Source organism: uncultured Ilumatobacter sp., assembly GCF_963980585.1.
Lineage (GTDB): Bacteria > Actinomycetota > Acidimicrobiia > Acidimicrobiales > Ilumatobacteraceae > Ilumatobacter_A.
In genome coordinates, this window is record NZ_CAXCAM010000021.1 from 1 (window position 1) to 53,896 (window position 53,896).

43 protein-coding genes, 2 tRNA genes, 1 pseudogene and 1 riboswitch are annotated in these 53,896 nt (G+C 62.9%); of the genes and pseudogenes, 23 read left to right on the top strand and 23 right to left on the bottom strand.

The genetic code is table 11. The annotated features are described in order from the left end of the window. The coding region (locus tag ACH2DW_RS08465; protein ID WP_394929303.1) for a hypothetical protein at positions 1–748 on the bottom strand (748 nt) is incomplete at its 3' end. Positions 749–758: 10 nt separating this feature from the next. Continuing rightward, the gene (locus tag ACH2DW_RS08470; RefSeq protein WP_394929304.1) at positions 759–1,823 is read right to left on the bottom strand and encodes an AI-2E family transporter; all 1,065 of its coding nucleotides are present in this window, start codon (positions 1,821–1,823) and stop codon (positions 759–761) included. A gap of 190 nt (positions 1,824–2,013) precedes the next feature. Between ACH2DW_RS08470 and ACH2DW_RS08475 the strand changes: the two genes are divergently transcribed. After that, complete coding sequence (locus tag ACH2DW_RS08475) at positions 2,014–4,356, top strand: arylsulfatase (RefSeq protein WP_394929305.1); 2,343 nt, start codon at positions 2,014–2,016, stop codon at positions 4,354–4,356. A 31-nt stretch (positions 4,357–4,387) separates the two neighbouring features. On the opposite strand, the gene ACH2DW_RS08480 is transcribed toward ACH2DW_RS08475, so the two are convergent. Next, on the bottom strand, positions 4,388–6,520 hold the full coding sequence (locus ACH2DW_RS08480; RefSeq protein WP_394929306.1) for a phage holin family protein: 2,133 nt from the start codon (positions 6,518–6,520) through the stop codon (positions 4,388–4,390). Between the two features lie 125 nt (positions 6,521–6,645). On the opposite strand from ACH2DW_RS08480, the gene ACH2DW_RS08485 reads away from it, so the two are divergent. The 9 genes from ACH2DW_RS08485 to ribH all read left to right on the top strand — a co-directional run bounded on the left by ACH2DW_RS08485 (position 6,646) and on the right by ribH (position 14,642). Beyond that, the gene (locus ACH2DW_RS08485) at positions 6,646–6,855 is read left to right on the top strand and encodes a hypothetical protein (protein ID WP_394929307.1); all 210 of its coding nucleotides are present in this window, start codon (positions 6,646–6,648) and stop codon (positions 6,853–6,855) included. Between the two features lie 87 nt (positions 6,856–6,942). Continuing rightward, on the top strand, positions 6,943–8,238 hold the full coding sequence (locus ACH2DW_RS08490; RefSeq protein ID WP_394929308.1) for an acetyl-CoA hydrolase/transferase family protein: 1,296 nt from the start codon (positions 6,943–6,945) through the stop codon (positions 8,236–8,238). A 73-nt stretch (positions 8,239–8,311) separates the two neighbouring features. Then, on the top strand, positions 8,312–9,442 hold the full coding sequence (locus ACH2DW_RS08495; RefSeq protein WP_394929309.1) for a YbhN family protein: 1,131 nt from the start codon (positions 8,312–8,314) through the stop codon (positions 9,440–9,442). Then, positions 9,442–10,131 (top strand): ceramidase domain-containing protein, encoded by a 690-nt coding sequence (locus tag ACH2DW_RS08500; RefSeq protein ID WP_394929310.1) that lies wholly within the window; start codon positions 9,442–9,444, stop codon positions 10,129–10,131. Before ACH2DW_RS08495 ends, ACH2DW_RS08500 begins: the two co-directional genes overlap by 1 nt. A 5-nt stretch (positions 10,132–10,136) precedes the next feature. Next, the gene (locus ACH2DW_RS08505) at positions 10,137–11,471 is read left to right on the top strand and encodes a 1-acyl-sn-glycerol-3-phosphate acyltransferase (protein ID WP_394929311.1); all 1,335 of its coding nucleotides are present in this window, start codon (positions 10,137–10,139) and stop codon (positions 11,469–11,471) included. Beyond that, the gene (locus ACH2DW_RS08510) at positions 11,468–11,788 is read left to right on the top strand and encodes a PLD nuclease N-terminal domain-containing protein (RefSeq protein WP_394929312.1); all 321 of its coding nucleotides are present in this window, start codon (positions 11,468–11,470) and stop codon (positions 11,786–11,788) included. The genes ACH2DW_RS08505 and ACH2DW_RS08510 overlap by 4 nt, the downstream gene beginning before the upstream one ends. Positions 11,789–11,908: 120 nt before the next feature. Beyond that, positions 11,909–12,060, top strand: a riboswitch (FMN riboswitch). Positions 12,061–12,195: 135 nt separating this feature from the next. After that, entirely contained in the window at positions 12,196–12,798 is a 603-nt protein-coding gene (locus ACH2DW_RS08515; RefSeq protein WP_394929344.1) for a riboflavin synthase, read from the top strand. A 53-nt stretch (positions 12,799–12,851) separates the two neighbouring features. Continuing rightward, complete coding sequence (locus ACH2DW_RS08520) at positions 12,852–14,126, top strand: bifunctional 3,4-dihydroxy-2-butanone-4-phosphate synthase/GTP cyclohydrolase II (RefSeq protein WP_394929345.1); 1,275 nt, start codon at positions 12,852–12,854, stop codon at positions 14,124–14,126. A gap of 3 nt (positions 14,127–14,129) precedes the next feature. Then, on the top strand, positions 14,130–14,642 hold the full coding sequence (gene ribH, locus ACH2DW_RS08525) for a 6,7-dimethyl-8-ribityllumazine synthase (RefSeq protein WP_394929313.1): 513 nt from the start codon (positions 14,130–14,132) through the stop codon (positions 14,640–14,642). Between the two features lie 78 nt (positions 14,643–14,720). Here the strand turns inward: ribH and ACH2DW_RS08530 are convergent, their stop codons facing one another. Beyond that, positions 14,721–15,662 (bottom strand): LysR substrate-binding domain-containing protein, encoded by a 942-nt coding sequence (locus ACH2DW_RS08530; protein WP_394929314.1) that lies wholly within the window; start codon positions 15,660–15,662, stop codon positions 14,721–14,723. Between the two features lie 298 nt (positions 15,663–15,960). Here ACH2DW_RS08530 and ACH2DW_RS08535 point away from each other — a divergent pair, with 298 nt between their 5' ends. Further along, the gene (locus ACH2DW_RS08535) at positions 15,961–17,139 is read left to right on the top strand and encodes an MFS transporter (protein WP_394929315.1); all 1,179 of its coding nucleotides are present in this window, start codon (positions 15,961–15,963) and stop codon (positions 17,137–17,139) included. 118 nt (positions 17,140–17,257) lie between these two features. After that, entirely contained in the window at positions 17,258–18,370 is a 1,113-nt protein-coding gene (locus tag ACH2DW_RS08540; protein ID WP_394929316.1) for a LysM peptidoglycan-binding domain-containing protein, read from the top strand. 86 nt (positions 18,371–18,456) lie between these two features. Here the strand turns inward: ACH2DW_RS08540 and ACH2DW_RS08545 are convergent. The 6 genes and pseudogenes from ACH2DW_RS08545 to ACH2DW_RS08570 all read right to left on the bottom strand — a co-directional run. Next, positions 18,457–18,532 (bottom strand) — tRNA-Glu (locus ACH2DW_RS08545). Positions 18,533–18,680: 148 nt separating this feature from the next. Next, positions 18,681–18,755: transfer RNA gene (locus ACH2DW_RS08550), tRNA-Gln, on the bottom strand. Between the two features lie 114 nt (positions 18,756–18,869). After that, positions 18,870–19,541, bottom strand: a complete 672-nt coding sequence (locus tag ACH2DW_RS08555) for a YdcF family protein (RefSeq protein ID WP_394929317.1) — start codon at positions 19,539–19,541, stop codon at positions 18,870–18,872. A 13-nt stretch (positions 19,542–19,554) separates the two neighbouring features. Then, complete coding sequence (gltX, locus tag ACH2DW_RS08560) at positions 19,555–20,991, bottom strand: glutamate--tRNA ligase (RefSeq protein ID WP_394929318.1); 1,437 nt, start codon at positions 20,989–20,991, stop codon at positions 19,555–19,557. 63 nt (positions 20,992–21,054) lie between these two features. After that, positions 21,055–23,172, bottom strand: a complete 2,118-nt coding sequence (locus ACH2DW_RS08565; protein WP_394929319.1) for an NAD-glutamate dehydrogenase domain-containing protein — start codon at positions 23,170–23,172, stop codon at positions 21,055–21,057. Continuing rightward, a pseudogene (locus tag ACH2DW_RS08570) lies at positions 23,111–25,864 on the bottom strand (NAD-glutamate dehydrogenase domain-containing protein); the annotation flags it as partial. The pseudogene ACH2DW_RS08570 and the gene ACH2DW_RS08565, both read right to left, overlap by 62 nt. Positions 25,865–26,013: 149 nt before the next feature. Between ACH2DW_RS08570 and ACH2DW_RS08575 the strand changes: the two are divergent. Then, positions 26,014–26,388: a DUF2237 family protein gene (locus tag ACH2DW_RS08575; protein ID WP_394929320.1), complete on the top strand. Its 375-nt coding sequence runs from the start codon at positions 26,014–26,016 to the stop codon at positions 26,386–26,388. A 59-nt stretch (positions 26,389–26,447) separates the two neighbouring features. Here the strand turns inward: ACH2DW_RS08575 and ACH2DW_RS08580 are convergent, their stop codons facing one another. Continuing rightward, complete coding sequence (locus tag ACH2DW_RS08580) at positions 26,448–27,704, bottom strand: acyl-CoA dehydrogenase family protein (RefSeq protein WP_394929321.1); 1,257 nt, start codon at positions 27,702–27,704, stop codon at positions 26,448–26,450. Between the two features lie 81 nt (positions 27,705–27,785). Here ACH2DW_RS08580 and ACH2DW_RS08585 point away from each other — a divergent pair, with 81 nt between their 5' ends. Next, entirely contained in the window at positions 27,786–28,781 is a 996-nt protein-coding gene (locus tag ACH2DW_RS08585; RefSeq protein WP_394929322.1) for a M14 family metallopeptidase, read from the top strand. Positions 28,782–28,787: 6 nt separating this feature from the next. Here ACH2DW_RS08585 and ACH2DW_RS08590 read toward each other — a convergent pair whose 3' ends face one another. Then, positions 28,788–29,438, bottom strand: coding sequence for a nitroreductase (locus ACH2DW_RS08590; RefSeq protein ID WP_394929323.1), 651 nt, complete (start codon positions 29,436–29,438; stop codon positions 28,788–28,790). A gap of 85 nt (positions 29,439–29,523) precedes the next feature. Here ACH2DW_RS08590 and ribD point away from each other — a divergent pair, with 85 nt between their 5' ends. Further along, the gene (gene ribD, locus ACH2DW_RS08595; protein WP_394929324.1) at positions 29,524–30,507 is read left to right on the top strand and encodes a bifunctional diaminohydroxyphosphoribosylaminopyrimidine deaminase/5-amino-6-(5-phosphoribosylamino)uracil reductase RibD; all 984 of its coding nucleotides are present in this window, start codon (positions 29,524–29,526) and stop codon (positions 30,505–30,507) included. A 36-nt stretch (positions 30,508–30,543) separates the two neighbouring features. On the opposite strand, the gene ribA is transcribed toward ribD, so the two are convergent. The 4 genes from ribA to dinB all read right to left on the bottom strand — a co-directional run bounded on the left by ribA (position 30,544) and on the right by dinB (position 35,369). Further along, complete coding sequence (ribA, locus tag ACH2DW_RS08600) at positions 30,544–31,149, bottom strand: GTP cyclohydrolase II (protein WP_394929325.1); 606 nt, start codon at positions 31,147–31,149, stop codon at positions 30,544–30,546. Beyond that, the gene (gene cofH, locus ACH2DW_RS08605) at positions 31,146–33,530 is read right to left on the bottom strand and encodes a 5-amino-6-(D-ribitylamino)uracil--L-tyrosine 4-hydroxyphenyl transferase CofH (RefSeq protein ID WP_394929326.1); all 2,385 of its coding nucleotides are present in this window, start codon (positions 33,528–33,530) and stop codon (positions 31,146–31,148) included. The genes ribA and cofH overlap by 4 nt, the downstream gene beginning before the upstream one ends. 16 nt (positions 33,531–33,546) lie before the next feature. Further along, positions 33,547–34,020 (bottom strand): winged helix-turn-helix transcriptional regulator, encoded by a 474-nt coding sequence (locus ACH2DW_RS08610; RefSeq protein ID WP_394929327.1) that lies wholly within the window; start codon positions 34,018–34,020, stop codon positions 33,547–33,549. An 89-nt stretch (positions 34,021–34,109) separates the two neighbouring features. Beyond that, on the bottom strand, positions 34,110–35,369 hold the full coding sequence (dinB, locus tag ACH2DW_RS08615; RefSeq protein ID WP_394929328.1) for a DNA polymerase IV: 1,260 nt from the start codon (positions 35,367–35,369) through the stop codon (positions 34,110–34,112). Positions 35,370–35,443: 74 nt separating this feature from the next. Between dinB and ACH2DW_RS08620 the strand changes: the two genes are divergently transcribed. Further along, complete coding sequence (locus ACH2DW_RS08620) at positions 35,444–36,205, top strand: N-acetylmuramoyl-L-alanine amidase (RefSeq protein WP_394929329.1); 762 nt, start codon at positions 35,444–35,446, stop codon at positions 36,203–36,205. A 1-nt stretch (position 36,206) separates the two neighbouring features. On the opposite strand, the gene ACH2DW_RS08625 is transcribed toward ACH2DW_RS08620, so the two are convergent. Beyond that, complete coding sequence (locus tag ACH2DW_RS08625; protein ID WP_394929330.1) at positions 36,207–38,189, bottom strand: acetoacetate--CoA ligase; 1,983 nt, start codon at positions 38,187–38,189, stop codon at positions 36,207–36,209. A gap of 50 nt (positions 38,190–38,239) precedes the next feature. On the opposite strand from ACH2DW_RS08625, the gene ACH2DW_RS08630 reads away from it, so the two are divergent. After that, positions 38,240–39,328 carry a histidinol-phosphate transaminase gene (locus ACH2DW_RS08630; protein ID WP_394929331.1) on the top strand — a complete coding sequence of 363 codons (1,089 nt, stop codon included), beginning with the start codon at positions 38,240–38,242 and terminating at the stop codon, positions 39,326–39,328. A gap of 16 nt (positions 39,329–39,344) precedes the next feature. Here the strand turns inward: ACH2DW_RS08630 and ACH2DW_RS08635 are convergent, their stop codons facing one another. From ACH2DW_RS08635 to cimA, 3 genes are all read right to left on the bottom strand, one after another. Next, positions 39,345–40,376, bottom strand: a complete 1,032-nt coding sequence (locus ACH2DW_RS08635; protein WP_394929332.1) for a UDP-glucose--hexose-1-phosphate uridylyltransferase — start codon at positions 40,374–40,376, stop codon at positions 39,345–39,347. Between the two features lie 138 nt (positions 40,377–40,514). Then, a complete protein-coding gene (locus tag ACH2DW_RS08640; protein ID WP_394929333.1) occupies positions 40,515–41,030 on the bottom strand; it encodes a hypothetical protein in 516 nt (171 codons plus the stop codon). 79 nt (positions 41,031–41,109) lie between these two features. Further along, positions 41,110–42,711, bottom strand: a complete 1,602-nt coding sequence (gene cimA / locus ACH2DW_RS08645) for a citramalate synthase (protein WP_394929334.1) — start codon at positions 42,709–42,711, stop codon at positions 41,110–41,112. 980 nt (positions 42,712–43,691) lie between these two features. Between cimA and ACH2DW_RS08650 the strand changes: the two genes are divergently transcribed. Further along, the gene (locus tag ACH2DW_RS08650) at positions 43,692–44,660 is read left to right on the top strand and encodes an LLM class flavin-dependent oxidoreductase (RefSeq protein WP_394929335.1); all 969 of its coding nucleotides are present in this window, start codon (positions 43,692–43,694) and stop codon (positions 44,658–44,660) included. Positions 44,661–44,736: 76 nt separating this feature from the next. Here the strand turns inward: ACH2DW_RS08650 and ACH2DW_RS08655 are convergent, their stop codons facing one another. Both ACH2DW_RS08655 and ACH2DW_RS08660 read right to left on the bottom strand, forming a co-directional pair. Next, positions 44,737–45,654 carry a branched-chain amino acid transaminase gene (locus ACH2DW_RS08655; protein ID WP_394929336.1) on the bottom strand — a complete coding sequence of 306 codons (918 nt, stop codon included), beginning with the start codon at positions 45,652–45,654 and terminating at the stop codon, positions 44,737–44,739. A 4-nt stretch (positions 45,655–45,658) separates the two neighbouring features. Beyond that, positions 45,659–46,651 (bottom strand): 3-isopropylmalate dehydrogenase, encoded by a 993-nt coding sequence (locus ACH2DW_RS08660; protein WP_394929337.1) that lies wholly within the window; start codon positions 46,649–46,651, stop codon positions 45,659–45,661. A gap of 88 nt (positions 46,652–46,739) precedes the next feature. Here ACH2DW_RS08660 and ACH2DW_RS08665 point away from each other — a divergent pair, with 88 nt between their 5' ends. Genes ACH2DW_RS08665 through ACH2DW_RS08680 form a run of 4 tightly spaced genes read left to right on the top strand, consistent with a single transcriptional unit; the run spans position 46,740 to position 50,049 of the window. Further along, a complete protein-coding gene (locus ACH2DW_RS08665) occupies positions 46,740–47,186 on the top strand; it encodes a GreA/GreB family elongation factor (protein WP_394929338.1) in 447 nt (148 codons plus the stop codon). A 10-nt stretch (positions 47,187–47,196) separates the two neighbouring features. Beyond that, positions 47,197–48,069, top strand: coding sequence for an alpha/beta fold hydrolase (locus tag ACH2DW_RS08670; protein WP_394929339.1), 873 nt, complete (start codon positions 47,197–47,199; stop codon positions 48,067–48,069). Continuing rightward, positions 48,066–49,514 carry an ABC1 kinase family protein gene (locus ACH2DW_RS08675; protein WP_394929340.1) on the top strand — a complete coding sequence of 483 codons (1,449 nt, stop codon included), beginning with the start codon at positions 48,066–48,068 and terminating at the stop codon, positions 49,512–49,514. Before ACH2DW_RS08670 ends, ACH2DW_RS08675 begins: the two co-directional genes overlap by 4 nt. 25 nt (positions 49,515–49,539) lie before the next feature. Then, the gene (locus tag ACH2DW_RS08680) at positions 49,540–50,049 is read left to right on the top strand and encodes an amidohydrolase family protein (protein WP_394929341.1); all 510 of its coding nucleotides are present in this window, start codon (positions 49,540–49,542) and stop codon (positions 50,047–50,049) included. A gap of 186 nt (positions 50,050–50,235) precedes the next feature. On the opposite strand, the gene ACH2DW_RS08685 is transcribed toward ACH2DW_RS08680, so the two are convergent. After that, entirely contained in the window at positions 50,236–51,951 is a 1,716-nt protein-coding gene (locus ACH2DW_RS08685) for a hypothetical protein (RefSeq protein WP_394929342.1), read from the bottom strand. 697 nt (positions 51,952–52,648) lie between these two features. On the opposite strand from ACH2DW_RS08685, the gene ACH2DW_RS08690 reads away from it, so the two are divergent. Then, positions 52,649–53,521 (top strand): FkbM family methyltransferase, encoded by an 873-nt coding sequence (locus ACH2DW_RS08690; protein ID WP_394929343.1) that lies wholly within the window; start codon positions 52,649–52,651, stop codon positions 53,519–53,521. Positions 53,522–53,896: the final 375 nt, after the last annotated feature.

The window sequence follows — 53,896 nt, forward strand, 5'->3', positions numbered from 1 at the left end:
CACGTCGTCGCTGCCCTGCGAGATACACCGCTGCGGCATAGAGCGCAACGACCACAACGAACAGAACAACATTCAGGGTCTCAATCAGACGCACGGCATCCTGCGCTGCGCCGAGCTCATCAGATTCGACGATCGTGACCATGCCAACGTCTTCAGGCAGCTTGTCGAGGACGTCCAAAGACAGCCCGAACTCTTTGCCAACCTGCTTGACCAGCTCACCAAGGTCCAAGGTGACAATACCGTCGGCGGTGGAAATGGCAGGCCCGGTGTCATCTCGGAGGATACGAACCAATGTCGCGTGCGCCGTTTCGTTCACGTCGGCCCACGACCCACGAACGAGGTCGGTATTGAGCAGTCGATCCACTCCGCCAGTGGCGGGCTCACGCAAGGCAGCCGCCAAGAGGCCACCCAACCCATCGAGATCTTCGGGCAAGCGGGCGCTGAGTTCCTCGGCGACATCGACGGACTCGTAGAGCTCATCCACCAGATAGGCGGCCAACAGGCCGCGCACCTCGTCATCGGCGATGAGTTCATCGGCCACTTCCACCCACTGATCGGTGTCGAGCAACTGCCGCTCGACCCAGACGTTGAGCCCGGACACGACTCCCAGCACCGTGGCGACCACGATCAGTGCGTGAATGACCCAACCGGGTGCGCGACGGCCCGACGTCGCCGCATCATCTGTCGCGGGGTTCTGGGTATCGCTACTCGCGTCAATCTCGTGATCGTGTTCTTCCTGAAGCTCCATCTGCTGGAGGCTAGTTGCTGGCGTGTTGCTCGTCGCCAGTCTCCCCGGTCGCAGGCGGCTCGTATTGGCTGATCCGGCGGGTGATCCGAATGGCCATGGCAAGAACCGGCGCCGAGAGCGTCGCCCCCAGCAACCCGGCCAACGATGCCCCGATCAGGGTCGAGATGATGTTCGCAATGGGATGGATGGCGAGTCGGTCGCTCGTGAGCTTCGTCGTCACCACGGTCTGCACCAGGTTCTGCACAATCAGGATGACCACGAGCAAGATGAGCGCTTCGGTCACGCCGGCGGACCCGAGCGCGACAAGGCAGGCAAAGACCGCCGAGAAAATCGCTCCGAGGTACGGGATGTACGAGGTCACGAACGTGACGAGCGCAACGGTGAACGCCAACGGGACCCCGAGAGCGACCATCGTCGCACCGATAATGACCGCAGTGGTGAGACTGGACACCGTGAGCGCCGCGAAGCCCTGTCGGATCACCGCGGTCGCGTCCCCGACGACCGTGATTCCCAGGTCCGGCGGTACTCCGAGGTGGCTCCCGACCCAATCTCGGAGTCGCACCCAGTCAACGAGGACGTAGTAGAGCAGGAACAGACACAGGAAGCTGCCGACCAGGAACGACACGACGCCAGAGAACGCCGTCGTAAACCAGCCGGCCAAACCAGGAATCAGGTCGACGCCAAACTGCTTGCCCTGATCGAGCCAGTCGCCGGCCGCGCCTCCATCGACATCGAGGTCTTCCAGCCAATGATCGACACTTTCGAGACCGGCGGTGAGCTGGCGGCTGATCTCGTCGCCTTGGTCGATGATGCCGTTGACGGCAATCACCGCCGCCCCGACGATGACAACGACGATGGCGACGAGCACCAGCAGAGCTCCAACGCCGCGGGGCACCTTGCGTCGCTCCAACATGTCAACAAGCGGCGAGGCGAGCATTCCGATCACGACGGCGATCACGAGCGGTACGACCAGCCCCGACACTGCCGCGAGGGCCGAGTAGCTGATCGCGGCGACTGCGGCGATGCCGATGATGAACCAGCTGGCTCGTCCCCAGCGGGTGAGGAGCGAAGTCATCGGCCCTGATTGCCGAAACGCGGGATCTTTCATTGGGGTCCGCGCTGCAGTCGGGTCGGATTCACCATCGGCGTACCGTACAGCGGCGCGCCTTCCAGGTCGGCGCCGACTGGCATTGGGAAGATCGACGTGAGGGTGCTGTAAGTGCGCCCAGTTGCGCCGAACCGTTGGCGCCCGCAAGGAGCAGTACATGTCCACAAAATTCCGGGGCGTCGTCAACGAAGACATCCGCGATTCGGTCCCCGATTGGGGTCCGTACGAGCAACCCAAGCCTCCCGCCGGCGCACCCAACGTGTTGTACGTCGTGTGGGACGACGTCGGCTTTTCTGCGTTCAACTCGTTTGGCGGACCGGTGGAGACCCCCACGATGGACCGTATTGCAGAACGTGGGCTCCGCTACACCCAGTTCCACACCACCGCGCTGTGCTCACCATCGCGGGCCGCGATGCTCACCGGCCGGAACCACACCACCGTCGGCATGGCCTGCATCGGCGAGGCCACAACGGGGTTCCCGAATTCCAACGGTCACATCCCGTTCGAAACGGCGACCATTTCTGAGGTGCTCGTCGACCAGGGGTACAACACCTACATGCTGGGCAAGTGGCACCTGTGCCCCGAAGACGAAATGAACCTGGCGTCGACAAAGCGCAACTGGCCACTGGGCCGCGGGTTCGAACGGTTCTACGGATTCCTCGGCGGCGAAACGAGCCAATGGAATCCAGATCTCATCTACGACAACCACCCGGTGGAACAGCCAGCGCAGCCTGAAGACGGATACCACTTCAGCGCCGACATCGCTGACAAGGCGATCGAGTTCATCTCCGATGCGAAGCAGATCGCTCCGGACAAGCCGTTCTTCATGTACTACTGCCCTGGCGTGGCACACGCCCCACACCACGTCGCCCCCGAGTGGGCCGATCGGTACAAAGGTCAGTTCGATCAAGGATACGAAGCGGTGCGCGAGGAGACGATTGCGCGTCAGAAGGAAATGGGCATCGTTCCGCCCGACACCGATCTGTCTCCGATCAACCCACTCATCGATGCCACGAACCCCGACGGCAAGTCCTGGTCTGAGCTGGACGTGGTTCGCCCGTGGGACACGTTGGATGACGACGAAAAGCGGCTGTTCACCCGGATGGGCGAGGTCTACGCCGGCATGGTGACCCATACCGACTACGAACTCGGTCGCGTCATCGACTTTCTCGAGCAGTGCGGTGAGCTCGACAACACGATCATCGTCGTCATTTCAGACAACGGCGCCAGCGGCGAGGGCGGACCGAACGGATCGGTCAACGAAAACAAGTTCTTCAACGGTGTTCCGGACACGATGGAGGAGAACCTCAAGTACCTCGACGTGCTCGGCGGCCCAGAGACCTACAACCATTACGCCACGGGCTGGGCAATGGCCTTCAACACCCCGCACAAAATGTGGAAGCGATACGCCTGGAACGGCGGCATCTGTGATCCGTTCATCATCAGCTGGCCCGACGGCATTGCGGCCCAGGGCGAGATTCGCGATCAGTATTGCCACGTCACCGATGTGACACCGACGGTCTACGAGATGCTCGGCCTCGAACTTCCCACTGAAGTCAAGGGATACACCCAGTGGGATCTCGAAGGCACCAGCATCAGCTACAGCTTCGATGATGCCGATGCCGAGACCCGAAAGGACACCCAGTTCTACTCGATGCTTGGCAGCCGCGACCTCTACCACAAGGGTTGGAAGGCCAACACCGTCCATCCCACAATCGCCGACTGGAGCAATTTCAGCGCCGACGAATGGGCGCTGTACCACGTTGACGAAGACCGCAGCGAGACCCACAATCTGGCCGCGACACACCCGGAAAAGCTCGAACAGCTGAAAGCGTTGTGGTATCACGAAGCAGGCAAGTACCAGGGCTTTCCGCTCGAGGACCGCGGGCCCGTCGAGGTGCTCACGACTCCCCGGCCACAATTGGCGCCGCCGCGCGACCGCTACGTCTACAGACCGAACACCGCCGAGGTCCCCGAGGGCGCCGCGGCCAACGTCCGAAATCGGTCGTACAAGATTGCCGCCGAGGTCATCGTCGATACCGGCGACGCCCAAGGCGTCCTGTTCTCCCACGGTGGCCGATTCGGTGGCCATGCACTCTTCGTCAAGGACTCACGACTGCACTACGTCTACAACTGGCTCGGAGAGCTCGAGCAAGAGATCGTCTCGGACGTCGACATCCCGACAGGCAACGTCATCCTCGGCATGTCGTTCGACAAGGAAGGCAACGACGAGCAACGGAGCGCAACCGGAACTGCCACGCTGTTCATCAACGATGAGCAGGTCGGACAGCAATCCATCAAGACGCAGCCGGGCAAGTTCATGCTGGCAGGCGAAGGTCTCAATGTCGGCAAGGACCCAGGTGGCCCAGTCAGCACGACCGCCTACACGGCGCCGTTCGCATTCACGGGCGGAGCCATTCGCGAAGTGATCATCGACGTCAGCGGACAGGCCTACGTCGACCTGGAACTCGAAGCGATCGGGATGATGAGCCGCGACTGAGTCGCAGCCGACTGGGGATCGCGTTCTGCGATCAAGCCCCCGGGGGCAAACGGTCAAACACGGAAGACACAGGCGCCTCCCGAGGCGCCTCCCAGGGCCGCGCGGCGTCTGGATCTGCTGCGGCGTGCAGCCAGCCCTTCAGGATGCCGTGAATTGATTCGGCACCGACGATCGGTCCGTCGGGCAGCGCGAACGAACGCGGCGCCAGCAGGAACGGCTCCGCCTGCTTGCCGCCAAGCCCTCCGTGGAAGCCGATGAGTTCCTCGAAGGCTGCACCCTCGTCAGCTTCTGCATCGAAGAAACTGTTGACGAGAAGATCCGGGCAGTTCGCAAACGAATCGGTCCGTCGAACGTGGTCGGCGGCGTTCGGGCCGAATGGGACGAGCGGATCGGCCCCTTCGATTCGTCCGTCATCGAGGTAGTGCACACCGTGACGCCCGATGACGATCGAACCAACGGTCTCGGAGCGCACGAGGACGAATCCGATCCCTGGATGGGCCGCCAAACTCCGAATCAGCCCGGGATGGCGCTCCGCCACCGTCTCGATCGTTGCCCGTCCGTCGATGTGGGGAAACGAAATCAGGCCGAGGTTGCCCGACGCCAAAACGACGACATCAGACGCCTCAGTGGGTGTCGTGTCGTTCCGACTCGCCGGGCCGAGCACGACCTCTCCGTCAGTCGTCCGACGGCGCATGATGACGCGTACGAGTCCGGAGAGCCGGCTGTCCTCACGTTGAATCGTGTCGCTGAAGACGCCGTTGACGTTGCCCCAGCCCTCATCCGAAAGTGCCGGGCTCTGCACGTCCTGGCCCTGTTCGACAAGCGAGGCGACGAGGTCGGGCAAGGTCGTTCCGTACCGCTGAAGGAACGTCGCCCCCTGAGTCTGACCATGATCCGACAAGACCACGACGTGGTAAGGACGGGGTGCTTCCGCAATGACCTGTTCGATTCGAGCAAGTTGCTGATCGAGGCGGAACAGCGTCTCCAGGGCATCGTGAGCTGCGATGCCCGAGTGATGTGCGACCTCGTCGTAGCCCACGAAATCCACGTACGCCGAGGGCACGCCACGGTAGATGTCGCTCAGCAGCGTGGACACCGTGATGTCGCGCAACATCACCGTCGTCGCCGCGCGCAGCACGGGGTAGATGCCGCCTCGCTTGAGTCTCGGTTCCGTCTCTCGTCGGCGCGCTCGCCACGACGCGGCGATCTCACGTGCGACATCGGCGACACTGAGGACAATGAGACGAGTGAGCGCGTAGGGGCTCGACACGAAGTAGGTGAAGCCCTTGCCCGACGCTCGACCGCGATCGGTGACCGTGCTGAAGGTCAGCATCGAGTCGGGGCTGTCTCCGGAGAACACATTCGACCGCGACACACCACCGTCGGCGAGCAGGCCGTGACCGTCCGAACGTCCACGCTCGATCTCGGCCGCGTCCTTCGGTCGATTCGATGTGAAAACCTTGCCCGTCTCTTTATCGAACCAGCGGAATGCCGGCATATCACTGTTGTCGCCATGCAGAATTCCGGCCTGGCTGGCCCCGGTCTGCGATGACAGATCACATTCCCATCCGGTGATTCGGTGCGTGCCAGACCTGATCCATGTCGCAAGCGTCGGTAAGTAACCGTCACTCAACGCACGCCGCAGCACCGATTCGGACAGACCATCGATTTGGATGAAGAGCACGCCAGGCACTTCGGTGACCTCGGGTTCTCCGAGCCGACGCACCATGCGGCGAATCGTGCGTCGCATCCACACCGCATCATCGTCGAGGGCGAGCAACTGGCCGGCAATTGCCGTCATCGCCGTCATCGCCAATGACGCCGCGACTGCCGTACCGAGATCCGACACGACAAAACCTGGGACGATGTCGGACGCGAGCATCAGAATCAGCCCGTTGGCCACCAATCCGAGCAGGCCTGCGGTCCAGAGGATCGCACCAGCGAGGTACCGCGCGACGAGCGGCCAGATCACAGCGTTGACCGCAGCGAGAACAACGACGGCGCCGATCGCCGCCTTCCAACCTTCGACCGTCAGTCCCGGAAGGACCCAGGTCACCAGATACAGGCTGAGCGCGTTGACGATGAAGACGCCAATCAGGCGACCGATGTGGTTCCGGAGATGATCGACCGGAGCTCGATCGTTGTGGGGCAATCGATGGCGCACACAGCCGAGCGTAGGCCAGCGGCGATGCAGACGAAGTTTCAACTGGTTTTTCCACCCGCGACCCGTCTCGCCTGGCCATGAGTACAATTTGTTGTGAAGAAGTACTCCGATCAGAAAGAAAAACTATGAAGGTAAAAATTCCACTCGGCCTCCTGCTCCTCCTCGCATCTGCGATGGGCTACCTCATGGGCACCGAGGCTGGCCGCGAGCAGCGCGACAATCTCATCCGCATCATCCGTCGTCAGAACGACGTGATTGAAGCCGAAGCAGCGACCGAAGAGGTCGCCGAGTCGGCCGATGACGCCGCAGTCGACGCTTCTGCAACCGCTGACTGACCGACTGCTGCTGCGGAGCGCTTCTGCGCTTCGCAGCGGTCACGGTGCCGGTGCGAGACTGCCGGCACCACACGAAGGGACCCTGATATGCGCAGACTCTCGCCGTCAGAAGCAGCGGGCATCATCAATCCAGTCGATTCGCTCTCAGTTCCTCTGGGCCCGGGAGTGCCCGGCGAGTTCATGCACGCACTCGACACTCGAGAAGACTTTGAGAACTTCGAGATCAACGGCGCGCTGCTCCCTGACCTTTTCGGCGTGTTCACGAAACCCGGCGTTTCGTACCGCTCCGGTTTCTACGGCCCCGCCGAGCGTTTCCTGATCAGCGCTGGCGTCGACGTGCAGTTCGTGCCCTCGGACTTTCGCGGCTTTATCAGCATGCTCGAAAGTGTGAAGTCGCGTGTCGTCGCAACCATGGCCTCGCCGCCCGACTCAGACGGCTGGATGAGCCTGTCGCTGCATGCCGGTGCACACGTTGCCGAACTGCAGCGGGCCGCTGCTGACCCCGACCGCATCTGCTTGGTCGAGACCAGTCCGCAGTTCCCGAGAACCTTCGGAATCGAACCCGAGCACCGGCACGCCCTCCACATCGACGATGTCGACATCGTGGTGGAGGGCAACTACACACCGATCAACCTCGCCGATGCCCCGACCACCGAGGTTGAAGAAGCCATCGCTGCGTTCGCGATTCCCTTCATCCCCGACGGAGCGACCCTGCAAACCGGCATCGGTGGTATCCCCAACACCATTGCGACCGCACTCGCCGAAGGACCGGGCTCTGGATACGGCATTCATTCCGAGATGTTCACGAGCGGCTTGATGCGCCTCTGCCAAGCCGGCAAGGTCGCCAACGATCACAAAGGCATCTATGACGGCTATTCGGTGACAACGTTCGCCGCCGGCATCCCCGAGCTCTACGAATGGCTCGACGGCAATCAGGACGTCCGGTTTCTGCCGGTCGAAATCATCAACTCCCCCGAGGTGATCAGCCGCAACCGGCAGATGATCACCATCAACGGAGCCATGGCCGTTGATCTGTCAGGTCAGATCACGGCCGACACCATCGACGGCAGACAATTCTCCGGCATCGGAGGCCATGAAGACTTCGTCGCCGGCGCCGCGCTCGAACTGAGCGATCGATCTTTGGTCTGCCTCCCGTCAACCACATCGGTGGACGGTCAGATGGTGTCGCGGATCACGCCCAAGCTGTCGGCAGGTTCGATCGTGACCACGCCGCGACACATGGTCGACGTGGTCATCACCGAATACGGTGTCGCTGAGCTGCGCGGCCTCACCGTGCGCGAGCGGGCGCGGGCGCTCGCCACCATCGGACATCCTGAGTTTCGCGATGAACTCCTCGCCGTTGCCGAGGTCTGGCCGACCTGATTCGCGACGCTGGTCCGGATCACTCGTCCAGATCAGCACCTCCGACAAGCCCTTTGGTAGCGTCTGGGTCTTCATGGCCGACGATCACGCGAAACCAACGTCCGCCACGACGGCTGGCACGACCACACTCGATGACGTCACTCCTGATTCGCGACGCACCACGATCCGCCGCGTGGTCTTTCGCATCGTCCTGGTCGCTGCGGTGCTCGGACTCTCAACCTGGGTCCTGTTCAACGTCTTCGACGACCTCGACTGGAACGAGGTCCGCCGGTCGATCGCCGAACTGTCCGATGCCGAAGCACTCTCGCTCACCTTCGGCTGGATGGTCTGGGTCGTCACCCAAGGCGCCCTCACCGCGTCGCTCGTCGACAAGCTGGCCGTTCGGCGCGGCGTGCTCGCCAGCCTCGGGCCCACCGCTGTTTCATCCGTTATTCCTGGGCCAAGCGACTTGCCGGTCCGGTTCCGGATGTATCAGTCCTGGGGCGTCTCCTCGTCGGAAGCGACCACCGCTGTCGTCGGGAGCGGTGTGTTCTCGATCGGGGCAAACCTCATCTTGCCGTCCATCGCCGGCGTGCTCATCATGCTCGCCGATGTTCCACTGTCAGGCTTCTTTTCGGTCATCGTCACCGCGTCCGTGGCACTCGCCATCATCGTTGCGGCCGCAGGATTCACGCTCGGATCACAACGGCGCACACAGGCTGCCGGTCGCTGGCTCGACCGCCCAGCACGTGCGGTCATGGGCCGGCTCCGCAAGTCATTGCCCGAAGAAAACCTCGGAGACGTCCTCGTGCAGAAACGCGCCGAGGCATTCGACCATTTGTCCGGCAAGTGGTTGAAGTGCTCTGTTGCCACTGTCGCCACGACAGCGGCGAAGTGCTCGCTCCTGGTACTGACCTTGCGGTTCGTCGGGATTCCGGAAGATGCGCTCGGCTGGCTGGCAATTGCTGCCGCGTATGGGTTGGTGGCCGGAATGACGGCAATCCCGATTACCCCCGGCAGCGCCGGGGTGGCCGAACTCGGCTTCGTCGGGTTGTTGACCGCTGCAGCGGATGGCGACTGGGTCAATCAGATCACTGCGGGCGTCTTGCTCTACCGACTGATGACCTGGCTGGTGTTGATTCCTGTCGGTATGGGAGCACTCGGGGTGTGGCGGTACGGCGTCCGGGCAGCTGAGCGTCGCGCTGCGGCGGCCACCGCCGGCTGATGGCGACTCTCGCATTGACCAGCACGGTGCTCCGCGAGCTCGGCGAGACAGATTGCGAGACACTCGGAAACGGTTGGCTCGCCCAACCGGTGAATGCCCTGAGCAGCCTGGCGTACTCGCTGATCGGCATCGCCATCGTGTTGTCCGTGCTGCGTTCGGACCGACCACGAGGTGGCCCAATCGTCTACGCCGGATGTCTCGTCGCCGTCGGACTCGGCAGCGTCGCATTCCACGGTCCGCAACTGAGTGGTTCCCAGCTGATGCATGACCTGCCGATTCTGCTCACCGTGCTCTTCATGATCAACCACGACCTTGTCATCCTCCGGCCTCATGCAGGTCAAGAGCTTGCCAAGTTCGCTGGCTTGACCCTCGCTGCGGTGCTGCTCGCCGTGACTATTCCTGTCGTTGTCGCCCCGTTGAGCATCGTGGTTGCGGGCGCCGTTGTCGTCGCTGAAATCGTCATCTATCGTCGCCGCCTTCGGCCGATCGCCGCCCCTCATCGTCGCCGGGGTTGGGTGGCAATCGCCGCCTTTGCGGTCGTGGGTGGTGCGTCATGGGTGCTCGGCCGATCAAACAGCCCGTTGTGCGAGCCGGACGCGTGGTACCAACTACATGGGCTGTGGCACATGCTGTCCGCCGTTGTCTTTGGGCTCTGGTACTGGTGGGCGATTGCCGATGTTCGAGACTGACCATCGTGAGTGAGACCGAACGCCGCGGGTCGACGAAGGACCGCTTCATCGAAAAGGTTTTCGCGTTCCTGACGAGATCGCTGTACCGGGAGGTCGATGTGTACGCCCCGGTTCCGATCCCCAGCGGAAGCCCGCAGTTGAACGTCGCCAACCATTTCGGTGGGGTCTCCGATGCGCTCCTCTTACTCGGGGTTCTCCCCGATCGGCCGGGGATCGTCGCCCGAGACGTCATTTGGAACGTTCCCGTCGTTGGACGCCTGATGAACTGGATCGGGGCGATTCCGGTTCACAAGCCCGAGGATCACAACTCGCCAACGAGCAACGACGAGATGTTCGCATCGTGCTACGGCGCCCTCGACAACGCCGGGAACATCTTGATCTTTCCTGAGGGCGTCACGCGCAACGAGCCCTCGATCGCCACGGTGAAGACCGGCGCCGCGCGAATCGCGATCGGCGCACGGGCACATGGCGTCGCGGGCATTCAGATCGTTCCGCTCGGCATCCACTACGAAGACAAGGCCGCGCTGCGCAGCCGGGTCTTCATCAACGTCGGGGTGCCGCTCGACCTCGATGAGCTGGTCGCCGAGCAGACGCCGGCCGCCACCGAGGTCACCGCATCGAACCGAGCCGCCGTCGACGCCCTCACCGATGACATCGACGTCGCACTGCGGCGCGCTGCCCCCGACTTCAAGGACTGGAGCGAGGCAGGTCGGCTGGCGACGGGAGCATCGATCGCCTTGCGAGGCCAGCTGGATGACCCTGCGAGCGAGGTGCCGTTCGGCTTGCGGAACCGACTGGCGAACACTCTGGCCGATCTCCCCGACAAGCAACGGGCCAAGATCTGTGCGTCGGTGCAGGACTACCAAAGCGACCTGGACGCGATCGGGACGACCGACGCTGTACTGCACGCCCATCTGCGCACCGGAGGCTTTCTCCGAACGCTTGTGTGGCAACTCATCATCGGTATCTGCCTGCTCCCATTCGTGGCAGTCGGCATCGCGGTGAACGTCATCCCCTTCCTGCTGGTCAAGGCAGTTGGCCGCCTCCGTGTTGCTCCGTCCATGCATTCGACGATCAAACCCGTCGTCGCCGCGCTGGCATTCGGCATCACCTGGGGGATCGTCATCTGGCGCGCCATCGCAGCGTTCGGATGGGCGGCTGGGGGCGTGGCGTTCATCTTGCTGCCGGTGTATCTCGCGGCCGTCGTGCTGTTCGTCGAGCGATTCACGCTGATGTTGCGCGCCTACCGACGCTGGCGCGCTCCTGGCGACCCTCAGACCTTCAGTGAACAGATCGCCGAGCGCCGCACGGCTGTTGTTGAGGCGGTCCTGGGATCATGAGCGGCATCATTGTCCTGCTCGTCGTCGGAGCACCGCTGCTCGCGCTCTGGGCATACGCCCTGGGTGAAGTGATCCGACGCACTGACCTCACCGGTGCTCGAAAGCTTGCGTGGCTGCTCGCACTCATCCTCGTACCGGTACTCGGGCTCGCTGTGTACGTCGTTGCGCGCCCGACTCGAGCGCTGTACACGGAACAGCCAACCACCGAATTCTCCGCCGCCGAGCACATCGTTCGCGCCGCTGAGCGGCGTCAACGCGGCGAGTTGACCGACGACGAATACCTTGTCGAGATCACCACCATTGCGACGTTCACGTAGCTTGCCGTCTGGCGCCGAGGCATTCCGCGACGATCGCATCATCGAGATAGTTTTCTTGCCCAAAATCAGCAGCACCACTGGACGTGACCTGGCCATCGATTGCTAGATTCTGCTTTCCGCGAGACCTCGCGGGGTTGGGTGAAATTCCCTATCGGCGGTGAGAGCCCGCGACTCCTGAACTGAACCGGCGATCCGAAAACGCCGGAGTGTGACGGACTGATCCTGTTGTATCCAGGAGCCGACGGTCACAGTCCGGATGAGAGCGAGGGAAACGGGTGCCTCTGCTTGCGCGGACAGGCCAGCGGGGCTGCTGCAGCCCAGGGTCTGTCTGCTCCGACGGAGACTCCGGTATCCCCCAAGTTGCTCAGCTGCAATCACAGTTGAGTCTGATGGGAAACGAGGAGACGATGTTCACAGGAATTGTGGAAGAGCTCGGTGAGGTCATCACCCGCAGTGATGACCACGTCGTAGTTCGCGCTACGACGGTGTTGGCCGATACCAAGATTGGCGACTCGATCGCCGTCAACGGCTGCTGCCTGACCGTTGTCGACTTCGACCTCGACGCTGGTTGGTGGCGGGCCGACGTGACTCTGGAAACCTTCAATCGGACAAGCCTCGGTGAGCTCGGGCCAGGCAGCCCGGTGAATCTCGAGCGACCGGTTCGTCTCATGGATCGTCTCGGCGGACACCTGGTGCAGGGCCATGTCGATGCAGTTGGACACATCGTCGAACCCGCTCCCGACCTTCGCATTCGCATGGACCCGGAGATGACGCGCTATGTCGTCGAAAAGGGATCTGTCACCGTGGACGGCATCAGCTTGACCGTCGTCGATGCCCTCGATGACGGCTTCACCGTCGCCATCATTCCGCACACTGAAGCGGTGACCACGCTGTCGTCCAAGCGACAGGGGGCTGCAGTAAACATCGAAGTCGACATCACGGCCAAATACGTCGAAAAGCTGATCAGCTGGACAGGCTCCGATGCGAAGGCCAGCGAGGTGACCTCATGACCATGAGCACCGGGCTTCCCGAATCAGACGGTCGCGCCAGTTCGACATTTGAGATGAATGGCGGTCACGAGGACCGGGGCTTCGCCCGTATCGGCGAGGCCATCGAGGCAATCGGTCGGGGCGAAATCGTGATCGTCGTCGATGACGAAGACCGAGAGAACGAAGGCGACCTGATCATGGCCGCGGAGAAGGTCACGACCGAAGATGTGGTGTTCTTCCTCCACCACACGTCCGGCTTCCTCTGCACCGCCATCACAACGGAACGCGCGCGCACGTTACGTCTCGACCCCATGGTCGCGGACAACACCGAGAGCATGAACACCGCCTTTCTGGTGAGTGTTGATCATCGGGTCGGAACCTCAACCGGGATCAGCGCCAGTGATCGGGCGTCCACCATCAGAGCACTCGCCGACGTCGAGACGGCGCCGTCTGATCTCGCCCGTCCTGGCCACGTTCTCCCGCTCGAGGCACGGGCGGGTGGAGTTCTGAAGCGGTCGGGCCACACCGAGGCAACCGTCGACCTGGCACGGCTCGCGGGGCTCGAACCTGCGGGACTGCTCTGCGAGATCGTCACCGGTGACAAGTCAGAGATGGCCAGAGTCGACGAACTTCGTGCTTTCGCCGACGAACACGGTCTGCTCATGATCACCATTGCCGATCTTGTTCGACATCGACGCCAGACCGAGAAGCTCGTGCATCGAGTGTCGACCGCCAAGATCCCAACACAGTGGGGGACCTTCGAGTGTCACGCGTTCCGGTCCGAGCTCGACGGGATCGAGCACCTTGCGTTCACAATGGGCGACCTCCACGAAGACGACGGCACCCCAGTGCTCGTCCGAGTGCACAGCGAGTGCCTGACCGGCGATATTTTCGGTTCCCGGCGCTGCGACTGCGGCCCCCAACTCGATGAAGCCATGCGTCTTGTCGCCGAAGCCGGACGCGGCGCGGTGGTCTACCTCCGCGGCCACGAGGGCCGCGGTATCGGCATCGGGCACAAGTTGCGGGCGTACGCATTGCAGGAACGAGGACGCGACACCGTTGACGCAAATCTCGAGCTGGGCTTGCCCGTCGACTCTCGCGAGTACGGAGTCGGCGCCCAGATTCTGGTCGACCTGGGTGTCACAAAGATGAAGGTACTGACCAACAACCCGAGCAAATACGGCGGGCTGGCTGGCTTTGGTCTCGAAATTGTGGAACGGGTGCCGATCCTGCCGACTCCGACAGATGAGAACCTCGGATACCTCCGCACGAAACGCGAACGAATGGGGCACCTCCTCGGTGACCTCGGCGACCCGCAGCCCGATGTCGTGTCGACAGAGCAGGGTTGAGCAGTGGCAAGCGGAACTGACCGGGCGACGTTGCCCGCGCTCGATGCTGGCCACCTCCACGTCGCCATCATCGCAACGCGGTGGAACGAGCGGATTGTCCAACGGCTCATCGATGGCGCCGAGCGCGCGCTGCTGGCGACGGGGGCGACCTACCGCCTCGTCACGGTGCCCGGCGCATTCGAATTGCCCTTTGCTGCCCAGTCGGTGATCTCGTCCGGAACCGTCGACGCCCTGGTCGTGCTCGGAGCGGTGATCCGCGGCGAGACCACCCACTATGAACTGGTCTCCGAAGGCTGTGCCACGGGAATCATGCAGGTACAGATCTCCACGGGCATTCCGATCGGCATGGGTGTCCTCACGGTCGAAGACGACGCCCAGGCGCTGGCCCGCAGCGAGCCGGCCGGCGGACACAACGTCGGCGAAGAGGCCACCAGTGCGGCGATCGAGATGGCCTTGCTCGCAGCCGAAGAAGCGGCCCGGGGTTCGGCCAGCGATGTCGGGAGCACCGCAAGCTGACATTCGAGTCCGCTCATCGCTGACCGGCTGCTTCAGGGCGAAACAGGTGAGCGACCATGTTGCCGTCGCGCCGCGCTCTCACCCAGCCGATAGATCCGAAATCTCCGTTTGATCATCCGCAAGCGCCTTCTTCAAGAGCGTCACAAACTCGACAGCGTGCGGGTTCGGAGCGGTCCGAATCGGGAAGTACGCATTGATCCGGCCTGCATGGCGAATGGTGATGTCAGGCACGCGGACCAACGTTCCCGCGTCGAGTCGCGACCGAACCGAGCGCTCCCAACCCAGCGCGATGCCTCCGTCGCGCTCGGCGACATCAAGGCACACTTGGTACGAGGTGAACACCACGGACTTGACACGGCCTGGCTCGCCGACCACGGCGGACGCCAGAACGTCCTGCCACGTCGTCCAGCCCGGATCGACGTAGTCGACATGCAGCAGCGGCAGCACGGCAAGGTCAGCCGTCGTGACCGGTGTTGGGAGCTTTGCTGCAAATGACGGCGAGCAGACAGGGAACACTGCTTCCTCAGCGATGAACTCGACAGCGAACAAACTTGATTCACTGGGGCCGTATCCCAGAGCGAGGTCGAAGTCCTCGTCTGTCGACGCGACCAAATCGTCAGAGGCGAGCACGCGGATATTCACATCCGGGTGCGTTCGTTGGAACTCACCAAGGATCGGAGCGACGGTGGCGGTCGCCAGCGACAGACTCGTGAGCAAGGTGATCGAGTCGTTGCCGAGGGCTCGCCGACGGATCAGGTCAGCCGTCGCGGAGAGCTCACTCAGTGACAAGCGCACCGATGCGGCGAGCAGTTCTCCGTCGGCGGTCGGCGTCACGTCGTGGCGGTGTCGCTCAAAGAGCGCCACGCCCAGGTTGGTTTCGAGCTCGCGGATACGCCTGCTGACCGTGGCCTGTGACTGATGCAGTTCCCGGGCGGCCCGGGTGAAGTTCTGATGGCGAAATGCCGCTTCGAACGCGACGAGCGTTGCAAGAGGCGGGAGAAGTTGATCGAAGTCAGACATGCAAAAACCAGATACCTAGAACCAGAGAACGTGTACCTCGCTGCACATCAGGCATCCTACAATCTCTACCAATCAAGTACCTGAATGGTCAACTCACGAATGGGAGACGGAAAATGGGAATCGCCGCACCGGCAAAAGAGCGCAACCAACCTGTGCTCCGCAAAGTCAACCAGTGGGTACGCCACTACCCCGGGTCCCTGAGCACTCCGAGCCAACAGGCACTCGAAACAAATACTCGCGACGCCTACTTCTGGCGCCGCTGACTCTTCGGGACATCGCCACCGCATAGCTTGCAGCGGTGAGGTCACGCGCGACATCCGGTCAACGCAATGCCTTGACGGCTGGAATTTTCGTCGTGGCCTACGGCACCAATGTCTCGACGCCATTTCTCGTCGAATACCGTCGGCGCCTGAACCTCACGGAATCTGCCACTGTTGCGATTTTCGTCTTCTACGTCGTCGGCATCATCGCGGCGTTGTTGCTGGCCGGTCCGATGTCGGACCGGTTTGGCAGACGACCAATTGTGTTGCCGATGACGGCGCTATCTGGCATTGCGTCACTGGTGATGATCGTCGGTCGCGATGAATTCGTCTGGCTCTTGTTCGGCCGGTTCTTGCTCGGCGTCGTCAGCGGCGCCGTGCTGGGCGTCGGGACAGCTTGGCTCCTTGAACTGTACGGGCCCGGAGAAGAGCAGCGGGCTGCGGTGCGGATCACTCTGGTCACGTACGCGGGATTTGGCATCGGACCGGTGATCTCGGCTCTGATGTTCTGGCTGGTGCCCAGTCCCCTCGTGTTCGCTTTCGCCGTCCATGCGGCGGCCTCGTTGGCGGTCATCGGCCTGATGCTCCGGGTTCCTGAGACGCATCCAGCCGACGCTGGCCAGAGAATTCGCGTGTCGCTTGGCGTGCCACCAGCCGCAAGACAAGCCTTTGTCGTTGTCATTGTGCCCGCAGCCATCTGGGTCTTCGGCTTCCCGTCGGCCGGGTTTGCCCTCTTTCCCGTGCTGGTCGGCGACTCCATTGGCGTCAGCGATGTCGGGGTTGCTGCTGCAGCGGGAGCACTGACCGCTTGGTCGGGGCTTCTGTCTCGCCCACTCGTCGTTCGCATCGGTCCTCGAGCGGCCCTACCGCTCGGTATGGCGATGGGCACCGCTGGCTACATCGTCGGGACCGTGGCGTTCGCAGCCGACCTGTGGCCTCTCGTACTCATCGCCGCGCCACTTCTCGGAGCGGCATCGGGCACCATCATGGTGGCCTGCCTGTCGCTGATTGGAGTCATGGCGGACGACGCTCGACGAGGGTCGCTGACCTCGAGCTTTTATCTCATGGCCTACCCCGGTATGGCGATGCCATTACTCATCACAACACTGGCCGACCTGAGCTCAACATCGGGGGTGCTGATCGGGGTCTCGGTCGTCGCCGCTGGTTGCAGCCTTGTCGTGCTTGCAGCGTCACGCCGCGACATCGTCGGCGCGTGAGCGAGGATCAACGTCAAGGTTGACATCCAGGCGGGCTTCGGCGGACCCCGTTGAGAGCCCTTTTTGAGAATTTCTCAAAAGGTCGTCAAGTTTTCCTCAAGAGCGTCGATGAAGATCCATGACTGTATTTCGTCGTCTTGCATTCGTCGTCGCGTTGGGGATCGGCGTTGGTGGGCTCGCCCTGCCCACGGCCACCCACGCTGAGGACGGCCAGACCTACGTCGTGGCCGAGGGCGACACCCTGATCGGCATCGCCTCTCGGTCGGGCATCCGACTCTCTGAGTTGCTGCGCTCCAACAACCTGCGGCTCACCAGCCTGATCCTGCCGGGCCAACAGCTCGACATTCCCTCGTCGACTGGGGCGCCGGCATCGTCAACCAGCACACCGACCTCGTCATCGACCGTGCAGGTCGGCGGCACCTACGAGGTGCGCTGGGGGGACACCCTGAGTGGAATCGCGAGGCGCCACCGAGTTTCGCTGGCCTCGTTCATGAAAGTGAACCAGATGTCGACCACCAGCCTGATCATGCCCGGCATGCAGCTGAGTCTCCCGAACGGCGTCACCAGCACCTCGCCATCACCATCACCATCACCATCGCCATCACCGGCAGCAACGTCGCCGAAGCCGTCAAGCCATTCGAGTGCGACCCACACGGTACGGGCGGGCGACACGTTGAGCGGTATCGCGTCCCGGTACAGGGTTTCGCTGGCGTCGTTCATCAAAGTCAACCAGATGTCGACCACCAGCCTGATCTTGCCCGGAATGCAGTTGAGTCTCCCGAGCGGCGCAACCGAGACGTCCGCTGTCGGCCCGTCGGCGCCGACGAGTCGACAACCCGCCGCCAGCGGTGCCACCGGCGCCGCCGCAGTGGTCAACTACGCGCTCGCCCAAGTTGGCAAGCCGTACCGCTTCTTCGCCAAGGGGCCGGACGCATTCGATTGTTCCGGCCTGAGCCTCGCGGCCTACCGACAGGTCGGAGTCAAGCTGGTCCACTACAGCGCATGGCAGGCCCGACAGGGAACGAGCGTCGACTTTCGGAATGAACCGATTCAGCCTGGCGACCTGGTCTTCCAGGCCCGCCGGGGCAGCGACACGATCAACCACGTCGGCATCGCGGTCACGTCGACGACGTGGATTCAGGCCGTCGGAACCGGCATCCCTGTCCGGGTCGGTCCCATGCCGGCAATGAGCACGATCGCCGTGGTCCGCCGCTACGTCGACAGCGCCTGATCAAGCGTTCCCTTCAGCAGGACACGCTGCGTCAGCCGCCATCACGCAAAGAGGCCCTCCGAAGAGGGCCTCTTTGTTCTTTCGATTGGCATCCCGTACGGGATTCGAACCCGTGCCGCCACCTTGAGAGGGTGGAGTCCTAGGCCGCTAGACGAACGGGACCTGCTGCTCAGCGCCTTGCCACGAGGGTGGCGCTGCGGCCCCCGACGATAGCAGCGGGCCACCGACGTTCACACCCGAGAACATGCCACCGATGACCAACGGAAAACGACGAACGCCGACTCGCGATTGCTCGCGACTCGGCGTCGAATGGTTGGGGCGGGAGGACTTGAACCCCCAACGACAGTACCAGAAACTGCTGTGTTACCAATTACACCACGCCCCACCGGTGAGCCGTTCTGTTCCCCGAGGGGACCATCACGACCGGTGCGGGTGCAGAGCATATCGGCGGTCGGGCCGGGCGCCCACACACGTTCGGCGGGCACCTTCGGATGCCGCGTCAATCAGTGACGTCGCTCAGCCACCGGAACCCGGTGAGGCGCCCGATCGCCACTCCCCCGGCTTCCCACACATGACGTTCGAGCGACCGTGCGCCCGTGACGACCGAGGTCGGGGTCGGCGACCCGTAGGCCGTCAAACCGATCTCTTCGGCAATCAGCTTGCTCCGCAGGGTGTGGTACGGATCGGTGACAACCAGCACGGAGTGAATGCCAACAGATCGTTCGTCGAGCAGCGCCTTGGCTCGCTCAAGCGATTCGTACGACGTCGAGCCGCGGTCTTCACGGAGAATTGCGCTGTCAGGCACCCCGCGTTCGATGAGATACGCAGCCGACGCGTCGGCTTCGGTGAAGCGATCACCGGGTTGGTTCCCACCAGTCACCACAACCAGCGGCGCAAGTCCCTCGGGCCACAGCGCGGCGACGTGGTCAAGCCGAGCAGCAAGTTGCGGCGATGGTCGACCGTCGTACTGCGCAGCGCCCATCACGACGATGGCGTCGACTTGTCGAGCTTGGTCAGACCTACCAGCAGACCGCACCTGCCACAGCGACACGCAGTAGTAGCCGGCCAGGAGGGCGGCCACGACCAGTCCAACCGTCAGCGGCCGCCGAAGTCGCGAGCGCGGTCGACGCTTCGCTGCTGTCGGTGTGCCATCGGCCGGTGTGTCTCCCATCGGAGCGCCGTGCTCAGCCGGTCAATCGATCTGCGGCTGCAGTCAGCCGTCGGATCGTCTCATCACGTCCGAGCACCTCAAGCGCCTCGAACAAGGGTGGGCCAACTGCCCTGCCGGTCACGGCAACGCGTGGCAACGCCTGCGCCTTGCCGAGCTTGATTTCGTACCGGACCATCAGGTCTTCCATCGAGGCTTTCAGCGTCTCATGATCCCATGACCCGACGGCGCCGTAGGCCGCGATGACATCGGCCAACAGCGCTGCGGCCCACTCGGGCTTGACAGCCTTGTCCCACGCTGCGTCGTCATACTCGATCGGTGGGGCGCCCTCGCCTTGCGGCCAGAACAGAAAGTCGACGGTACCTGGCACGTCCTTGAGCGTTTCGAGCCGCTCCTGGATGTGCGGTGCGATCGCGGCGAAGCGATTCCGATCCCAATCGTCGGGCAGCTCGGCCGATGCTGCAGCGAGATACGCCGCGGCGTCCATGTTCTTGATGTACTGCTTATTGAAGGCCGTGAGCTTCTTCACATCGAAGAACGCCGGTGACAGATTCACGTCCTCCAGAGCAAAGTCGGCCTCGATGCTGGCCCACGACACGATCTCACTGCCCGCTTCCTCAGCGCCCGGCGGTGTCCAACCAAGCGTCATGAGGTAGTTGACCATCGCATCGGCCAGAAAGCCCTCATCGCGGTACTGCTCAAGGGCCACCTTGTCGCGCCGCTTCGACAACTTCTTGCGCTGCTCGTTGACCAGCACCGGTACGTGCGCCCAGGCTGGCGGAGCGTGACCCAGTGCGTCCCACAACATCTGCTGTTTCGGGGTGTTTGGCAGATGCTCTTCGGCACGCACCACGTGGCTGATCGCCATCTCAACGTCGTCGACCACGTTGGCGAGTAGGAACATCGGGGCGCCGTTGCCGCGCAGTAAGACGAAGTCTTCGATTGTCTCATTGTCGAACGACACATCGCCGCGCACCAGATCGCTCACGACGGTGATCCCATCAGGAACACGGAATCGAAGCACTCGGCCGGGTCCCGGCTCAAGTCCGCGGTCGCGGGAGTAGCCGTCGTACCCGGTGATGCCGAGTTCCTTGGCGCGGTCCTGTACCTCTTGCCCACTGAGGTCGCAGTAGTACGCCGCGCCAGATTCGAAGAGCCGCTGCGCTGCGGCGATGTGGGCATCAGCGTTGGCACTCTGAAAATGTGGGCCTTCAAAGTGCTCATCGGAGTCGGAGATCCCGATCCAGGCCAGCGCGTCAATGATGCCCTCAGTCCATTCGGGCCGGTTGCGGGCTTCGTCTGTGTCTTCGATCCGCAGCACGAACGTGCCACCCAGGCGTTGCGCCAGCGCCCAGTTCATCAGGGCTGTCCGCGCACCGCCGACATGGAAGAAGCCGGTCGGCGAGGGGGCGAATCGGAAGCGCGGACCGGGCCGTGAGGTGTGTTCGTTCATCGTCCCGTCGACGCTATCCCGCTCCGATCAAACGAGCAGGGCACATCGGATCGGCTCACACAGTCAGCCCGTCGCGGTCACCGTGAGATTGCGGAGTTGACGCAATGCCACCGACAAGGTGGTCAGATCAAACGCCTCGGCACGACGAATCTCAGTCTCCATGTCCATCACACGGCTGACCGCAGCCTCGTTCGCCTTGATCCATTCCAGCGGCGAGCCACCAGCCGTTCTGATCACGGTGCCGGTCAGGTCGGCGAGCACCGTCATCAGGTCGTCGCGGAGCGAGGCTCGGGCCTGGGTCTGCCAACGATCGGACCGCGGCAGGTTGCCAATGCCATCCCACAACCAACCGATGTCGAACGCCTCGAAGACGGCCCAGTAGGCAACGCCGGTTTCGAGCACATCGCTGCCCTCACGGCGTGCCACCTCGATGACGTCCAAGCTGGTATGGAGCCACGGCCATTTCGCAGAACGCCGAGCGAGCTCACCTGGTACGCCGGCGGCTTCGCGCTCCTCACACAGACGCTCAATGTCTTGGTCAGCGCGGCCGTCGACCATGTCGTCAAGTGATTCGGCGAGCGCCGCGAAGCCCTCTCCGAAATCGTTGATGGCTGCACTGATATCGAGTGGGGCCGGACGTCGTCTCAGCAACCAGGTCGTGACGCGCTCGGCCATCCGACGAACGTCGAGGAACAGACTGATCTGTGTCTCAAGGTCGATACTGCTGCCAAGGGCCTCCACATCAGCCCACAGTTCACGGAAGCGGACGATCTCCCGCGATGCGAGGAAGGCCCGAGTCACATCAGCGACTGACGCACCCGATTGTTCGCTCATGCGATGGTCAAAGGAAATGCCTGCGAGATTGACCATGTTGTTCACCAGGTCAGTGGTGATGATCTCTCGTCGCAGACGATGGTTGAGCAGCACCGACGGGTGCTGCTCACGCAGCGCGCTGGGAAAGTAGCCGAGGAGATCGGCGACCAGGACCGGATCGTCAGGGAGGTCAGTGGCCAGGATCTCAGCGATGTCGACATTCTTCGTCGACGCGATCATGACGGCGAACTCCGGAGCGCGGAGCCCACTGCCTGCACTCTGGCGTTCCGCGATCTGCTTGTCGTTCGGTAGGTCCTCCAGAGCCCGGTCGAGGTGCCCCGCGGCTTCGAGTACGTCGAGATACCGGGCGTGGACGTTGACCATTGACCGGGACTGCGTGCGCGCAATCATGAGCGCCAACGTCTGCGCGCGGTTGTCATCGAGCACCAGCTCGGCAACCTCGTCAGTCATCTCGACCAGCAGTTCATTGCGCTGGATCTCAGTCAGGACGCCGTCGGCGACGAGTTGCGCCAGCGCGATCTTGATGTTGACCTCGTGGTCGCTGCAGTCGACCCCAGCGGAGTTGTCGATGGCATCGGTGTAGATCAGCCCGCCAGCCAACGCGTACTCGACGCGTGCCAGCTGGGTCAGTCCGAGGTTGCCGCCCTCGCCGACGATGCGGCACCGCAACTGATGAGCGTCGACACGAATTGCATCGTTGGCTCGGTCGCCGACCGCTTCGTGGGACTCACTGCTCGCCTTGACGTACGTGCCGATGCCACCGTTCCACAGCAGATCCACCGGTGCACAGAGGATCGACGTCAACAGCTCGTCCGGCCGAAGTTCGGTGACCCCTTCGCTGAGGTCGAGGGCGTGGCGCACCTCGTCGGTGATAGGAATCGACTTTGAGGACCGCGGATGCACCCCTCCGCCGCGCGAGAGCAGTGCGGTGTCGTAGTCGGCCCAGCTCGATCGTGGCAGCTCAAACAACCGCTGTCGTTCCGCGAACGACGTCGCCGGGTCCGGGTTGGGATCAAGAAAGACGTCGCGGTGATCGAATGCGGCAACCAACTTGATGTGAGGCGACAACAACATCCCGTTGCCGAACACGTCGCCCGACATGTCGCCCACGCCTGCCGCGGTGAGCTCGTCGGTGTCGACGTCTTTGCCGATGACCCGGGAGTGGCGACGCACACTCTCCCAGGCGCCACGAGCGGTGATGCCCATCGCCTTGTGGTCGTAGCCGTTGCTCCCCCCCCGATGCGAAAGCATCGGCCAGCCAGAACCCGGCATCGATGGCGATCTCGTTGGCGATGTCGCTGAACGTCGCTGTGCCCTTGTCCGCAGCGACCACGAGATAGGGATCATCCGCGTCGTAGATCACAGTGTTGAGAGGGTGCACCACGGTTGACTCGCCATCGACCATCACCAGATTGTCGGTGACATCGAGCAGCGACCGCACGAAACGCCGGTATCGATCCACACCCTCGGCACGTACGGCGTCGCGGTCGCTCGCAGCAGCTGTCGGCTGCTTCACGACGAAACCACCCTTGGCCCCGACCGGAACGATGACTGCGTTCTTGACCATCTGCGCTTTGACCAACCCGAGCACCTCAGTGCGGTAATCCTCGCGACGGTCGCTCCAACGCAGCCCGCCACGAGCGACCCGGCCAGCACGAAGGTGGACGCCTTCGACCTTGGGCGAGCACACGAAGATCTCGAACATCGGCCGCGGCTCGGGCAGGAACGGAATCGACTGCGCATCAAGCTTGACGGCGATCTCCTCGGACAGCCTCCCGGCCGCATCACGCTGGAACGCGTTGGTCCGCGAGGTCGCATCGATCAACGTCAGCAGTGCTCGACAGATCCGATCGTCATCAAGCGAGGGCACCTCATCCAGCCGTCGCTGAATATCAGCGCGGGTCGCGTTGGCCAGCATGGGCGATTCAGCGGGAGGCGGCTCACTCGAAGCATCGAAGCGTGCGTCGAACAGCGCCGCAAGGCTGTGCGAAATCGAAGCGTGGCGGACCAGCACCTCCTCGATGTACGCCTGACTGAACGGATACCCGGCCTGCTGCAGGTAGCGGCTGTAGCACCGGAGCACAGCAACTTGACGAACAGACAGATCGGCAACCAGCACCAACTGGTTCAAGCCATCGGCCTCGACCTCGCCGCGCACCAGTGCGCGGAATGCCCGCTGCACTTCGCCATGCTGCCGTTCGGCAAGCTCTGCCGTCGACGCGTGAGGTGGGGTCGGCAAGCGCACCCCGATGTCGTACAGATAGATCGGTCCGACATCACTGACGAAGACCGCGGGGTGCTCGTCGACAGCATGCAACCCAAGGTGGCCAAGCAATGGCACCAGATCCGCAATCGTTGCCGACACACCGCGCCGGAAGATTCTGAATCTCCACTCGTCTGCTGGACCGTCGATGGAGCGCGACAACGACGTCTCAAGGAGATCCGACAGGCCGATGTCGTCGACCGGTGCCTCGATAAGCCGGGCGACCTTCACCATGTCACCCACCGCAGCAGCCGGGCCGACACGCGACTTGTACGCCCGCGGGACGGCATGACGCACGACCTCGAACACGTGACGACCCTGCGTGTCGCCAAGCGACTCGATCAACGCCGTCCGCGTGCGCTCGGACCACGACGCTGTTTCCTGATCGATCTGCTCACTGAGACGGTCGAGGTCAAGTCCTTCGGACGCTGACACGGTCATCGAGATACGCGCCAGCGAACTTGACTCGACCAGGCTGCTCACGTCGCGCACTTTCCCGCCAGCATGCCGCTCCACGAGCGCAGCCACTCGCTCCTGCAACCCGGACTCGAAGCGAGCCTTCGGCAAGTACACGAGCACGGTCGTGAAATCACCGACCGGTTCAGCGACATCGAAGACGCGAACGATGCGACGTTCTTGCAAGCCGACGATGTCGATCACCAGCTCGGCCAGCATGTTCCTGTCGAGTTCGAAGAGCAGATCTCTGGGCAGCGTCTCAACAACATTCTTGATGGCCCGCCCAGTGTGACTGACCGCCGTTGCGCCCGACAGATTCAGTACAGCGGTCGCACGGTCGCCCAGCACGGGGATTGCGAACACGCTCTCTCGGTACGCGCCGCTGCCGAGAAGTCCGATGAAGCGATGCTCAATCACCGACCCGTCAGTACCGGATGCAACACGAACGGCGATCGAGGTCATCCGAGTCGCCCGATGAATCGTGGCCAAGGCCGCGGTGCGCGCAATCACCACCGGCTCGTCGACCGGGTTCCCCGGCTTCGACGGCGGCCACACGGCACCGGCATCGAGCGAGGCTGATGGGCGGTACTCCCCAAGTTCGCTGTCGGCCACCAATGTCAGGGATGGCGTCCCCACGGTGTCGACGGTCCGCTCATAGGACGCCGCGCCGAGAAAGACGAAGTGTTGGTCGGCAAACCAGCTGAGCAGGTCAGCCTGCCGTGCAACGCCGTCGGCCAACACTGCGAGCCGGGAACGCATCTCGGGAAAATCGCGGACGACCTGCATCACGTCATCAATCGCCAGGCGGACATCTGCTTCGACTCGCCGCTCCAGTTCAGGGCTGCAGCGATCAAGCTGAATCTGCGTCCACGCTTCGAACGACGTGGAGCCGTCGCTCAACAGGTCGAAGCCGACAAGCTCATCGTCGGCGTTGCGCTGCACCGGCAGCATCGGGTGGACAAGCAGGTCGATGCCAAGACCATGCCGGTCGAGCACCATTCGCACGGTGTCGACGAGAAACGGAACGTCATCCGTGACGAACATCAGCACGGAACGGTTCGGAGCCCAGCCGTCGCGCTCGAGATCCGGGGTACCCACGCGCACCAAGACCTCGCCGGGGGTTCGCCGTCGGCCAACTTCGAAGTGAGCCATGGCGGCCGAGTAGGCCTCATCGAGCGGCCGATCGTCGATGTCATCGTCCGGCAGCCCGCGGTAATACCGCTCGACAAATGAGCCCAGCAAAGGCAGGTCTGGTCGGCGCTCCTCGGCCATGCTTTTCAGTAGCGCGATCGCCCGCTCAATGTCGTTCGTCGTCTCCATGTCGCTCCCAGATCACGCCTGCCGAGAGCCGCACGATCCACATCGCCGGCCCTGCGGCAGAGTACCCCGTCGACAATCAGCGTCTCCCCAACTTGTTTGAATCACCTGCGAATACGACATCCGGACCAAGATCGGTGCAGGATGGCCCCATGCAGCAGATCAACGTGCTCGGGACCGAACTCATGCCATGCTCATTCGACCCGATGACCGGCTTCTACCGAACAGGATGCTGCGAGAACCGCGGCGACGATCCGGGGATGCACACCGTGTGCGGCCGAGTCACCGCCGACTTTCTGTCGTTCTCCGCCGCGCTCGGCAACGACCTGACGACGCCGATGCCGCAGTACGGCTTTGCCGGACTCGCCCCTGGCGATCAGTGGTGCGTGTGCGCGATGCGGTGGAAGGAAGCATTCGAGGCCGGACAGGCGTGTGATGTCGTGCTCGAGTCGACACATGTCAGCACCCTCGAATACGTCGACCTCGCCCAGCTGCGCCAGCACGCTGTCACGGCCGACGGGTCATGACGTGGAAGCCAACACCGCGGTGTGCGCATACATCGGCGGGCGCCTCGGCGAGTGGCTGATCAGATCGGAAGGTTTCCCGTGGCCCGCCGAGTCGACCCTTCGTCGGTGTAGGCCGCGATTGTGCGTTGCGCGATACGCATCTGGTGTACCTCATCAGCACCGTCAGCAAACCGTGCCCAGCGGGCGTGTTGGTACATGTGCGCCAGCGGCGTATCAGTCGAGTAACCGAGCGCGCCGTGCACTTGGATCGACCGGTCAATGACCCGGCCGAGCATATTTGCGACGAAGTGCTTCGCCATCGACACCTCGGCCTTGAAGTCTTCCTTGTGGTCGATCTTGTATGCAGCGTGGAGCACCATCAACTTGGCCTGATAGATCTCCATTGAGCTGTCGGCGATCATCCATTGGATGCCCTGCTTCTCGGCGAGCAACGAGCCATGGCTGAACCTGTTCAGTGACCGGTCGACCATCATGTCGAGCGCCGTTTCGGCCTGGGCGATCCACCGCATGCAGTGCGCCAGTCGAGCCGGACCGAGACGGTACTGACCGAGCAGGTGACCCTGTCCTCGTCCGCCCAGCATCTGATCGTTGTGAACACGCAGGTCGGTGATAACGATCTCGGAGTGGCCGGTGCCACCATGCATGGTCTCAACCTCGCGCACGTCGTTCCATCCCTCTTGAGGCAGGTCGATGATGAACGCTGAATTCGCTGCCTGCGGGATGTCCGGATTTTCCTCGGTGCGACAAACAAGAATCGCAAACTCCGCGCGGCGAGCACCAGAGATGAACCACTTGTGGCCGTTGATCACCCATTCATCACCGTCCTGATACGCCTTGGTCTGGATCAACGTGGGGTCTGAGCCGGCGACTTCGGGTTCGGTCATTGCGAAGCACGACCCCCGGACGGTGCCGGCGCAGAGCGGCTTCAAATACTTCTCTTTCTGCTCGTCGGTACCCCAGTGCAGCAGGGTGTGCATGTTGCCCTCATCTGGCGCCTGGCAGTTGAACACCCATGGTCCGTAATACGACTTGGCGGCTTCGGCCTGGACCATTGCCAACTCAACGTGACCGAGCCCCATACCACCCCACTCTTCGGGCATGTGGGGAAGCCAGATGCCGGCCTTGAAGGCTTCCTTGCGGAGGCCAACCAGTGCCGAGATCCGATCGCGACCATCAAGCGGTTCGCCGACCTTGTTCCCGTCGGCATCTTTGCCTTCGAGCCGATGCTCCTCGGGCTTGATGATGTCTGCGACGAAGGTGCGGACCCGAAGACGGATCTCTTCAAGTTCGGGGCTGAGAGAGAAATCGATCGCCATGGGCCACACAGTGTCAGGTGGGAGTGCAGCGATGAGAGCTGTGCCAGCACAGAGACCCAGACGGCAAGTACGGTCACCAGCGTGCAGCGTCGCCCCCATCGCCTTCTACTTCTCGCTCTCGTGGGCGCACTCACGCTGGTTGCGTGCACATCGGCAGACGACCAACCGGACGCCTTCTCCTCCGACTCCCCCACGACCACTGCGGCGCCGCCCACGATGCCACCGACCACCGTGCCGCCGACCACCGCGCCCTCGACCACGGCGCCGCCGACGTCGGTCCCAATGACCAGCACCACATCAACGGTGGCCGCTCCGGCCATTGTGTCCGATGCCGCAATCAGTACGGGCAACGCCAGCGCTACTCCCGCCAGAGTCACCAACACGGCCGACCGCGTCGGTGAGCAGATCGAGCTCGAGACGCCGGTGTTCGACATCGGTACCTCGGTCGAAGGCCGGGCCATCATCGCCGAGCGCATCGGCAAAGCAGGCGGCCGCAAGGTGCTCGTGGTCGGCGTGATCCATGGCAACGAAGACGCCGGCCTTCAGATTGTTGCCGAACTGCGGCAGCGGGCGATCGACGAAAATGTCGAGCTCTGGCTGATCGACACCATGAACCCCGACGGCGTCGTTCGCCAGGACCGTCACAACAGCAACGAAGTCGATCTCAACCGGAACTTTCCATACAAGTGGGGGCCCATTGGCGGCCCCGGGGACAGCCAGTACGCCGGAACCGGGCCGGCGAGCGAGCCTGAAACTCAAGCGATCGTCCAGTTCATCACGCTGCTTCGACCGGACATCGCGATCTGGTATCACCAGGACGCCAACTTGATCATTCCGAGTACGGGGCGCGATGGCCGTCTGCGTGCTCGCTACGCCGAACTCACAGCGCTCGAGCTTGCCGAGTGCTGCGATGGCGGTGGCACCTACACCGGTATCGCAGCGACGTGGGCACGCAACGAACTGAAGAAGGACAGCGACGCCGTTCCCTTCATCGTCGAGCTGCCGGGCGGCGAGCTCTCAGCTGCACAGGTGAACGCACATGCGACGGCGGTGCTCACCATCGCCATCGAAGGCTGACCTTTCTTACACGAAGGTCGCGAAAACATCGAGCGGCTCGCGCTCGCTCTGCACGCTGTTGATCGGCGCGTCCTCGTCGGCGGTACCCAGGGCAACGCCACAGAAGATTTGCTGCCCATCGGGGGCACCGACAAATTCAGCGACCGCTTCTTCGTGGACGGCCCACGCTTCTTGCGGACAGGTATCGAGGCCTGCCTCTTGGGCGAGCAACATGAAGGTCTGCAGGAACATCCCGAGGTCGCTCCACTGTGGCGGGCCCATGATCCGGTCGACGAAGCAGAAGATCGCCGCCGGTGCACCGAAGAAGTCGAGGTTCTTGGCGAATTGCCCGAGTCGACCGGCCTTGTCCTCGCGCGTCACGCCGATTGACGCGTACATGTCCTCACCAATCTTGTATCGCGACGAGCGATAGGGCTCGGGGAGACTCGGTGGATAGATGTCATAGGCCGGCGGTCCCGGCTGGCGGGTCGACAGGAACTCGCGGAAGCGTTGCATCGACGCACCGTTGACGACGTAGATCCGCCACGGCTGGACGTTTCCGCCTGACGGTGAGCGCGATGCTGTCGTCAGGAGCTCCGCAATCTTCTCGTCGCTCACTGGATCGGGGAGGAACGCACGGATCGACTTGCGTCGCGTGACTGCTTCGGTGACATCCATGAGATGAGTCTGGCGACCGGCGGGCCTTGCGGGCGAATCAAGGGCGCGTTGGGAACATGACCCGACACGCGGCAAAGATGCAGTGATGCCGATGCCCGACAGCGAACTGATGCAGCTGGCAATCGATGCTGCAAGCAATGCTCGGACCCTGACCGCGCCGAACCCCTGGGTCGGCTGCGCCATCCGCAGCGCCGACGGCAGCACATATGTCGGCGCCACCGAACCTCCTGGCCAGGCCCACGCCGAGATCGTCGCCCTCAACGCGGCAGGGTCTCAGGCTGCGGGTGCGGTCCTCGCCACGACCCTCGAGCCGTGCGCACACACCGGCCGAACCGGTCCGTGTACCGAAGCCATCATCGAAGCTGGTGTCCGCCGTGTCATCATTGGCATCGAGGACCCCGACGTCAACGTTGCGGGCGCTGGCATCGCTCAGCTTCGTGCAGCGGGCATCGACGTCGGAGTCGGCGTGAAGGCCGATGAGATCACCGCACAGCTCGCCTCGTACCTCCACCATCGCCGCACCGGGCGGCCGTACGTCATCCTCAAGCTCGCCGCGACAGTCGACGGGCGAACCGCTGCGCCCGATGGCGAGAGCGAGTGGATCACGGGTGTCGCAGCCCGCACCGATGTGCACCAGATGCGCGCCGAGAGCCAGGCCATCTTGGTCGGCGCTGGGACGGTGCGCGCCGACGACCCGTCGCTGACCGTCCGGCTCGTCGACGGACCTGACCCACGGCGCATCGTGCTCGGCGCCGCACCGACCAATGCCAAGGTGCACCCCTGCACAGAGTGGGTCGGGCCATTGCCCGAGCTGCTCGATGAGCTCGGCGCCGATGGTGTGCTGCAGCTCATGGTCGAAGGCGGTGCCAACGTTGCGTCGGAGTTCCACGATGCCGGTCTGGTCGACCGCTACGTGATCTATCTCGCACCGGCGATCTTCGGTGGCAACGACGCTCATCCCTTGTTCGTTGGCGCCGGCACGCCGACCATGGCCGAACTGCGACGCGGCCGATTCCTGTCGACCGCAATGCTCGGCGGCGACCTCCGGCTCGATATCAGTTTGGACTGAGTACCCGTCGGAAACTGATCAGTCCAACTCGGCGTATCAACCGAGATGGTTGAGGAGTGTACGCTTCGAGTCGAGATAGGCCCGACTCTCGGCAGTATGGGCAACATCGGTCGGCACCATCTCGGCGACCACGATGCCCTCTTCTTCGAGGCCGGACGCCTTGGCCGGGTTGTTGCTGATCAGTCGGACCGAGGCCACACCGAGATCCGCGAGAATTGCTGCCGCGACGTCGTATCGACGAGCATCGACCGGTAGGCCTTGCGCCGTGTTCGCGTCGACGGTGTCGAGTCCCTGGTCCTGCAATTCGTAGGCGCGGATCTTGTTGGCGAGCCCGATACCCCGACCCTCGTGGCCGCGTAAGTACACAATGACGCCGGCCCGCCCCGCTGCGGCTTCCTCGGCGATCGAGTGCTTCGCTGCAGCGAGTTGCTGGCCACAGTCACACTTCGCCGACCCGAGCACATCACCGGTCAGACACTCACTGTGCAGGCGGACGAGCACGGGTTGCGATGCCGCAGCAGCTGGGTCGCCACCGATCAGCGCCACATGCTCGTGGCCGTCGACCGCCCGGTAGGAGACGATGCGAAACGTGTCGACGTCGGTCGGCAACCGAGCATCACCGACCCGTTCGACGAGCATCATGCGGGCTGCTCAACTCGCCCGTATCCGGTCGTGCGCTGCTCCAGCGGCCGACCAATCGATTCGGCAAACTCACGGAAACCCTGCACGGTCATCTCCTGGCCGTGGCTTGCCCCGGCGGCCCGCGAGATGTTCTCGTCCATCAGGGTGCCGCCGAGGTCGTTGCACCCGGCGTGCATCATCTGCGACGTGCCCGAGAGACCGATCTTCACCCAGCTCGCCTGGATGTTCGGGATCAGGGCGCCGTACGCGAGGCGGGCGACCGAGTGCATCAACACGTTTTCGCGGAACGTTGGGCCGCGCCGGGCCTTGCGTTGGAGGTAAATCGGCGATGCCATGTGCACGAACGGAAGACCAACGAACTCGGTGAACCCGACGCGGCCGGCTGCCACGTTCTCTTTCTGCAGATCGCGGGTCAGAACCAGGTGTCGCGCCCAGTGGATCGGCTCCTCGACAGCGCCGTACATGATCGTGACGTTCGAGTGCAGACCAATCGAGTGCGCCGCTCGGTGCGCATCGAGCCATTCTTGGGTATTGATCTTGTCGGGGCACAGGATGGCCCGAATGTCGTCGTCGAGGATCTCAGCTGCGGTGCCGGGCAACGATGCGAGCCCTGCCTCCTTGAGCCGAGTGAGGTAGGTGACCAGATCTTCATCGAGCCGCTTGGCGCCTTCGGTGACTTCGAGTGCAGTGAAGCCATGCACATGCATGTCCGGCACCGCGTCCTTCACCGCCTTGGTGACGTCGATGTAATAGTCGCCGTCGAAATTCGGGTGGATGCCGCCCTGCAGGGTCACTTCAGTGGCCCCCAGGTCCCAGCCTTCCTTGGCTCGCTCCGCAATGTCATCGAGGGTGAGGAGATACGGCGTGCCGCGCAGGTTGAGCGACAGCGGACCCTTCGAGAAGCCACAGAACTTGCACTTGAACGTGCAGACATTCGTGTAGTTGATGTTGCGGTTGGCCACCCAGGTCAGGGTGTCCCCGACGAGTTCTTGGCGCATCCGGTCAGCAGCGCTCATCACGGCGACTGCTTCGGGCCCACGAGCGCCGAACAGTGTGACAATCTCGTCCGTGCTCGGCTCTTGACCAGCCTCGATCCCGGCCAGCACCTCGGCCACCGGACCACGAATGGGCAGATCTGGGGCGGGGATCAGCACCGGCGGCGGATTGTCCGCGCCCGAGTACCACACTGTCGAGCGGTGCCCGACGAGCACGAACTCTGCGCCATCCGCCACGGTGTCAGCCGCCGTGGTCTTCTCAGGCCAGATCTGGCCGGGGTCATCGCGGCCGAGCCACTCCGAGTCGGCGCGGTCCATCACCGGGAAGTGGAGGGCGGAGTCGAGCCAGCGATCGCGATCACGGACGTACTCCGGGTAGATCGTGAGGCGTGGGGCCAGGACGTGGCCACGGCGTTCTGTCACTTCGCGCAGCCGGTCCAGATCGGGCCATGGGCGCTCCGGATTGACGTGGTCAGCGGTGACTGGTGAGACGCCGCCCCAGTCGTCGATGCCGGCATCGATCAGCGAACCAAAGTCATCAGACAGGTTCGGCGGTGCTTGCAGATGCACGTCAGCAGGCAGCACCAGACGGGCTGCCGCCAACGTCCACAGGTAATCGTCGGATGGACAGGCCTGCACGCCTTTCATTGCAGTACGAAGCTTCGGCAGGAAGTTCTGCACGATCACTTCTTGGACGTGTCCGTGACGGCGATGGCTCGCCGCAATCGCTTCGAGACCAGCGAGCTGATCGGCTCGGTTGTCACCAATTCCGACGAGGATGCCGGTCGTGAACGGAATGGACAATTCCCCAGCCGCCTCAAGCGTGGCGAGCCGACGGGCCGGCACCTTGTCGGGCGCGTTGCGGTGTGCTTCCAGATCAGGATTGACCGATTCGATCATCATTCCCTGACTCGGCGAGAACGGCCGGAGCCGGGCAAGTTCGTCAGCGGACAATGCCCCACAGTTGGCATGCGGCAGCAATCCAGTCTCAGCGAGGACCAACTTCGCCATTTCTGCCACGTAATGCACGGTCGAGTCGTAGCCGCGTTCACTCAACCAGTCGCGGGCCACCTCGTAGCGATCTTCTGGGCGTTCCCCGAGCGTGAACAGCGCTTCGTGGCAGCCCTGCCGCGCTCCCTGACGAGCGATCTTGAGGACATCGTCCGCTTCCAGAAAGAGCTGCTCTACCCGAGCGGGCGGTTGTGCAAACGTGCAGTACCCGCACGTGTCGTTGCACAGCCGGGTGAGCGGGATGAACACCTTCGGGCTGTACGTGATGCGTGTACCAAACGACTCGTCGCGACGTGCCGCGGCCAGGGCCATCAGGTCCTGCAGTGGTTCGTGGAGCAGCGGATGGTCAGTGGCGGCGTGATGCGCAGTGGTCATGAGGTTCTCCGGTCGGTCAGGTGGTGGGCGTCAAGCCGGGTCGGCTCGCGATGGCGGATTGCGTGAAGGTCTCGTCGCAGTGCCAGCAGACGAAGGCCTGGTCGAGTGGCTCGCCGCACGTTTCGTGCACAAGGACGGTCGGCGGTTCGTCAGTCAGCCACTCATCTCCCCAGCGCATCAGGGCGACCAGCGTCGGCGACAGCGCCGCACCCATCGGGGTGAGCCGGTACTCGTAGCGCGGGGGACGCTCGCAGTACAACCGGCGATCGAGCACGCCCGCCACGACAAGTCGCTTGAGTCGCTCGGTGAGCACCGGTCGAGCAATGTCGAGGTCACGTCGAAAGTCGTCGAAACGACGGACGCCGCGGAATGCATCACGCATGATCAGGATCGTCCATCGATCGCCCAGGATGTCGAGGCTGTCCTGAATCGAGCACGCCCGGTCATCCTGGTTCGCCTCACGATCGTCGCGCTCGTCGAACTTCGCCATCGCCAAACCATAGGTGAGTTCACATTCAGAACCAAGTCGGTCCGCATTACGAACTCACGCCACACCCCGCCCCACCCAGCTCGGGTTGATCAGTCGGGCAGGAGCGGGACGCTCAATCCAACGTTGCTGCCGATGCGGTCGGCCCGCGTGAGCGAGGCGCCGCCAAACTTGCCGCGGATCGCATCAATCGTCGAGTCGAGCACTGCAAGATCACCACGATCGAACGGCAAGGCCAGTTGCTCGGCCACCTGGTTCTCGAGGTTCCCCACCGACGCACCGACCAGCGTGAGTCCCTTCTCCTCAATCATCGGCCACGCTGCGTCGAGCAGATTGAGCGCGATGTCCTGCACCATGGCGGTTGCCGCGGTTGGGCTCGGCACCGAATGCGACCGCGTTGCCCGACTGAAGTCGTCGAACCGAAAGCGCAGCGTGATCGTGCGGCCGACACGCTCGGCTCGGCGCATCCGAGTCGTGATCCGGTCGATGATCCGACGCAGGATGACATCGACCTCACCACGAGACCGGTCACGCCGACCCAGCGCCTGCTGCGACCCGATTGAACCGCGGCGCGTGCCGACCTCCACGCGCCGAGCGTCGACATTGTGCGACAGCGCGAAGAGCTGCCGGCCGACCGCTCCACCGGTGATGGCCGACAGAGCAGCCGGATCGAGCTCAGCGACGTCACGGACGGTGAACAGTCCACGATCGTTCAGCTTCTGCGTGGTCACTCGGCCCACCCCCCAGAGCTTCTCGACCGGGAGCGGGTGCAGAAACTCAAGCTCCCTGTCGGGGTCGACGACAAGCAACCCATCGGGCTTCCCGACACCACTGGCCACCTTCGCCAGGAACTTCGTGCGGGCAACGCCCACCGTGATCGGCAACGCGACCTCCCGGGCCACATCAACGCGGAGCCGTGCTGCGATCTCCGCAGGCGTTCCCGACAGTCGCAGCAGGCCACCGACGTCCAGAAAGGCCTCGTCGATCGAGATCCCTTCAACGAGCGGCGTCACATTCTCGAAGATCTCGAACACCGCCTTGCTCGCCTCCGTATAGGCATCGAAGTGCGGGTCGACGAAGACCAGCTCGGGGCACAGACGCTTCGCTGCATACCCCGGCATTGGCGTGTACACCCCGAACCGCTTGGCCTCATAACTTGCGGCAAGGACAACACCGCCGCCGCCCCGACCATCACCACGACCACCACGACCACCACCACTTCCACCGCCGACGGCAACGGGTTTCCCCTGCAAGGCCGGGTCATCACGCTGCTCGACGGACGCGTAGAACGAATCGAGGTCGGCGTGGAGTATTGAGGCCTCCCGACCTGTCGTTGAACGAGACACGAACACATGTTCGCTGAATCGTCACGCAACGTCAAGCCTGACGTAACCTCCACAACGTGTGTGGCAGTTGTGTCGGTCCGATGTCCCGCCGAACGTTCGTCGGCACCGCCCTCGCCGGCACCGCCCTCGCCCTCGGCGGCACCGCACGAGCGCTTGGTCGCTCCCCGCAAACTGTCCAGGCCGTACGGCTCACCAATCACCTTGAGGTTCTCCCTCGAGCCACATGGGGAGCCGACCTGGCCCCAAAAGGGCCAATGGCGCCTGAAGACGTTCGATTCCTCCTGGTGCATCACACCGCCACGTCGAATCGCATCCCTGACCAACGCCAACTCATTCGCAATATCTTTGCGTTCCACACGAGCAACGCGAAGCGCTGGAACGACGTGGCCTACAACTACTTCGTCGGTCCCGACGGGACCGTCTGGGAGGGGCGTGCCGGGTCGCTCGACGGCCCTGTTGTCGCCGACGCCACCGGCGGCAACCAGGGTTTCAGCCAACTGGTGTGCCTGCTCGGCGACTTCTCGACAACCGCGCCGCCGGCGGCGATGCAACACAGTCTCGTCCTGCTGCTTGCACACCTCTCGCAGCGCTACAACTTGAGCACCTGGAAAGATGCGACCAACTCCTTCGTTTCGCGTGGATCAAACCGGTGGCCCGCTGGTCGCCAGGTCGAAGCACGCACAATCTCCGGACACCGCGACATGACCTTCACCGCCTGCCCAGGCAACGCGGCCTACGGACTGCTCGATGACTGGCGCGCCCGAGTGCACCCGATCGTGGCGGCTTCGTGGGTCCGACCTGGACTCCAACCCGCCGTGCGTTCGAGGCTCGAAGCGCCGTGACTCAGCGGCCGCCACCTGCTCGCCGAGCCTGAATCCAGGCGGCCACGTGATCGAGTGCCACGGGATTGGCGAGGGAATCCTTCGAAGCGGCCTGTTCAGCCGGCAGACCGAGCAGCATCCGTTTGATCGGCACTTCGAGCTTCTTGCCTGACAGCGTGCGCGGGATCATCGGCACCCCGTCGATGACATCGGGAACGTGGCGTGGCGACAGCTCGGTACGCAACGCCACCTTGATCCGGCCGACAAGTTCGGCGTCGAGCGCAACGCCCTCGGCACATGCCACCAACAGAATCAGCTCGCCCGGCCCCGCCTCACCGGACGTGTCCTCGAGATGCACGACCACGCTGTCAACGATCTCTGGCATCGAGTCCACCACGACGTAGAAGTCGCTGGTCCCGAGACGAACACCACCACGATTCAGCGTCGCATCCGAACGCCCCGTGATCTCGCACGCTCCATCGTCGAAGAACGTGATCCAGTCGCCGTGGTGCCAGACACCCGGGAACGTCTCGAAGTAGGTGCCCCGATATCGCTCACCGGAAACGTCGCCCCACAAGCCGACAGGCATCGACGGCATCGGCGCTGCGATCACGAGTTCGCCAGTCTCGCCCGGTGCACACGGCGATCCGTCGGGTCGAAATGCCTGCACGTCACAGCCGAGCATGCGAGCACCGATCTCACCTGCCCGGATCGGCAGCATCGGCGCCGTGCCGACAAAGGCCGTGCACACGTCGGTGCCACCGCTCATCGACCCGACCTGGATGTGAGCGCCCACAGCCTCTGGCACCCATTCGAACCCCTCGACCGGCAGGGGCGCTCCGGTCGACCCGAGATGCCGCACACGGGACAGATCCAGCTCGTCGCCTGGGCAGATGCGCTCTTTGCGGCACGCCATCACAAACGGGGCACTGACTCCACAGACGTCGACTTTTTCATCGGCAGCCACCCGCCACAGTTCAAGAAGATCGGGCGCGGCCGGGTCACCATCGAACAATACGATCGTCGATCCGGTGAGCAGGCCGGAGACGAGGAAGTTCCACATCATCCACCCGGTGGTCGTGAACCACATCACGCGATCACCGGGGCGCAAGTCGTAGTGCAACGACCATGCCTTCACGTGTTCGAGAGTGATCCCACCGTGTCCATGCACAATCGGCTTGGGCAGCCCGGTGGTGCCGGAGGAGAAGAGCACATAGAGGGCATGGTCGAATGGCACTGGCTCGAACTCAAGCGGCGCGTGCTCCGCAAGCAGCGGGGTCCAACCGTCGGTTCCGGAGGCATCGAGGTAGGGAATTCGGACGACGTGCTCCAGAGTTGGCAGCGCGGCGACGATCTCTTCGACGTGATCCGAACGGTCGATGGCCCGATCGCCGTACATGTATCCATCGACCGCGATCAGGACGGTCGGCTCGATCTGCGCCCAACGGTCTGTGACCGCCCGCACCCCGAATTCGGGCGCACAGGAGGACCATGTTGCGCCAAGGCTGGCAGTGGCCAGGAACGCCACGAGGGTCTCACTGATGTTCGGCGCGAACGCGACCACTCGGTCACCCCGACGAATGCCGAGACGACGCAGACCGACACGACATCGGCCGACGCGGTCGATCAGTTCTGTCCAGGTCACCTCGTCGCGTTCGCGGCTCTGCGAACGCCCGATGATGGCGATCTGGTCACCGAGCGCTGCGCCGTGCGCCAGGGCCCGTTCCGCGTAGTTCAACGTGCCGCCAGGAAACCACGTGGCGCCTGGCATCGATGCCGACTCCAGTGACGCGGTGGGCTTGTCGATCCAGTTGATGCACTGCCATTGCGCCAGCTCGTTCCAGAACTCCCCCGGCTGTCGGAGCGACCAATCGAGCACGTCGTCATACGACCGGAGACGCAGCCCGTCGTCCGCTTCGACGTGCTCGGCGAACTCCGCCATGACGCTCGAATCCCATGCATCGTCTGCCGGCACCCAGGTCACCGCACCACGTTGTTCGCTCATGACGCTGATCCTTCCACAGCGCCACGCACCGGATCTGGGAACATGGAGCCATGACAGGACGACCTCGCGCTGCGGTGGCAGCGCTCCCCGGATATCAACCCGGCCGTTCAGCTGCGGCAGTTGCAGCCGAGCACGGCATCGCAGACGCGATCAAGATGGCCTCGAACGAGCTCCCGTTCGGTCCCCTCCCGTCGGTCGCCGGCGCGATCAGCGGGGGCATCGAACATCTCGGTCTCTACGCCGACCACGGAGCTGCCGCCCTGCGCGCCGACATCGCCGCGTTCGTCGGCCTCGACGCCGACCAGGTCACCGTCGGCGCCGGGTCGGCAGGCATTCTCCAGCAGCTCCTCCTCAGCTACGTCGGCGTTGGCGACAAGGTCGCGATGTGCTGGCCGTCCTTCGAGGCGTACCCGCTGTTTACTGCGTTGGTCGAAGCCGAGGAGATCCGCGTCCCGCTGCTCGACGAGACCTTCGACCTCCCGTCACTCGCAGCGGCGATCGATGCCGACACCAAGCTTGCCTTCGTCACCAACCCGAACAATCCGACCGGCACCGTGGTCGGCACTGACGAGATCATCGGCTTCCTCGGCTCCGTCCCCCCAACCTGTCTGGTTGTGCTTGACGAGGCATACTCCGAATTCGTGACCGACGAGCGCGTCACGGACTCGACGCTGCTGCTCCCCGACCACCCGAACCTGGTGATCACCCGCACATTCAGTAAGGCCCATGGATTGGCTGGCCTGCGTGTGGGCTATGCGCTTGGCCACCCTGAGGTGATCGGCATGATCGATCGGACCCTCGTCCCCTTTGCCGTCAACGAGCTGGCGCAGCGTGCCGCTCGGGCGAGCATCGACGCGGCCTCCGAGATGCGCGCGCGGGTTGCCGCGGTCGTCGCCGAGCGAACACGCGTGACCGGGGCACTGCGTGACGGTGGGTGGAACATCCCCGAGCCGCAGGGCAACTTTGTGTGGCTCCCCGTCACGGCCGACGCTGCCGCGCTGGGCAACGATCTGGAGCGGCGAGGCGTCGTCACTCGGGCGTTCGCAGGCGTCGGAGTTCGTGTGACCATCGCAAGCCGGGACTGGAACGATCGCTTTCTCGCTGCACTTGCAGAGGTGCGACCCAAACCGACCTGCTGAGCGCAGCCCACCGGCGCTACAGCACGTTACGAAGATTGGCCGCCGCCGTCTCGGGAGTCAGGTCGCGCTGCAGGTTTGCCAACAGCTCGTAACTCGCGGGAATCTTGGCCACGTCGGCCGACCTCAGTAACGGTGGGTAGTAGTGAGCATGGAGCTGCCAGTGGGCGGCTTGGCCCCGTGGCGCGGTATGCCAGCCCGAGCAGTACGGGAACGGCGTGTTGAAAAGCCGATCGAACCCGCTCAACATGACCTTCAGCGCCTCGGCCAACGCCTCGCTCTCGTCGACGGTGAGGTCGAGCAGCGACGCCACTCGGCGCCGCGGCAGCACGATCGTCTCATAGGGCCAGTACGCCCAGTACGGCACCGCAACGAGCCAGTGGTCGTTGGACATGATGACCCGATCGCCGGTGGCCAATTCGTTTTCGACGTAGTCGAGCAACAGATGTCGTCCGTGCTCTGCGTGATAGGCCCGCTGGTGTTCAAGCTCAGCAACGATTTCGTTTGGCAGGAAGTTCGACGACCAGATCTGACCGTGCGGGTGCGGGTTCGACGACCCGGAGATGGCGCCGCGCGTCTCGAACAGCTGCACATACTCGAACCGCTCAAGCAGCTCGGCGAGCTGTTCCTTCCAGAGGTCAACCACTACCCCAATTTCATCGAGATCCATCGTTGCAAGTGTCCGACCGTGCTTCGGCGAAAAGCAGATGACTCGGCACTCGCCATCGCCGGTTCCCGACTGATACAGCGAGCTGCTTGACCCGGCCACCACTTCGGCGGGGGGCATCGGTACATCAGGGAGCAACGCGGCAAAGTCATTCTCGAAGACGAACGTCGATGTGTAATCGGGATTCTTGACGCCACCGGCTCGCTCGTTGCCAGGGCAGAGGTAACAGCCCGGGTCGTAGTCAGGTGGACGAGCAATCGCTGAGTCGTCGGTTTGACCCTGCCATGGCCGCTTCGTCCGCTGCGGCGACACCACGACCCAATCTCCGGTGAGCGCGTTGCGACGACGATGCGGGTGGGTCGACGGGTCAAAGGTCTCAGGCACGTCCCGACCGTATTCGTCGAGATCGCATCGGAACAACGGCCTGAGCGAACAATTGCGAACACCTCGTCAACACACCCCGACGTCAGCGTTGGTCGGCCGTCGCCACGCGGAACGCTCCGCTCCGATGTGACCGCTGGATCAGACGCCGAGGAGCTCGCGCCAGCGGCTCGCGTCGATCTCAGCCGGTGTGAGCCGGAGCGTTGCTTCAGGCACCATGTCCGCAACGACGCGAGCCTCGGCGTAGTGATGACCGACATGGCGCAGCCCTGCGAACAAGGGTTGGCGAAACTCGATCAAGTCGGTGGGCGGCATCTCGGCGAGAAAGCCCCACATCGTGAACGCCATCTTCACGTCGTGGACAACCGGTGCACGCGAGAACAGCGATGCACGGCGGAGGGCAACACCGAGGCAACCACGGATGGCGTCCTCAACGTGCTCGCCTCCCTGCATGTGCAATGACGGTGCGAGTTGTCGGGCGATACGCAGCGCGAACCCTTGGTCAGGCCCTGGGTTGCCGCGGCGCGGGCCCTGGGGTTGAAAGCCAGGGATCTCTGCGGGTCGATCAGGCATCCAGTTGTCTGGCACATGGTCGGGCGATCGGTAGGCGCGGGCGCGAGACATCGGTGCCACAGGGCTGAACTTCGGTGCTGCCATTGCCCTAGTTCTACAGGATCAACAGCAACTTCGGTGCGACGACCAGAACAGCCGGGACTTCTCCGGTCGACGCTGCGAGTCAGACGCTGTGGAGCAAGCCGTAGACAATGCTGTCCTCAAGCGCACGCCACGATGCTTCGATGATGTTGGGACTCACACCGATAGTGGTCCAGTCACGCACACCGTTTGTTGCCGACAACAGCACTCGCGTCGTGGCACCTGTGGCTGACCCGCCATCGAGAATCCGCACCTTGTAGTCGATGAGGTGAATCTCGGCAAGCTGCGGCAACGACTGCCCCGCCGCCATTCGGAAGGCGGTGTCGATGGCGTTGACTGGGCCGTTGCCCTCAGCAATCGAAACATGGCGTTCGGCGCCTTCGTCGTTCGGACCGCCGCCGATCCACAGCTTGACGGTTGCTTCGGTGCTGAACGACCCGTCGGCCAACTCATCGGTGATCACCCGCATCGACTCGACCTCGAAGAACTCAGGGACCTCGCCGGTCGCCCGTCGCATCAGCAGTTCAAGCGAGGCGTCCGCTGCCTCGAAGTGGTAGCCCTCGTGCTCGAGACGCTTGAGTTGGTCGATCACGTCGTTGATCTGGGCACCGTCAATGACCAGGCCGAGTTCATCGGCCTTCATCTGGATCGTCGCACGCCCCGCCATCTCCGACACGACGAACCGCGTGCCGTTACCGACTGCGACCGGGTCGATGTGTTCGTACGCATCCTTGGCCCTGGCAATCGCCGAGACGTGCAGTCCCGCCTTGTGCGCAAACGCGGACGAGCCGACATATGGCGCCTGCGGATCGACCGCCCGGTTGAGTGTCTCGGCGACGCGATGACTGACCGTGGTCAGGTGCTCCAGCCGGCCTTCCGGCAGGCAGGTGAAACCTTGCTTCAACTGCAGGTTCGGAATGACCGTGGTGAGGTTGGTGTTGCCGGTCCGCTCCCCCAGGCCGTTCAGTGTGCCCTGCACATGCCCCGCCCCGGCGCGCACCGCGGCCATCGAGTTAGCCACGGCACAGCCAGTGTCATCGTGGCAGTGGATGCCGATAATGGCGTCGTTGCCGACGTGTGCCTTGACATCGGCAACCACGGCTTCGACCTCGTCGGGCAGCGTTCCGCCATTGGTATCGCAGAGCACCAGGTGCGTCGCCCCATTGATCACGGCCGCCTCGATGGCACGCAGCGAGAATTCAGGATTGCTCGAGTAGCCATCGAAGAAGTGCTCCAGGTCGACCAGCACACGGCGACCTTGCCCATGCAGGAAGCCGACCGAGTCGGCAATCATCGCCACGCCTTCGTCGAGCGTGGTCTTCATCGCTTCGATGACCTGGTATTCCGAGCTCTTGGCCACGATGCAGACCGCGGCCGTGTTGGCCTCGATCAGGTTGCGCAAGGTGGCATCGTCGTCAGACTTACCACGGGGCCGACGAGTGGAACCGAAGGCCACGAGTGTCGACGTTCCAAGCGTGAGTTCGGACTCCGCTCGAGCGAAGAACTCGATGTCCTTCGGGTTCGCCCCGGGCCATCCGCCTTCGATGTAGTGCACGCCGAGAAGGTCGAGTTGTTCAGCGATAGCCAACTTGTCGTCGACTGTCGCCGACACCCCCTCAACCTGCAATCCGTCGCGCAAGGTGGTGTCAAACACCTCGACCAATCGTCCTGCACGTAGATCCATGGCGACGATTCAATCTCCCTGCGGCGCGCTTCGCCACAGCTTGTCGAATGACACGCGTGCAACATGTGGACATGGGTGTGCATGAACGGTGCGCAACACGGGGACAACCGAGGCAAAACTGGGGGTAACAAAAAAGGTTCGGGGATAACCCTGTGTCTTTCGGAAAACCCCTTGACCATTGATTTCCCCGCGTCTTTACTGGTGTCTGTTCCGGAGAGCGCATGCCAACCGGAGCGGTGAGGACGGAGCTTCGGCTCGACCCACACCGCTCACGAGACACAGCGGGTTCGGAAAGGACAGAGTTCACGGCCACCTCAGACCGGGTTCGTACTGCACCTTCGGGTGAAACACGAACAACGGAGAGTCGGCACCGAATCCGGGCAACCGGCCGAGGTGTCAGGTCCAACCGAGTCGAGCGGTCCCTTCGGGGAGCGAGCGGCCACGGGGATCTGCAGGGTCGTTCGGGAAACCGAACGAGTCGGCGAGGCGACCGAACCGAGTGTCGGCCTTCGGGTCGGAGCACGGAGACGGGGCAGTGGTGCAGAGCCGAAAGATCTGGGGCCACCCCAACTGGCCTCCGAGAGGACGGTTCTGATTGGCACCAGCTTCTGATGGCGCGGGAAACCGGGTCAGCGTGAAACGGTGACAACTCGGGTGCGGAGTCGGCTTGCCGGCAACGTGTCCCGAAAAGCGGCATCGCCCGCCGCGCCACAACGGCCAGTTTCGACTGGACGGGGTGAACGCAACGGGCGATGTGAACTGATCGAGACGCAGGTTAATTCCCGTCGATCGATCAGTGGTGGATCTGTCCGCCTTGAATGCCCCGAAAGGAGCGCCGACTTCGGTCTGGCTGCCCCGGACGGGGCATTCTTCGTTTTCCGAACCATTCCGCGACGAATCCGAAATTTGTAGGAAAATCGTCGCTGGGCGACGCTGATGGGACAAGTTTCGGTGAGATCGAGGGCAGCTACGGTGCGGTGATGGCTCTGAATGCACCAAGTCTCGGGATGTGCTTCGATCGTTCGCTGCCGGCGTCTGCCGTCATCGAGTTCGCCGAGGGACTCGAAGCGGGGGGTGTCGAACAGCTGTGGGTGATCGAAGACTGCTTTTACACAGCGGGTATCTCGCTCGCCGCGACGGCGCTCGCTCGCACTGACCATCTCCAGGTCGGCCTTGGCATTTTGCCCGCAGTGGCACGCAACGCCGCGGTCACGGCGATGGAGATTGCCACGCTGGCTGAGCTCGCACCTGGGCGACTGCTTGCCGGCATCGGGCACGGCGTGCAGGACTGGATGGAACAGATGGGTGCCCGCACACCATCACCGCTGACAACGCTCGACGAGGTGATCACCACCGTCCGTCGACTGCTCCAGGGCGAGACCGTGACCTTCGACGGCAGTGAAGTGACCATGCGCGACGTGGCGCTCGTTCCAGCACCGACTCAGGTACCGCCAGTACTGGCCGGCGTGCGTGGACCAAAGTCGCTGGCACTCGCCGGACGTATCGCCGACGGCGTGGTGCTGGCCGAAGGCGCAAGCCCTGCCTACGTGCGACAGTCAATCGAGCAGGCCGGATCACCCGCCGGCTTCCGCACCTCGGTGTTCAGCGCGCTGTGCCTCATCCCCAACCGCAAGTTGGCCCATCACGCAATGAGCCCGTTCGTCGCCGGGCTACTTAGCCAACCAGAGGCAGGCATTCAGGCGCACCCGCACTTCGACGAGATGATCGAACGCTTCACGTCGGGCGGCATCGAAGCCATCGCTGACTTTCCTGACGACTGGTGGGTCGACATCGGCGCGATCGGCACACTCGACGACGTCGTGGCCCACATCGAGGCGCTCACCGACGCCGGCGCCGACGACGTCAGCCTCTTCCCTGGACCGACGCTCGACCTGGCCCGCGACGGCCTGCAGTCAGTGATCAAAATCCGCCAGGCCCTCGCCAGCTGACCTCATCGCTCCGTTTGCGTACCCGAAACGTGTCGTCGGCGACGCCTTCTGGGTACGCAAACGGGAGAAGCGGTGGTCAGACGGCGAGTTCGTTCCAGGACTTGTACTTCGGGTTCTCGCCGCGCACGGTGGCCAGGTATGCCTCGGACAGAGCGAGCGTCATCGGGCCCGGGCAGGGGATATCTCGCTCGTCGACCGAGTTGATCGAGCTGACCTCAGCGGCCGTGCCACAGACGAACGCTTCTTCAGCGATGTAGAGGTCGCTGCGAGCGATGTTGTCAACGCGCACTTCGAAGCCAAGATCCTCGGCCAGCGACGTGACCGTGTTCTGCGTGATCCCTTCGAGTGCTCCCGCCGACAGCGGCGGGGTCAGCAGCTTGCCTTGTCGTGCGACGAAGATGTTCTCGCCCGTGCACTCGGCAACGAGTCCGTTGGGGGCGAGCATGATCGCTTCGTCATAGCCGGCCTTGAGTGCTTCGACCTTGGCAAGTGACGAGTTGACGTAGTTGCCGACTGTCTTGGCCGCTGGCGGCATCGTGTTGTGATCGTGACGAGTCCACGATGAGATCTTCATCCGCACACCCTTCTGGACGGCATCGTCGCCAAGCAGCGCACCCCACGGCCAGCAGGCGATGGCGACCTCAGTCGAGCACGGCAGTGTGTTGAGGCCCATTTCGCCGTAGCCGAGATACGCAAGCGGGCGGACGTAGCACGACGCCAGGCCGGTCGAGGCAACCGTGTCTTTGGTCGCCTGAATGAGTTCATCCACCGTGTACGGGATCTCGAAGCCGAGGATCTTGGCCGACGAGAAGAGCCGCTCGATGTGCTCGGTGAGGCGGAAGATCGCCGGGCCCTCGGCCGTTTCGTAGGCACGAATGCCTTCGAACACTCCGGTGCCGTAGTGCAGCGTGTGGGTGAGCACATGAACCTGGGCCTGATCCCAGTCGACGAGTTCACCGTTCATCCAGATCTTTGGTGTGGGAGTGATGGGCATGGCGTCAGTGTCCCACGCGCCCGGCGATGACGTCACCTACGTCAGTGGTGCTGCCAGTAACCGGATCGGCACACGCCGCACGAATCCGATCGGCCGCATCGCCTTCATCCAGGAAGTCGAGCATGAGTGCCGCAGACAAGATCGCTGCGGTGGGGTTGGCCTTGTTCTGACCAGTGATATCGGGTGCCGAGCCGTGCACCGGCTCGAACATCGACGGGCCGGTGCGTGTCGGGTTGAGGTTGGCCGACGATGCCAGGCCGATGCCGCCTGATACGGCGCCACCGAGGTCGGTGAGGATGTCGCCGAACAGGTTGTCGGTGACAATCACGTCGTAGCGATGCGGGTCCTGCACGAAGTAGATGCACGCAGCGTCGACATGGTTGTACGCCGTGCCGACCTGCGGGTATTCGGCGGCGACCTCGTTGAACGTGCGCTCCCACAGGCTGCCGGCGAACGACAACACGTTGGTCTTGTGCACCAGGGTGAGGTGCTGACGTTCCCGGCTGGCAGCCAGGTCAAAGGCGTAGCGAATGCACCGCTCGACACCCATCCGGGTGTTGACCGAACCTTGCGTGGCGACTTCGTGCGGCGTTCCGACGCGCATTGCGCCGCCTTCACCGACATATGGACCCTCGGTGTTCTCACGAATGACGACGAAGTTGTGTTCCGTGTCGCCTCCCGGTGCCGTGCCGAGGAACGGTCGCTGGTTGATGTAGAGGTCGAGTTCGAAGCGCATCTTCAGCAGCAGCCCCCGCTCGATCACCCCGGGCTTCACGTCGGGATGACCGACGGCGCCGAGGAGGATGCAGTCGAAGGGCCGCAGCTCGTCGAGCGTCGCATCGCTCAAGATCTCGCCGTCTTCCAGATACCGGGCACCCCCGAGATGGAACTCCGTCGTGGCGATGTCGACTCCGGCCGCCCGGACGACCTTGATGGCCTCTGCGGTGACGTCCGGTCCGATGCCGTCGCCTCCGATCACTGCAATGTTGTGCGTCATACGACGAGCGAGGCTACTCAACTGCACCGCGGATGAACCGAGTCACGAAAGGGGTCTGTCCCCATTTGTTACTTGTATCGTCTGGTCAATGGCAGGAGCGAAGTTGTCGAAGTCCGCACTCGAACGTCTGCAGGCCGAGTTTCACGACCTCACGACCCGTGGGCGCATCGAAGTCGCCGACAAGATCGAACGGGCACGCGAAGAAGGCGATCTCAAGGAGAACGCCGGCTATCACGCGGCGAAGGACGAGCAGGGCCACATGGAAGGCCGCATCCGTCAGCTCGAATATCTGATCGATGAACCCGAGATCGTCGAGAATCAGCTGTATGTCATTGTCTACGAGGGCGACTCGGACGACATGGCCGAGCGCTACATGATCGGCAACATGGAAGAAGAGGTCGAAGGTGCTGACGTCATCAGCGCGACCTCGCCGCTCGGAGCGGCACTCGAAGGCTCAGCTCCAGGGCAGTCGATTACCTATGACGCTCCCAACGGCGCGCTCACCATCAAGGTGCTGAGCGTCGAGCCGGTTTGAGCGTCCTCCGTTGACCGAACCTCTCGCCGCGTCGCCCATCCAGAAGCCTGCTGTTCCTGAAGGAAAATTCGTTCACCTTGAAGACCGCGGCGACGTTCTGGTTCGCGACTTCGGCGGCAGTCCTGGCGCTCCGACCGTCATCCTCCTCCACGGTTGGACAGCATCTGCTGACTTGAACTGGTACAGCTCGTACCGGGCGCTCGGCGAGCATTACCGGGTCGTTGCCTTCGATCATCGAGGGCACGCCGCTGGTCTGCGCACGAAGAAGGCGTTTCGTCTCGAGGACTGTGCCGATGATGCTGCCGATATCGCCACCGCTCTGGGGATCGATTCGTTCATTCCGGTCGGATATTCGATGGGCGGGCCGATTGCGCAGTTGTTGTGGCGGCGCCACCCTGACCGCGTTGACGGACTCGTGCTGTGCGCGACCGCACCGTTCTTCTCGAATCGTCGCCCCGAGCGATTGTCGTTCCTGGGACTCGCCGGACTCGCCACGGTGGCGCGCTACACCCCCGAGCAGGCCCGCGAGTGGCTCACCGAGCAGGTCTACCTGCAGCGCAAGAGCGAACAGTGGGAGCCCTGGGCGATCGAAGAAGCGGCAAGCCACGACTGGCGGACGGTGCTTGAGGCCGGAAAGGCCATTGGGCGGTTCTCGAGCGCCGACTGGATCGGTGACGTCGATGTCCCGACGTCGGTGTTGATCACGATGACCGACCGCGTGATCCCACTCGCCCGACAGGTGAAGTTGTTCGAGATGATCGCGCAGGCTGAGGCGTTCCGCGTCGACGGCGACCATGATGCAGCCGTGGCCCACGCCGACCGCTTCGTCCCGACACTCCTCCGCGCCCTCGATTCGGTGGCCCGCCGAGGGGCCTCGACATGAAGAAGCTGACCTGGCTCGGGATGCTCGGGGTGCTCGCAGCGGCCATCGTCGTCGTCTCACGGCGCCTTGATCGGACTGCGATGGGAACGTCGTGGAAGGGCCGCAACGCACGTCTCGCACGAATGGGAGTCAAGGTCGGCGGCACCTACGCGTCAACCGCCGCGCGCAAAACGTTCGCGTCAACGAAGCGTCGCGACGAACTCGATCGAGCACGCGAAATCAAGACCGCACAACAGGTGGCCGACGAACTCGGCCAAATGAAGGGCGCCTTGATGAAGCTCGGCCAGATGGCCAGCTACCTCGACGACGGACTCCCTGAACCACTTCGGCTGGCGCTCGCTCAGCTCCAGTCAAATGCTCCCCCGATGTCAGCTGAGCTGGCCGTCGCCACGATCGAGGCCGAGCTTGGCGGATCCATCGCCGACCTGTTCGTCGAGTTCGACCCCGAGCCAATTGCAGCTGCGTCGATCGGCCAGGTGCACCGGGCGATCATCAACGACCCGACGACGGGGTCCGAGCGTGCCGTTGCCGTCAAGGTGCAATATCCAGGAGTCGACGAAGCGATCACCTCCGACCTGAAGAACGCCGACATGCTCGGCGTCATCCTCAAGCAAGGGTTCGGCGGGCTCGATCCGACCGAGATGGTCGACGAGATCAAGATCCGCCTGGCGGAAGAGGTCGACTACGAACTCGAGGCCCGCAACCAACGCGAGTTCCACGACTACTACGCCGGACACCCGTTCATTCGTATCCCTGAGATTGTCGCCGAATACTGCACCAAACGAGTCCTCACGTCCCAGCTCGTCGATGGGTTCGGCTGGGCCGAGTTGCTCGAACGCCCTCAGGTCGAGCGTGATCATGCCGGAGAGGTCATCTTCCGCTTCGTCTTCCGCAGCCTCTATCGCATGGGCGCATTCAATGGCGACCCCCACCCCGGCAACTACATCTTCCACGACGATGGCACGGTCACATTCCTCGACTTCGGTCTCGTCAAGCACTTCACCAGCGACGAACTCAACACCTTTGCATCGATGGTCGAAGCAGCAGCCGTGAAGCACGACCCGCGTCTCTTTCGCGACATTCTCGAGCAGGCCGGCATGTTGCAGCCCGATGCTCCCGTCGACACCGACGATGTCGGCGAGTACTTCTCGCTGTTTTACGACACCGTGGCACGCGACGAACGAATGACATGGACGCGCGAGTACGCCAACACGATCGTGCGCCACACCTTCGATCGCGAGAGCCCGATTAGCCAGTACGCCACGGTGCCACGGGCCTTCGTGTTCATCCAGCGCATCAACCTCGGCCTGTACGCCTTGCTCGGCGAGCTGAACGCCTCCGGCAACTATCGACGCATCGCATCAGAGCTCTGGCCTTTTGTCGATGCCGGACCGGATTCGCCGATCGGCGACGCCGAAGCTGTTTGGCTGGCAACTCGCTCCTGAGTCTCAGGTATGCCAGGCTCAGCCGATGACACGTACGATCTGGTCAAACGGCACGGTTCTCGATGGCACTGGGGCAGCCCCATCGGTGGCCGACATCGCCATTGAGGGCGATCGGATTGTCGAGATCGGTAGCAACCTTGACGGAGACGAATCGATCGACTGCACCGGCCGACTGGTGACCCCTGGTCTGATCGACTGCCACGTGCACTTCATGGCGGACGGCGATTTCAGCGCCAACACCCACCTGGGAACGCCGTTCTCGATGAACTTCTTCCAGGCCGCGGAGCGGATGCAACGCACGCTGGCCTGCGGTGTCACGACCGTGCGTGAAGCCGGTGGCGCCGACCTCGGCGTGAAGGAAGCGCAGGAACACGGCTTGATCGCCGGACCGCGGATGCAGTTGTCGATCACCATCCTCAGCCAGACCGGGGGCCACGGCGATGGATGGGAGGTGTGCGGAGCACACATGCCGGGGATGATGGTAGGAGGCAAGAGTTTTAGTGCCACCCCCTGCGCGCTTTCAGTGCGACCCTAAATGTTCTCAAAGAATCTCGAATTTTTAACTGCGGTAGCGGCTCGGACCGGCACAGTCCGCCACGTGATCAGTCACTCGGGACAACCACTCAATCGACCAAATCTGGGTCAACCGACAACCAATGTTTGCGATGTCGAAATGCTGCCTCAGATGCCGCAAAGCCTCGACCCATTCGCCGCAGACTGGCTAGATAAGGGTCGGAGGTACCAGCCCGGCCGCTGCGCGGCGTGCTGCGGTTGCAGGGTCTGCGCCCGATTGCTTCCATTTCTCGGCATCACGGACATCAAAGCCTGCGTCGATCCATGCCTGCACCTCCGACGGGGCAAAGGCCTTCCATTTCTCGGCATCACGGGCATCAAAGCCTGCGTCGATCCATGCCTGCACCTCCGACGGGGCAAAGGCTTTCCAGCCGATGGCGCTCGCGGCATCGGGGAACCCGAGATCGACCGCTTGGAGGATCTGATCTGCGTTCAATCCGCCCCATCGGCGGATTCCAGCGACCGTCAGCGGTACACCAGCTCGTTGCAGGTCTTGCAGACGTACCTCGTCGAATTCGAACGACGGGTCGTTGAGCAGCTCAGATAGCACCGCTCGGTCCACCCGCAACCAGTCTGAATCCCCGATCCGCTCTGCCACTTCGAGGGTGAACCCGTGTTGAGTCCAAAGACTCATATCCAGATCTAGATACCGCTGAGCGCTTGCAGCATCGGGGAGGGCAAGGGCAACCGCTTCGAGAATCTCATCCTCCAGAAGGCTCCATCGACGGATGCCAGCGACCGTGGACGGTACACCAGCTCGTTGCAGGTCTTGCAGACATACCTCGTCGAATTCGAACGACGGGTCGTTGAGCAGCTCAGATAGCACCGCTCGGTCCACCCGCAACCAGTCTGAATCCCCGATCCGCTCTGCCACTTCGAGGGTGAACCCGTGTTGAGTCCAAAGACTCATATCCAGATCTAGATACCGCTGAGCGTGTGCAGCATCGGGGAGGCCAAGGGCAACCGCTTCGAGGATCTCATCCGCCAGAAGTCCGCTCCATTGGCGGATTCCATCGGCCGTCAGCGGTACACCAGCTTGCTCCAGTTCTGCCAAACAATCATTTTTGAATTGGAACGACGGGTCACTGAGCAGCTCAGACAGCACCGCTGCGTCCAGCCGTAGCCAGGCGATGTCGCTGATTCGCTCTGTCTGCTCGGCCGTTAGGCCTCTCTCCAAAAACTGGTAGGCGAAGTCCGGCAGCCAACCTGTAGGTTGAAATTGAACAAACTGTTCCATGGAGAAACCGGCGTCCTGCCACTTAAGCCATTCTTCGTCGGTCACGTTGCTCGCGCACTCGAAGAAGTCTTCATCGATGGGAACACCCTGAGACACCGCTTCGCGGACCATTACGGGATTATCGAACCCGATTTCTTTGCCAATGTAGATGAGCTCGTCGAGGTCGAGGCCAATCCGCCGCCAAACCTTCAGTTCGGAGACCGAGATCGCGACGTGAAGGAACTCGGAAGGAACAGGTACGCACTTTGCCAGTTCCTGCGTCCGTCGCTCGACGTAACACGGTTCGCAAAGCCCGGGAAACTCGGCTCGAGGCCACCGATTTGTGTTGTCGTCGATTGTTTTTGCACACTCGCTACAGACCGGCTCATCGAACTGATCTGACAGGTAGCTAGCAACAGCTTCAACGTCTGACAAGACAGCCGTTCGTTCAAACGCATGACCAGCTACGTTCATCGACAGCACCACCGTGAGATCCTTCGCCAGCTCAGCAGCACTGACGACAATTCGGGCATCCTCGTAGCCGAAGCTGACTGAGTCGCCGTCAACCTGAATCAGATCCTGAACAGCTACTCCGGCCGAAACCAGGTCGTCAGCTAGCTGCGAACTCGACTCCCGAATATCTCCCACGATGAGACAATACTCGGGTGCGTATCCACGTGGTACCGCGGCGTCTCCTTCATCTCAGGAGCATGACCGATTCCAACAAACCAAGCCCACGCCCCACTCGCGACCCAATACGAACAGACGACCCCTGAAGAAACCTCACAGAATTCCGGAGCGGTTGAACCTCCCTCCGCACCGACCCGGGGGCGGGGCCGTTACACCCCCCCGGGGGGGTGCCACAGGGCAGTATCCTGACCAGCGAGTTCTCGGCGACTTGACAACCCTTCGGCCCGGCCCTGAACAAGATGAACACACGAATTCGGTCTTTGCCCTCGACCCACCCCTGAAGCAACGGGATGGAATGGTCGGTCGTTCCCCCGCAACCTCCCCCGCACCGACCCCAGCACGCGAAACAGGGGCTCCGCATCTCTGCGAAGCCCCTGCGTACGGTGGTCGGGCTGACAGGATTTGAACCTGCGACCCCTTGTCCCCCAGCGATGTAGAGACCCCTGGTCAGAACCCAAAACCCCTGCACAACGACTCTACGGGTGTCGTCTGTTGTAACCTGTTGTGACCGGAGTGGCGGTGAGCAACGCAAAGCCACCGTCAGCCAACTGCTCGAATTGTGGACTGAACGTGACCTTGCTGGCCGTGGAGGGAGCGATGAAGCAGTACTCTACGAAGAATTCCAGCGAGTGAAGTAGAAGGAAGGCAGACGCCGATGAAGAATTTCATTGAGAAGTTCACGTCTCTGGCGTATTGGCTGAGGACGATGACGGAACGAGTCATCAAGCAGCCTCTGCAGGTCCAGCAGTTGCACGCTGAGATCGAACGACTCAGGGAACGGCCGCGTTACCAGGACAGAAAGTGCTTGGTGCCGTTCGGTCATAAAGTCTACTCACAGAACGACGAAGACGGAATTATTCGGGAAATATTCAATCGAATTGGCGTCACAAATCGAACCTTTGTTGAGTTCGGCGTGGGCAACGGATTGGAGAACAACACTCTAGCGCTTCTCTTCGACGGATGGAATGGGCTGTGGATCGAAGGCTCCTGCCGGTACGTCAAGAAGATTCGTGAAGGGTTCAGCACGGTCGTGGACAGCGGACAGCTCGCTGTCACTCAATCGTTTATCACGACCGAAAACATCAACGGTCTCATTTCAAGGAATATCGCTGAATCGGAGATCGATCTGCTGTCCATCGATATCGACGGCAATGACTTTCACATCTTCAAGTCTATTGATTGCGTCCGGCCGCGGGTCGTCGTGATTGAGTACAATGCAAAGTTTGTGCCGCCAGTTATGTTCTGCATGCAGTACAATAAATCCCATGCCTGGGCGAGTGACGATTGCTTCAGTGCCTCATTGAAGTATCTCGAAGTGAATTTCGCGGCATTTGGCTACAGTTTAGTCGGATGTAGCGTGACAGGTGTCAATGCCTTCTTTGTCCGGAATGATCTGGTCGAGGATAACTTTCTTGAGCCGTTTACGGCGGAACACCACTTCGAACCAGCACGTTATTTCTTGGCCGGTATTCCATCCGGACACCGTCCCTCGTACCGCACACTTGAAACGTCGCTCCCGCGGAGGTGAAGCGCCTCGCCGCGGCGACGTAGTTGGAACGTCCCCACGGGCGCTGATGCTGATGCCATCGAACAGGAAGTCCTCGACTGGGAGCGTGACGTTCCCGGTGCGCCCGAAGCGATGGCTGCCGACGATATGCCGCAAGGCGGATGGACCGACACTCTGTGGTATCTCAGTCGTCTGTGGATCGCTCGCAGCGAGACCCCGGCCGGTCAGACGCAGATAGAGGGGTCGTCCGCGTCGCTGATGACCTGGTCATCGCTTTCGATTGTCACCGAGCAGTTGTCGCTTTCGATTGTCACAGTGCTGTTGCTGACCCCGGCACGGATGTAGGAGGCAAGAGTTTTAGTGCCACCCCCTGCGCGCTTTCAGTGCGACCCTAAA

Coding starts and splice junctions, on each gene's coding strand:
- ACH2DW_RS08470 (WP_394929304.1), bottom strand. CDS start 1,823: ATGACTTCGCTCCTCACCCGCTGGGGACGAGCCAGCTGGTTCATCATC.
- ACH2DW_RS08475 (WP_394929305.1), top strand. CDS start 2,014: ATGTCCACAAAATTCCGGGGCGTCGTCAACGAAGACATCCGCGATTCG.
- ACH2DW_RS08485 (WP_394929307.1), top strand. CDS start 6,646: ATGAAGGTAAAAATTCCACTCGGCCTCCTGCTCCTCCTCGCATCTGCG.
- ACH2DW_RS08490 (WP_394929308.1), top strand. CDS start 6,943: ATGCGCAGACTCTCGCCGTCAGAAGCAGCGGGCATCATCAATCCAGTC.
- ACH2DW_RS08495 (WP_394929309.1), top strand. CDS start 8,312: ATGGCCGACGATCACGCGAAACCAACGTCCGCCACGACGGCTGGCACG.
- ACH2DW_RS08500 (WP_394929310.1), top strand. CDS start 9,442: ATGGCGACTCTCGCATTGACCAGCACGGTGCTCCGCGAGCTCGGCGAG.
- ACH2DW_RS08510 (WP_394929312.1), top strand. CDS start 11,468: ATGAGCGGCATCATTGTCCTGCTCGTCGTCGGAGCACCGCTGCTCGCG.
- ACH2DW_RS08515 (WP_394929344.1), top strand. CDS start 12,196: ATGTTCACAGGAATTGTGGAAGAGCTCGGTGAGGTCATCACCCGCAGT.
- ACH2DW_RS08520 (WP_394929345.1), top strand. CDS start 12,852: ATGAATGGCGGTCACGAGGACCGGGGCTTCGCCCGTATCGGCGAGGCC.
- ACH2DW_RS08530 (WP_394929314.1), bottom strand. CDS start 15,662: ATGTCTGACTTCGATCAACTTCTCCCGCCTCTTGCAACGCTCGTCGCG.
- ACH2DW_RS08540 (WP_394929316.1), top strand. CDS start 17,258: ATGACTGTATTTCGTCGTCTTGCATTCGTCGTCGCGTTGGGGATCGGC.
- ACH2DW_RS08555 (WP_394929317.1), bottom strand. CDS start 19,541: ATGGGAGACACACCGGCCGATGGCACACCGACAGCAGCGAAGCGTCGA.
- gltX (WP_394929318.1), bottom strand. CDS start 20,991: ATGAACGAACACACCTCACGGCCCGGTCCGCGCTTCCGATTCGCCCCC.
- ACH2DW_RS08565 (WP_394929319.1), bottom strand. CDS start 23,172: ATGATCCCTATCTCGTGGTCGCTGCGGACAAGGGCACAGCGACGTTCA.
- ACH2DW_RS08575 (WP_394929320.1), top strand. CDS start 26,014: ATGCAGCAGATCAACGTGCTCGGGACCGAACTCATGCCATGCTCATTC.
- ACH2DW_RS08580 (WP_394929321.1), bottom strand. CDS start 27,704: ATGGCGATCGATTTCTCTCTCAGCCCCGAACTTGAAGAGATCCGTCTT.
- ACH2DW_RS08590 (WP_394929323.1), bottom strand. CDS start 29,438: ATGGATGTCACCGAAGCAGTCACGCGACGCAAGTCGATCCGTGCGTTC.
- ribD (WP_394929324.1), top strand. CDS start 29,524: ATGCCGATGCCCGACAGCGAACTGATGCAGCTGGCAATCGATGCTGCA.
- ribA (WP_394929325.1), bottom strand. CDS start 31,149: ATGATGCTCGTCGAACGGGTCGGTGATGCTCGGTTGCCGACCGACGTC.
- cofH (WP_394929326.1), bottom strand. CDS start 33,530: ATGACCACTGCGCATCACGCCGCCACTGACCATCCGCTGCTCCACGAA.
- ACH2DW_RS08610 (WP_394929327.1), bottom strand. CDS start 34,020: ATGGCGAAGTTCGACGAGCGCGACGATCGTGAGGCGAACCAGGATGAC.
- ACH2DW_RS08620 (WP_394929329.1), top strand. CDS start 35,444: ATGTCCCGCCGAACGTTCGTCGGCACCGCCCTCGCCGGCACCGCCCTC.
- ACH2DW_RS08625 (WP_394929330.1), bottom strand. CDS start 38,189: ATGAGCGAACAACGTGGTGCGGTGACCTGGGTGCCGGCAGACGATGCA.
- ACH2DW_RS08630 (WP_394929331.1), top strand. CDS start 38,240: ATGACAGGACGACCTCGCGCTGCGGTGGCAGCGCTCCCCGGATATCAA.
- ACH2DW_RS08640 (WP_394929333.1), bottom strand. CDS start 41,030: ATGGCAGCACCGAAGTTCAGCCCTGTGGCACCGATGTCTCGCGCCCGC.
- cimA (WP_394929334.1), bottom strand. CDS start 42,711: ATGGATCTACGTGCAGGACGATTGGTCGAGGTGTTTGACACCACCTTG.
- ACH2DW_RS08650 (WP_394929335.1), top strand. CDS start 43,692: ATGGCTCTGAATGCACCAAGTCTCGGGATGTGCTTCGATCGTTCGCTG.
- ACH2DW_RS08655 (WP_394929336.1), bottom strand. CDS start 45,654: ATGCCCATCACTCCCACACCAAAGATCTGGATGAACGGTGAACTCGTC.
- ACH2DW_RS08660 (WP_394929337.1), bottom strand. CDS start 46,651: ATGACGCACAACATTGCAGTGATCGGAGGCGACGGCATCGGACCGGAC.
- ACH2DW_RS08665 (WP_394929338.1), top strand. CDS start 46,740: ATGGCAGGAGCGAAGTTGTCGAAGTCCGCACTCGAACGTCTGCAGGCC.
- ACH2DW_RS08675 (WP_394929340.1), top strand. CDS start 48,066: ATGAAGAAGCTGACCTGGCTCGGGATGCTCGGGGTGCTCGCAGCGGCC.
- ACH2DW_RS08680 (WP_394929341.1), top strand. CDS start 49,540: ATGACACGTACGATCTGGTCAAACGGCACGGTTCTCGATGGCACTGGG.
- ACH2DW_RS08690 (WP_394929343.1), top strand. CDS start 52,649: ATGAAGAATTTCATTGAGAAGTTCACGTCTCTGGCGTATTGGCTGAGG.